This is a genomic window from Bacilli bacterium (assembly GCA_036381315.1).
GTDB lineage: Bacteria > Bacillota > Bacilli > Paenibacillales > KCTC-25726 > DASVDB01.
Genome location: DASVDB010000176.1, coordinates 1 through 50,577, shown reverse-complemented (window position 1 = coordinate 50,577; position 50,577 = coordinate 1). Strand labels below are relative to the sequence as shown.

General features: G+C 51.8%; 50 protein-coding genes. 49 read left to right on the top strand and 1 reads right to left on the bottom strand.

Annotated elements, in window-relative coordinates:
- Positions 1-36: 36 nt before the first annotated feature.
- From VF260_13310 to VF260_13135, 36 genes are all read left to right on the top strand, one after another.
- A complete protein-coding gene (locus tag VF260_13310) occupies positions 37-903 on the top strand; it encodes a sugar ABC transporter permease (protein ID HEX7058160.1) in 867 nt (288 codons plus the stop codon).
- Positions 900-1,730, top strand: coding sequence for a carbohydrate ABC transporter permease (locus VF260_13305; GenBank protein HEX7058159.1), 831 nt, complete (start codon positions 900-902; stop codon positions 1,728-1,730). Before VF260_13310 ends, VF260_13305 begins: the two co-directional genes overlap by 4 nt.
- 45 nt (positions 1,731-1,775) lie before the next feature.
- Positions 1,776-4,661 carry a family 78 glycoside hydrolase catalytic domain gene (locus VF260_13300; GenBank protein HEX7058158.1) on the top strand — a complete coding sequence of 962 codons (2,886 nt, stop codon included), beginning with the start codon at positions 1,776-1,778 and terminating at the stop codon, positions 4,659-4,661.
- 487 nt (positions 4,662-5,148) lie between these two features.
- Positions 5,149-6,663, top strand: a complete 1,515-nt coding sequence (locus tag VF260_13295; protein ID HEX7058157.1) for a copper amine oxidase N-terminal domain-containing protein — start codon at positions 5,149-5,151, stop codon at positions 6,661-6,663.
- Between the two features lie 126 nt (positions 6,664-6,789).
- On the top strand, positions 6,790-7,419 hold the full coding sequence (gene upp / locus VF260_13290) for a uracil phosphoribosyltransferase (protein HEX7058156.1): 630 nt from the start codon (positions 6,790-6,792) through the stop codon (positions 7,417-7,419).
- 15 nt (positions 7,420-7,434) lie between these two features.
- Complete coding sequence (gene wecB / locus VF260_13285; GenBank protein ID HEX7058155.1) at positions 7,435-8,583, top strand: UDP-N-acetylglucosamine 2-epimerase (non-hydrolyzing); 1,149 nt, start codon at positions 7,435-7,437, stop codon at positions 8,581-8,583.
- 213 nt (positions 8,584-8,796) lie between these two features.
- The gene (locus VF260_13280) at positions 8,797-9,024 is read left to right on the top strand and encodes a hypothetical protein (GenBank protein ID HEX7058154.1); all 228 of its coding nucleotides are present in this window, start codon (positions 8,797-8,799) and stop codon (positions 9,022-9,024) included.
- Entirely contained in the window at positions 9,017-9,397 is a 381-nt protein-coding gene (locus VF260_13275) for an ATP synthase subunit I (GenBank protein HEX7058153.1), read from the top strand. Before VF260_13280 ends, VF260_13275 begins: the two co-directional genes overlap by 8 nt.
- 93 nt (positions 9,398-9,490) lie before the next feature.
- A complete protein-coding gene (atpB, locus tag VF260_13270) occupies positions 9,491-10,270 on the top strand; it encodes a F0F1 ATP synthase subunit A (protein HEX7058152.1) in 780 nt (259 codons plus the stop codon).
- A gap of 37 nt (positions 10,271-10,307) precedes the next feature.
- On the top strand, positions 10,308-10,529 hold the full coding sequence (atpE, locus tag VF260_13265; GenBank protein ID HEX7058151.1) for a F0F1 ATP synthase subunit C: 222 nt from the start codon (positions 10,308-10,310) through the stop codon (positions 10,527-10,529).
- A gap of 84 nt (positions 10,530-10,613) precedes the next feature.
- The gene (gene atpF, locus VF260_13260) at positions 10,614-11,099 is read left to right on the top strand and encodes a F0F1 ATP synthase subunit B (GenBank protein ID HEX7058150.1); all 486 of its coding nucleotides are present in this window, start codon (positions 10,614-10,616) and stop codon (positions 11,097-11,099) included.
- On the top strand, positions 11,096-11,647 hold the full coding sequence (locus tag VF260_13255; GenBank protein ID HEX7058149.1) for a F0F1 ATP synthase subunit delta: 552 nt from the start codon (positions 11,096-11,098) through the stop codon (positions 11,645-11,647). The genes atpF and VF260_13255 overlap by 4 nt, the downstream gene beginning before the upstream one ends.
- 16 nt (positions 11,648-11,663) lie before the next feature.
- Positions 11,664-13,178, top strand: coding sequence for a F0F1 ATP synthase subunit alpha (atpA, locus tag VF260_13250; GenBank protein ID HEX7058148.1), 1,515 nt, complete (start codon positions 11,664-11,666; stop codon positions 13,176-13,178).
- Between the two features lie 66 nt (positions 13,179-13,244).
- A complete protein-coding gene (atpG, locus tag VF260_13245) occupies positions 13,245-14,105 on the top strand; it encodes an ATP synthase F1 subunit gamma (protein ID HEX7058147.1) in 861 nt (286 codons plus the stop codon).
- Positions 14,106-14,191: 86 nt separating this feature from the next.
- Positions 14,192-15,601 (top strand): F0F1 ATP synthase subunit beta, encoded by a 1,410-nt coding sequence (gene atpD, locus VF260_13240; protein ID HEX7058146.1) that lies wholly within the window; start codon positions 14,192-14,194, stop codon positions 15,599-15,601.
- Positions 15,602-15,624: 23 nt separating this feature from the next.
- A complete protein-coding gene (locus VF260_13235; protein ID HEX7058145.1) occupies positions 15,625-16,032 on the top strand; it encodes a F0F1 ATP synthase subunit epsilon in 408 nt (135 codons plus the stop codon).
- Between the two features lie 866 nt (positions 16,033-16,898).
- A complete protein-coding gene (locus VF260_13230) occupies positions 16,899-17,270 on the top strand; it encodes an NADH-quinone oxidoreductase subunit A (protein ID HEX7058144.1) in 372 nt (123 codons plus the stop codon).
- Complete coding sequence (locus VF260_13225) at positions 17,255-17,773, top strand: NADH-quinone oxidoreductase subunit B family protein (protein ID HEX7058143.1); 519 nt, start codon at positions 17,255-17,257, stop codon at positions 17,771-17,773. Before VF260_13230 ends, VF260_13225 begins: the two co-directional genes overlap by 16 nt.
- Positions 17,770-18,603 carry an NADH-quinone oxidoreductase subunit C gene (locus VF260_13220; GenBank protein HEX7058142.1) on the top strand — a complete coding sequence of 278 codons (834 nt, stop codon included), beginning with the start codon at positions 17,770-17,772 and terminating at the stop codon, positions 18,601-18,603. The genes VF260_13225 and VF260_13220 overlap by 4 nt, the downstream gene beginning before the upstream one ends.
- Positions 18,604-18,606: 3 nt before the next feature.
- Positions 18,607-19,707, top strand: coding sequence for an NADH-quinone oxidoreductase subunit D (locus VF260_13215; GenBank protein HEX7058141.1), 1,101 nt, complete (start codon positions 18,607-18,609; stop codon positions 19,705-19,707).
- Positions 19,707-20,714 (top strand): NADH-quinone oxidoreductase subunit NuoH, encoded by a 1,008-nt coding sequence (gene nuoH, locus VF260_13210; GenBank protein ID HEX7058140.1) that lies wholly within the window; start codon positions 19,707-19,709, stop codon positions 20,712-20,714. The genes VF260_13215 and nuoH overlap by 1 nt, the downstream gene beginning before the upstream one ends.
- Positions 20,715-20,745: 31 nt before the next feature.
- A complete protein-coding gene (gene nuoI, locus VF260_13205; GenBank protein HEX7058139.1) occupies positions 20,746-21,201 on the top strand; it encodes an NADH-quinone oxidoreductase subunit NuoI in 456 nt (151 codons plus the stop codon).
- On the top strand, positions 21,198-21,722 hold the full coding sequence (locus VF260_13200) for an NADH-quinone oxidoreductase subunit J (protein HEX7058138.1): 525 nt from the start codon (positions 21,198-21,200) through the stop codon (positions 21,720-21,722). The genes nuoI and VF260_13200 overlap by 4 nt, the downstream gene beginning before the upstream one ends.
- Positions 21,723-21,724: 2 nt before the next feature.
- Complete coding sequence (gene nuoK / locus VF260_13195) at positions 21,725-22,036, top strand: NADH-quinone oxidoreductase subunit NuoK (GenBank protein ID HEX7058137.1); 312 nt, start codon at positions 21,725-21,727, stop codon at positions 22,034-22,036.
- Positions 22,037-22,093: 57 nt separating this feature from the next.
- The gene (gene nuoL, locus VF260_13190; GenBank protein ID HEX7058136.1) at positions 22,094-23,980 is read left to right on the top strand and encodes an NADH-quinone oxidoreductase subunit L; all 1,887 of its coding nucleotides are present in this window, start codon (positions 22,094-22,096) and stop codon (positions 23,978-23,980) included.
- Positions 23,970-25,601, top strand: coding sequence for an NADH-quinone oxidoreductase subunit M (locus tag VF260_13185; GenBank protein HEX7058135.1), 1,632 nt, complete (start codon positions 23,970-23,972; stop codon positions 25,599-25,601). Before nuoL ends, VF260_13185 begins: the two co-directional genes overlap by 11 nt.
- Before the next feature lie 3 nt (positions 25,602-25,604).
- Complete coding sequence (locus tag VF260_13180; GenBank protein HEX7058134.1) at positions 25,605-27,110, top strand: NADH-quinone oxidoreductase subunit N; 1,506 nt, start codon at positions 25,605-25,607, stop codon at positions 27,108-27,110.
- 172 nt (positions 27,111-27,282) lie between these two features.
- Positions 27,283-30,102 carry a S8 family serine peptidase gene (locus VF260_13175; protein HEX7058133.1) on the top strand — a complete coding sequence of 940 codons (2,820 nt, stop codon included), beginning with the start codon at positions 27,283-27,285 and terminating at the stop codon, positions 30,100-30,102.
- 120 nt (positions 30,103-30,222) lie between these two features.
- Positions 30,223-30,375: a cytochrome c oxidase subunit 2A gene (locus VF260_13170; GenBank protein ID HEX7058132.1), complete on the top strand. Its 153-nt coding sequence runs from the start codon at positions 30,223-30,225 to the stop codon at positions 30,373-30,375.
- 12 nt (positions 30,376-30,387) lie between these two features.
- Complete coding sequence (locus VF260_13165) at positions 30,388-30,855, top strand: cytochrome c oxidase subunit II (GenBank protein ID HEX7058131.1); 468 nt, start codon at positions 30,388-30,390, stop codon at positions 30,853-30,855.
- 12 nt (positions 30,856-30,867) lie between these two features.
- A complete protein-coding gene (locus VF260_13160) occupies positions 30,868-32,550 on the top strand; it encodes a cbb3-type cytochrome c oxidase subunit I (protein ID HEX7058130.1) in 1,683 nt (560 codons plus the stop codon).
- Between the two features lie 506 nt (positions 32,551-33,056).
- Entirely contained in the window at positions 33,057-33,209 is a 153-nt protein-coding gene (locus tag VF260_13155; GenBank protein ID HEX7058129.1) for a cytochrome c oxidase subunit 2A, read from the top strand.
- Between the two features lie 12 nt (positions 33,210-33,221).
- Complete coding sequence (locus tag VF260_13150; GenBank protein HEX7058128.1) at positions 33,222-33,683, top strand: cytochrome c oxidase subunit II; 462 nt, start codon at positions 33,222-33,224, stop codon at positions 33,681-33,683.
- Between the two features lie 33 nt (positions 33,684-33,716).
- On the top strand, positions 33,717-35,399 hold the full coding sequence (locus VF260_13145; protein HEX7058127.1) for a cbb3-type cytochrome c oxidase subunit I: 1,683 nt from the start codon (positions 33,717-33,719) through the stop codon (positions 35,397-35,399).
- 120 nt (positions 35,400-35,519) lie between these two features.
- On the top strand, positions 35,520-36,152 hold the full coding sequence (locus tag VF260_13140; GenBank protein HEX7058126.1) for an SCO family protein: 633 nt from the start codon (positions 35,520-35,522) through the stop codon (positions 36,150-36,152).
- Positions 36,153-36,156: 4 nt separating this feature from the next.
- A complete protein-coding gene (locus tag VF260_13135) occupies positions 36,157-36,753 on the top strand; it encodes a hypothetical protein (protein ID HEX7058125.1) in 597 nt (198 codons plus the stop codon).
- On the opposite strand, the gene cyoE is transcribed toward VF260_13135, so the two are convergent.
- The gene (gene cyoE / locus VF260_13130) at positions 36,750-37,622 is read right to left on the bottom strand and encodes a heme o synthase (protein ID HEX7058124.1); all 873 of its coding nucleotides are present in this window, start codon (positions 37,620-37,622) and stop codon (positions 36,750-36,752) included. The genes VF260_13135 and cyoE overlap by 4 nt on opposite strands.
- Positions 37,623-37,788: 166 nt before the next feature.
- On the opposite strand from cyoE, the gene VF260_13125 reads away from it, so the two are divergent.
- From VF260_13125 to VF260_13065, 13 genes are all read left to right on the top strand, one after another.
- Entirely contained in the window at positions 37,789-38,043 is a 255-nt protein-coding gene (locus VF260_13125; protein HEX7058123.1) for a DUF1146 family protein, read from the top strand.
- Positions 38,044-38,243: 200 nt separating this feature from the next.
- Positions 38,244-39,566 (top strand): UDP-N-acetylglucosamine 1-carboxyvinyltransferase, encoded by a 1,323-nt coding sequence (murA, locus tag VF260_13120; protein ID HEX7058122.1) that lies wholly within the window; start codon positions 38,244-38,246, stop codon positions 39,564-39,566.
- Between the two features lie 91 nt (positions 39,567-39,657).
- Positions 39,658-40,701 carry a stage II sporulation protein D gene (gene spoIID / locus VF260_13115; GenBank protein ID HEX7058121.1) on the top strand — a complete coding sequence of 348 codons (1,044 nt, stop codon included), beginning with the start codon at positions 39,658-39,660 and terminating at the stop codon, positions 40,699-40,701.
- A gap of 44 nt (positions 40,702-40,745) precedes the next feature.
- Positions 40,746-41,492 (top strand): M23 family metallopeptidase, encoded by a 747-nt coding sequence (locus VF260_13110; GenBank protein ID HEX7058120.1) that lies wholly within the window; start codon positions 40,746-40,748, stop codon positions 41,490-41,492.
- Between the two features lie 150 nt (positions 41,493-41,642).
- Positions 41,643-41,933 carry a sporulation transcriptional regulator SpoIIID gene (spoIIID, locus tag VF260_13105; GenBank protein HEX7058119.1) on the top strand — a complete coding sequence of 97 codons (291 nt, stop codon included), beginning with the start codon at positions 41,643-41,645 and terminating at the stop codon, positions 41,931-41,933.
- A 164-nt stretch (positions 41,934-42,097) separates the two neighbouring features.
- The gene (locus VF260_13100) at positions 42,098-43,093 is read left to right on the top strand and encodes a rod shape-determining protein (GenBank protein ID HEX7058118.1); all 996 of its coding nucleotides are present in this window, start codon (positions 42,098-42,100) and stop codon (positions 43,091-43,093) included.
- A gap of 49 nt (positions 43,094-43,142) precedes the next feature.
- Positions 43,143-44,021 carry a flagellar hook-basal body protein gene (locus VF260_13095; protein ID HEX7058117.1) on the top strand — a complete coding sequence of 293 codons (879 nt, stop codon included), beginning with the start codon at positions 43,143-43,145 and terminating at the stop codon, positions 44,019-44,021.
- Between the two features lie 32 nt (positions 44,022-44,053).
- Positions 44,054-44,905, top strand: coding sequence for a flagellar hook-basal body protein (locus VF260_13090; GenBank protein HEX7058116.1), 852 nt, complete (start codon positions 44,054-44,056; stop codon positions 44,903-44,905).
- Between the two features lie 36 nt (positions 44,906-44,941).
- Positions 44,942-45,157 carry a DNA-directed RNA polymerase subunit beta gene (locus tag VF260_13085; GenBank protein ID HEX7058115.1) on the top strand — a complete coding sequence of 72 codons (216 nt, stop codon included), beginning with the start codon at positions 44,942-44,944 and terminating at the stop codon, positions 45,155-45,157.
- 96 nt (positions 45,158-45,253) lie between these two features.
- Positions 45,254-45,784, top strand: coding sequence for a CDP-alcohol phosphatidyltransferase family protein (locus tag VF260_13080; GenBank protein HEX7058114.1), 531 nt, complete (start codon positions 45,254-45,256; stop codon positions 45,782-45,784).
- 164 nt (positions 45,785-45,948) lie between these two features.
- Positions 45,949-46,377, top strand: coding sequence for a 3-hydroxyacyl-ACP dehydratase FabZ (fabZ, locus tag VF260_13075; GenBank protein ID HEX7058113.1), 429 nt, complete (start codon positions 45,949-45,951; stop codon positions 46,375-46,377).
- Positions 46,378-46,735: 358 nt separating this feature from the next.
- Positions 46,736-48,436 (top strand): phospho-sugar mutase, encoded by a 1,701-nt coding sequence (locus VF260_13070; protein HEX7058112.1) that lies wholly within the window; start codon positions 46,736-46,738, stop codon positions 48,434-48,436.
- Between the two features lie 29 nt (positions 48,437-48,465).
- On the top strand, positions 48,466-50,490 hold the full coding sequence (locus tag VF260_13065; GenBank protein ID HEX7058111.1) for a DUF5693 family protein: 2,025 nt from the start codon (positions 48,466-48,468) through the stop codon (positions 50,488-50,490).
- Positions 50,491-50,577: the final 87 nt, after the last annotated feature.

The following is a 50,577-nucleotide window of genomic DNA, read 5'->3' as shown; positions in this document are numbered from 1 at the left end:
GGGCAAACTGCTGGTTGCCATCGGGAGGGATTGGGTTTGACTAAAGTATTCAAAAGAATATATACCTACAACTTTTTGCTGCCCGCGGCCATTATCTATATAATCATTTTCATTGTGCCGACCATCATGTCCTTCTTTTTTAGCATGACCCGATGGACGCTTTCGGATTGGGAATATATCGGGCTAGAAAACTTCATCACCTTTTTTCAAGAGCCTTCGCTTAGCATTGGATTCAGAAACACTTTCGTCTACGCGGTGGTCACCTGTTCCTTAAAGGTCGTCGGGGGATTGCTACTCGGCGTGTTCCTGACCGGCAATATCCGAACGAAAGATTACCTCCGTTCTGTTGTCTTCTTTCCCACACTTGTTAGTACAATTGCCGTCGGCATCGCCTTTAGCATGATGATGCATCCTACAACGGGTCTATTCAATATGGCCTTGGCTCGGATCGGCATCGAAGGTCCAGACTGGCTGGGAGACACGCGGATCGCGCTCTTGTCGGTCGCATGGGTAGATGTGTGGAAGGGAGTAGGTTTGGCTACAGTCATTTATATCGCCGGAATAATGGCAATTCCACAGGAATACTACGAGGCGCTGCAGATTGACGGCGGGAACGCCTGGAACAAGTTCTGGAACATCATCGTGCCGCTCAGCCGTCCAGCGACGAACGCGGTCATCATTCTCGCCTTCATTGGCGGTTTGCGGTCGTTCGACTTGATTTGGGCAATGACCAGAGGTGGCCCGGGCTTCGCGACTGACGTGATTGCCTCCATTATTTATAAACAGTATCAGGGCGGATTTTACGGATTGGCTACGGCAGGCAATGTCATCCTGTTCTTGTTTGTCACCGCCATCGTATATCCGTTGTCTCGATATCTCACGCGTAAAGAGGTGGACCTATGAGCCGCAAACTGCGCAAATTAATCATCGAAGTGGTGGCCGTGCTCGCAAGCATTGTCATTTTCTGGGTCCCCTTGTATTTTGTTATGCTGACCGCTATGAAGAGCGCACAGGAAGCTTCCGAAATGAATCTGGCATGGCCTTCGAATTTTCAGTTGTGGCAGAACATTAAGGACGTTATCGCTTTTCGTGATTTTATGCTGGTTCGCGCGCTTTGGAACAGTTCGGTGCTCACGGTTTTGTCCATAATGGCGATGGTTGTCGTCAGTTCGATGGCCGCCTTCGTAATGCAGCGCCGGAAAGACAAGGCAACACCGTGGATCAGCTTCTTCGTTCTGTCCGGTCTGATCATTCCTCCCGCGATCGTGCCGACTATATGGGTACTAAATGAACTTCATCTCTTCAAAACGATGACAGGTTTGGTGCTTGTGGAGGTCGCGCTCGGCTTTCCTTTCTGCGTGTTGCTCTATCGGGGATTTATGGCTACAATCCCGCGTGAAATCGATGAAGCCGCGGTTGTGGACGGATTTGGAGGATACCGGCTGTTCTTCACGATCATTTTCCCCTTGTTACAGCCGGTCACCGCCACAATTATCGTGACGCAATCGGTTTTCATTTTTAACGATTTTACTAATCCATTGTATTTCTTGCCGGGATCAAAAAATGTTACAGTACAGCTAACGTTATATAATTTTACCAGTCAGTTCATATCGCAGTGGAATTTGCTATTCACGGACATTTTACTGATCACGATTCCGCCGCTTTTGCTGTTTCTCTTTTTCAACAAGAAAATTGTGGCAGGTATGACCAGCGGTTCAGTCAAAGGCTGAGAAGGTTTCGGATCGGGACCATCCATAAAAGGGGGAACAATATTTATGCGTGTTTTACAAGTAACAGATCTGACCTGCGAATACCGGCATAATCCGTTGGGGATTGGGACTCGAGTACCGCGCTTCGGTTGGCGTTTGCTTTCGGACCGGCGCGGCACGTTGCAGAAGGGATATCGGATAGTCGTCTCCGGTGCGAATGGGGATTTCAGCGCGCCGATTTGGGATTCCGGCTATACGGAAAGCGACGCCTCCATACAAGTCCAATATGCCGGCCCCACCTTGCAGTCCCGGGCACGTTATGCGTTTAGAGTAAAAGTGTGGGATACCGAGAGAAACGAATCGGATTGGAGCGTGACAGCTTGGTTCGAGACGACACTGTTGGACGAGGTGGAATGGCAAGCGAAATGGATAACGCCGGACGCTTCGAGAATCGATCCCCAGACGGAAGCGGCGTTTTTGCTTCGCAAAAGTTTTGAATTAAAAGATGGGATCGCTACTGCCCGCATCTACGCCACAGCTGCAGGGGTGTACGAGTTATACGCGAACGGCAAGCGGGTGTCGGATGACGTGCTGGCTCCCGGCTGGACCAGCTATCAGTATCGACTGCAATATCAAACCTATGACGTATCGGGACTTCTACGGCCCGGTTACAATGTGATCGGCATCCATCTTGGTGATGGCTGGTATCGCAGCGGTATGGGATTCGAAAATCAGAATTTCAAATACGGAGATCGTCGCGCTGCGTTGTTACAATTGCATGTTCAGTATGAAGACGGCACCGAAGAAGTTATTGCCACTGACGCTTCTTGGAAATGTGCCACGAGCCCGGTTTTGTACGCTACTATCTACAACGGAGAAACATATGACGCGCGTCTGGAGCAGGACGGCTGGACAGAGAGCGAGTTCGAGGACGAGACGTGGATTGCCGCTGAGGTGCTGGATTTGCCGATGCACATCTTAGTGCCACAGGAAAACTGGCCAACACGTGTCACTGAGAAGATCCGGCCGGTATCTGCCTTCATCACACCGGCTGGTGATCATGTACTTGATATGGGTCAGAACATGGTGGGACGCGTACGAATGAACGTGCAGGCCCCAGCGGGTACGAAGATCGTTTTACGGCATGCCGAAGTGCTGGATAAGGAGGGCAATATCTATTTCGGCAACCTCCGTTTGGCGAATCAAACTGTAGAGTATACTGCCAGGGGCGCTGGAATTGAGAGTTATGCTCCGCACTTTACCTTCATGGGATTTCGTTATGTGAAAGTGGAAGGTTATCCTAGCGATTCACTGCCGTTAGACGCTTTCGTTGGGGAAGTTCTGCATTCGGATATGGAATCGGTGGGCTCATTTGAGACCTCGGACAGCCGGGTGAACCGGTTGCAGAGCAATATCCGATGGGGCCAACGGGGTAATTTCCTAGACGTGCCGACCGATTGCCCTCAGCGGGATGAACGGCTCGGTTGGACGGGGGATGCGCAGGTGTTCATCAGTACCGCCCTATTCAATTTTCAAGGCGCTCCCTTCTTCACGAAGTGGCTTCACGATCTGAAGGCGGAGCAGTATATGGATGGCGGCGTGCCGTTCGTTATTCCCAATGTGGCGGAGGGGGCAAGCTCCGCCGCATGGGGGGATGCCGCAGTCATATGCCCTTGGACCGTGTATCAATATTACGGCGACAAGCGTCTGCTCTCCGAGCAATACGAAAGCATGAAAGCGTGGGTGGAATATATCCGAGCGCAGGGAGAAAATGAGTATCTCTGGGACACAGGATTTCACTTCGGAGATTGGCTCGGCCTCGACGCGAACGAAGACAGTTATGTGGGTGCTACCCCGCGCGAGCTTATCGCCACCGCGTATTACGCCTATTCGACACGATTGGTTCGTGAGGCGGCGAAAGTTTTGGGATTCAAAGAAGACGAAGCAAAGTACGGGGAACTACATGAACGCGTAGTCCGTGCGTTCCAGGAGGAGTTCCTCACTGCGTCGGGAAGAGTGGCAGCACCCACGCAAACAGCGCATGTGCTGACGCTAATGTTCGATTTGGCGGAGGAGAGCGTTCGCGCGCGCGTGGCTAAAGATCTCAACGCTTTGATTGTGGAGAACGGCTATCATCTAATGACCGGCTTCGTCGGCACGCCGTACCTATGCTTCGCGTTGTCAAACCACGGATATCACGACACCGCAGTTCGGCTGCTCCTTCAGGAAAGCTACCCGGGCTGGCTGTATTCGGTGTCTAAGGGTGCGACGACGATCTGGGAGCATTGGGACAGCATCAAACCAGATAGCTCGTTCTGGAGTGACGATATGAATTCGTTCAATCACTACGCATACGGTGCAATCGGAGACTGGATGTACCGAAAAATGGCCGGCTTGGACATGGATCCTTCTGTTCCTGCATTCAAGCGGATTCATATCGAGCCATTATTTGGAACCAAGGCGATTTCCTATGCCAAGGCGTCTCATATTTCCCCGTACGGAAAAATAGAGTCAGGCTGGAAGGTGGATGGCGCCCAGATCGAAGTGAATGTGATCGTTCCCCCGAATACGACGGCGGAAGTTATATTAAAAGGCGCGTCAGCCTCTGGTTTGATGGAAGGAGGTAAGCCGATAGATACTGTGGATGGCATCATGTCCTTATCGGAGTACGATGGCGGCGTCAAACTCGTCGTCGGATCGGGCACCTATATTTTTCGTTATGAAAACGCGGATCTGTTCCATACCGATTATACGGAAAATACAGTATTGAACGATATTTTGAACGATGAGGCTGCAACGGAAGTGTTGCGTAAGCATTTGCCGCATCTGTTTGAAGGGCCCATGCTCAAATTTATGAGCATGTATACCCTGAAGCAAGTTGCCGAGAACAGCATGGCACGTGTGCCGACTGGAGTAATGAACGTCATTTTGGCAGACCTAGCGAAGCTGTAAGATTTCTAGATTGATTACAAAATATATACTCCTTGCCTAACAGGCGGCCAAATTGCCCGCTAAAGACTTTATTTGTATGCGAAAATCCCAAGTTCCACTAGATGTTCAAAAAAAGCTGACGGCTCTGAGAAGCGCTCTCTTTTTTCTTCAAGTGCTATTGCGTTCTATTTTTGTTCATACTAGAATCCTTTATTTGCTTGTAAAACGTCAATATCCTTGACCAACTGCGTTTTAGAAGCACATTAGCTCACTAACGTTGCATCGAGGTTCTAACAAAATTTTTGTAATAAAGTTTGATGCAACGCTAGTGACATTGGCTACTCATTACATCTTTAAGATAAAAATTAATAAAGTAAATTTATCTTATAGGCAGCCATCAGGGCTGCCTATTTTTTCCTTGTTTGTTGAAATGGAACATGATAAAGTTATGGTGTCTGCTGCGGGTGGCATTTTATGGTAGTGTATCGATAATGGGAGGGGAACCTTTGTGAAAAAAATTTTACTGGCGTCATTAGCGCTTATGCTGCTGCTAGTTGGCTGCTCTTCGACGTCACCTGCTTTAAAGGATGCCTGGCTGAATAATTTGTTGGTAGATTCTGTGGAATCGAAAATGGTTTTGAAGATAGACTTGCAAATTCCGGATCAAATCACAGAAGCGTATGGCAGCGTAGATGAGGAAGTAACCGGCATGGTCTCCGAACTGTTAAAATCGGGAATCATCATTGAACAGAAAACGACGAAAGAGCAAGATATTTACGTAAAATTTAGTTTTGTCGACCCGGCCCCGCTGAAGAACTCGAAATATTGGAAAAGCGACAAAGATCCCTTTTTAGAAATTTTTGCAAAAGATGATGAAATATACGCCCGCACATCATCGGAGGATCGGTATATTAAAATCAGTCCGTCCGATCCGGAATTCGCCGCATATTTGGCGGGTTCTTTCGACTCCAAGGAAATGACTGCGAAATTAAAAGGCTTTTTTGCCGACACATTCAGAGATTATCTTGACCAGTTTAACTTCAACTTGCGAAAAATCGAAGACCGCGGATTTGTGAATGTTACTACGCCGGAAGGAACGCAAAGCGTCAAGCAAATTCATGTTGAACTGACGGTTGACGATATCATTTCGTTTGTTTCGTACTTCTTGGGCAATTTGGCTGAATACGACGGGTTAAAGCCGATGGCGAAAGAGTTTTCCGCAATTGTGGAGGGCGATTCGGCGGACGCCCTGACCGATGAAGAACTGGATGCGGAAATAGAGGATTTTCGTAATTTTCTGCTTGACATGAAAGCGGAGTTGGACCAATATAACGAACAAAAAATCGAAGAGGAGACGGGCGCGAACGTCGATTTTCTGACGCAGGCCGATCTGTATCTTACACCGGACGCGCATACCGTCGGAGCCAACGTCAACATCGATTTGGGCGTATCCCAGCCGATACTGGGAGATGTGGTAAAACTGAAGTTGAACATCGAAACGCAAAACTGGAATATCAATCAGGATGTTTCCCTGCCGGAAGCCGATTTTGCGAACGCATTGTCCATTGAAGATTTAACCGACCGGACCAAAATCAAACAATTGGGCGATCACTCGATTATCCGCTTCTTTGCGGAACAGTATCTGAAGCGCACAGGCAACGTGACGATCGGCGACGGTTTTGCCACTGTGGGAAACGAAATCGTCTATCTGGATGAGCCGCCCTATATAACCACAAATAACAACACGATGATACCGGTCAAATTTATCAGTAAAGTTGCCGATACCGAGCCTGTCTGGAATCAGGAAACGCATGAAATCACGTTTACGGCAAACGGCAACGAGGTGGTCGTACGGCCAAACGATCAAACGGCTATCGTAAACGGCGCAAAAGTTCAAATGCCCGAACAGGCGGTCATCAAAAACGGACGCACTTTTGTGCCCTTGCGGTTTGTTGTTGAAAAGTTGGGCGCAAAAGTGACGTGGGATCAGGAAACACAGGAAATCACGATCGAATTTGACTAACGCTTGCACCGCCATCCCCCGATATTTTCGGGGGTTTTTTCTTATGTGCAAGCGGGCGCGCGGAATGATATAATGGACAAGGCTTGAAATGTGTTTTTGCCATAAAAGACGTTGGGAGGAGCAGCATTGGGCAAAATCTTCGTTTGTGATCATCCGCTGATACAGCATAAGCTGACGTTCATCCGCAACGAGGAAACAAATACGAAAATATTCCGCGAACTTGTTGATGAAGTTGCGACATTAATGGCGTATGAAATTACACGCGACATCCCGTTGGAAAAAACGCAAGTGAAAACACCCGTGGCGGTTGCCGAAGGGAAAATCATCTCCGGGCGCATGCTTGGGCTTATTCCCATTTTGCGGGCCGGGCTCGGCATGGTTGACGGTATTTTGAAACTGCTGCCGGCGGCGAAAGTCGGGCACATCGGCTTGTACCGCGATCCCGACACGCTGCGGCCTGTTGAATACTATATCAAGCTTCCTACCGATGTGCAGGAGCGGGAGTTGATCGTGATCGATCCGATGCTGGCGACCGGGGGTTCCGCCAGCGCCGCTATTGAAATGCTGAAAAAAAGAGGCTGTACGCAAATCAAATTGATGTGCCTGATCGCAGCGCCGGAAGGCATCAAGACGGTGCAGCAAGCCCATCCGGATATCGATATTTATGTTGCGGCAATCGATGACTGTCTGAACGATCACGGATATATCGTTCCGGGATTGGGAGACGCGGGCGACAGGCTGTTCGGCACGAAATAGACTGGAGAGTAGAACATGCGCGGCAAGTTAAAAGTGATGGCCATTTTCGGCACGCGTCCGGAAGCAATCAAGATGGCTCCGCTCGTGCTCGAAATGAACAAGCATAAGGATGAAATGGAGCCGATTGTTTGCGTGACGGCGCAGCATAGGGAAATGCTGGATCAAGTGCTCCATCTGTTCGGGATTAAGCCGCAATACGATCTGAACGTGATGCGGGAAAGGCAAACGCTGAACGAGTTGTCTGTCCGGGTGCTGCAAGGCCTGGAGCCGGTTTTGCGGGAGGCCAAGCCGGACTTGATCCTCGTGCACGGGGATACGATTACGACCTTTTTGGCAAGTTTCGCCGCCTTCATGCAGCAAATTCCGGTTGGGCATGTGGAAGCCGGCTTGCGTACATGGAACAAGATGGCGCCATACCCGGAAGAAATGAACCGGCAATTGACGGGAGTGCTCGCTGACTTGCATTTCGCTCCGACCGCGTGGTCGGCCGGCAATCTGCGCAAGGAAAACAAGCCGGAAGCGGCGATCTTTGTGACCGGCAATACGATTACCGATGTGATGCAATATTTGGTTAAAGACAACTTTACGCACCCGGTGTTGGATTGGGCTAACGGCAACCGGTTAATTCTGATGACGGCGCACCGCCGCGAGGCGCAGGGCGAGCCGCATCGCCGCATTTTTCGGGCAGTCAGGCGAATCGCCGATGAATTTACCGACGTGCGGATCGTTTACCCGGTTCATCCGAATCCGGCCGTGCTGGAACCCGCCCATGAGATTTTGGGAAACCACCCGCGCATTCGCCTGATTGAACCGCTTGATGTGGTTGATTTGTACAACTTTTATCCGCATACGCATTTGATTTTGACGGACTCCGGCGGCATTCAGGAAGAAGCGCCGTCATTCGGCATTCCGGCGCTTGTTTTGCGGGATACGACCGAGCGGCCGGAAGGCGTGGAAGCGGGTGTTCTCGAACTGGTGGGGACCGCTGAAGAGCGGGTGTATGATCGCGCCGCGGCCTTGCTGACCTACCCCGCTTTATATGAAAAGATGAGCAAAGCGGCAAACCCGTATGGAGACGGACAAGCTTCGCGGCGAATTGTCCAGGCGATTTTGTACGGACACGGGCTAAGTCCGGACAAGCCGCGGCCTTTTTGCGCAACTTGACGGCGTGCAGCGGTTTTGCCGACACCGTTTCGTTGCACTGTACAGTTGCCGTCGGCCGGAATCATTGATTTTATGCGGTTTTTCAAATTACGTTCACGAAATGTTTAAATTTATTCAAATTGACAAACCGAAGTTCACTTCGATAAAATAAATGAGGGTTCGTGAAAAAATGTGTTTTTCCCCTGGCAGGCTTCCCGTGGAGTGATTTTTCCCATGAATGAAAAGCCGGATAAGAATCCATGGCTGGCCGCGTCGCTTGTCGGCGCGATTGGAGTTGATCTGGCCGTTTTTATGGCTGCGGGGTTTTTCGGCGGCCGGACGATTGCCGCTTGGACGAGCCATCAATATTGGATAGTGATCGGAATCATGGCCGGCCTTCTCGCGGGAATTGCGAGCGTGGTAATGATCATGAGAAGATTCATGGGGGACCGTCATGGATGAATTTTCCGCCCATCTGAAAGCGGTTAGCAAAGTATCCCTTGTTTTTCTGGGAATTTGCTTGCTCGGATGGTTTGCCGTTCCGCGTTACCATTCGTATTTTGCCGGACTGTTGCTTGGTGCGGCGGCGAGTTGGATCAATTCGATGTATTTGGCTTTGAAGATTCGTCTGGCGGCGGATGCTGTTCTTCGCAAGACCGGCAAGAAAGTCAATATCGGCTTTGTTCCGAGAGCGGCAATTTCGTTATTGGCAGTCCTGGTTTCGCTTGAAGCCGAAGACATTGCATTTTCCACGACGCTGGCGGGATTATTTTTTACGCAATTGGTAACACTCCTACTGGGCATTATTGCTAATATAAGAAATCGACACGGCTGATAGCAACGAGCCGGAGCTTTGTTATGGTTCCGGTTCAAGTTCATGGACTTGCAAGCACTATGGTTTCCTGCGGAAAGGGGTGAAATCTGTTCAATGCATGAATCACCGATAATCACTTTGGCTGGCATCAAGTTTGATTTGGCGAGCATCATTATGATCACCGTTACCGCAATCATCGTGTACATCCTTGCCTGGGCGGGTACGCGCAGACTGTCGGCGGAAAATCCCGGCAAGATGCAAAATTTTTTCGAGTGGGTTGTTGAATTTGTTCAGGGTTTAATCGCCAGCACAATGGATATGAAAAAAGGAAAGTCCTTCATCATGCTGGGGATTACCCTGATTATGTTCATTTTTATCGGAAATCTGTTGGGGTTGCCGTTCTCGATCGTGACCGAACATACAAAGCCGTTTTCCATCTTTGGTCTGGAGGTTGTTTCCCAGGCTGACATTGCCGCTGCGGCTGCGAAAGGCCATGAGGGCGTCTCCCTGGTTTGGTGGAAATCGCCCACGGCCAGCGTAATGACCACGATGGGGCTATCGTTCATGGTCATTTTCATGGTCCACTTTTTGGGAATTACGCGCAACGCCAAAAACTATTTCAAGCATTATGTATCGCCAAACCCGGTATTTTTGCCGATTTCGATTATTGAAGAAGTGTCGAAGTTTTTAACGCTTGGTTTGCGGCTTTTTGGCAATATTTATGCCGGTGAAGTGCTGATCTCGGTTATTATTTCGGCAGGATTCGTGGGCATCATTCCGCTTATTGCCTGGCAGGGATTCAGTATTTTTGTAGGCGCAATTCAGGCGTTTGTGTTTACCATTTTGACGATGGTGTATTTATCTACGGCGTTGGCAACGCATGAAGAGCATTAAACAAAAAACTACTAATTATATTTGAGGAGGATTTACCATGGATTTGAGTTTTCTGGCGGCAGCAATTGCGATTGGTTTGGGTGCATTGGGAGCAGGTATCGGCGACGGTTTGATCGTAGGCCGGGCATTGGAAGGCATTTCCCGTCAGCCTGAGTTGCGCGGGACATTGCAAACCACGATGTTTATCGGTATCGGTCTTGTCGAAGCCCTTCCGGTTATTGCTCTCGTATTCGCACTGCTCTTTGTATTTGTACTGTAAGGTTCCAAACGGCGCGGAAGGAAGAGCCTTCCACGCCTTCGTTTTGCTTTTTCCGCGAGTAGCCAAGAAGGGAGTGACTCCAAGTTGTCTTTTGAATGGACGACATTTGTGTATGCCATTATAGCGTTCGGCATCCTGTATTATTTTTTGCAGAAAAAAGCGTTCGGACCGTTGTTCGGCATTATGGAAAAACGCCGCGAGCGCGTACTGAGTGACATCAAGACCGCTGAACAAAACCGCGTGCAGGCGGAAAAGCTGCTGGAGGAGCAAAAGCAGGTCCTGAATCAGGCGCGCCAGGACGCTTACGAGATCATCGAGCGGGCCAAGACGACCAGCGTGCGCGAGGCGGAGGAAATCATCCGGAAAGCGAAAGATGAGGCCGCCCGCCTGCAAGCGGAAGCGTTGAAAGATATCGAGAGCGAAAAGAACAAGGCGGTTGCCGCATTGCGCAGCCAGGTCAGCGCCATGTCCGTGCTGATTGCTTCGAAAATTATCGAGAAACAAATCGACGAGAAATCGCAGGCGGAGATTGTCAACCACTACTTGAATGAGGTGGGAGACAAGCTATGACAGGTGATGGCGTGGTAGCCAGAAGATATGCCCGGGCGCTGTTTGAAGTTGCCCGCGAGCATGACAGTCAGGCTCTTGTCGAGGAACAGCTGAAGCTTCTTGTTGAAACGGTGTCCGCGCATCCGGAATTCAGGCGCATCATTCGGCACCCGAACATCGATGCGGCAGCCAAAACGGAATTGGTCAAACAAGTCTTCAAAGGAGAAATGGACGAAACTCTCCTGCGCACTGTCAATCTCTTGTTCGAGCGCGGCAGAAGCGCCATGTTGGCCGAACTGTATCACGCTTTTGTGCAAACGGCCAATGACGCGCTCGGTCGCGCGGACGCAATTGTCGCCTCCCCGTTTCCCGTTTCCGCCGAAGAGGTTCAGGAAATTGCCGACAAGTTCAGCAAATTGTGCGGAAAGACAATCCGCGTGCAAACGGTTATGGACCCGACGCTGTTGGGCGGAATAAAGGTGCGTATCGGCGACAGGTTGTACGACGGCAGCTTATCCGGAAAATTGGAACGTTTGAAAAAAGGTTTGACGGAATCGAAAGCAATCTAGTCAGGGGTGAGATGGTTTGAGCATCAGACCGGAAGAAATCAGCACGCTGATCAAACAGCAGATTGAGCAATATAAATCGGAAATTGAAGTATACGATGTCGGTACCGTTATCACGGTCGGTGACGGCATCGCCCGCGCCCATGGCTTGCAGAACGCCATGGCGGGAGAACTGCTCGAGTTCTCCAACGGCGTGATGGGCATGGCGCTGAACCTGGAAGAAGACAACGTGGGTATTGTCATTCTCGGCCCCTACAAAGACATTCACGAAGGCGACCAGGTCCGCAGAACGGGGCGCATTATGGAAGTGCCGGTTGGCGAAGAGCTCCTCGGCCGTGTCGTCAACCCGCTTGGACAACCGCTTGACGGCAAGGGCCCGATCGAGACGAAACAATTCCGCCCGGTTGAATCCCGTGCCCCAGGCGTGATTGAGCGGAAATCGGTGCATGAACCGATGCAAACGGGAATCAAGGCGATTGACTCCATGGTGCCGATTGGCCGCGGCCAACGCGAATTGATCATCGGCGACCGGCAAACCGGCAAGACGGCGATCGCGATTGATACGATCATCAATCAAAAAGGCAACGGCGTAAAATGTATCTACGTCGCCATCGGACAAAAGCAATCAACGGTTGCGCAAGTTGTGGAAACGTTGCGCCGCCATGGCGCGCTCGAATATACGATCGTTGTAACCGCCAGCGCGTCCGAACCGGCGCCGCTATTATTCCTTGCGCCATACGCCGGCTGCGCGATGGGCGAATATTTCATGTATAACGGAGGACACGTGCTCGTGATTTATGACGACTTGTCCAAACAAGCCGCCGCCTATCGCGAACTGTCCTTGCTTTTGCGCCGTCCTCCGGGCCGCGAGGCGTATCCCGGCGACGTATTCTATCTGCACTCCCGCTTGTTGGAACGCGCCGCGAAGCTGAGCGACGAATTGGGAGGCGGATCGCTGACGGCGCTGCCGTTTATTGAAACGCAGGCGTCCGACGTATCCGCCTATATTCCGACCAACGTGATTTCCATTACCGACGGACAAATTTTCCTGGAATCCGACTTGTTCTATTCCGGCCAACGTCCGGCGATCAACGTCGGTATTTCCGTTTCCCGCGTCGGCGGATCCGCGCAGATCAAGGCGATGAAGAAGGTTGCCGGCACGCTGCGGTTGGACTTGGCGGCATATCGTTCGTTGGCGGCATTTGCGCAGTTTGCTTCCGATCTGGATAAAGCGACGCAAGCGCAATTGACAAGAGGCGCGCGCACTCTGGAAATCCTGAAGCAAGGCGTCAATGTGCCGATGCCGGTTGAAAAACAGGTAGTCAGCATCTACTCGGCGGTTAAAGGCTATCTGGATGATATTCCGGTTGAAGATGTGCTGCGCTTTGAAAAAGAATTGCTGTCATTCATCGATTCAAGTTTCCCGCAGGTGTTCGCGTCGATTCGCGATACCAAGGACTTGACGGCAGACAATGAAAAGACGCTTAAGGAAGCGATCGAGACGTTTAAAAAAGGTTTCGCCGTTTCCGCGTAAGAACTGGATTTCTTAAACATGAGTTTGGCTTGAGTGCACCTCAAGTTTCAAGGCGGTGAATAAAGTATGGCTAAAGGAATGCGCGACATCAAGCGGCGAATCAAAAGCACGCAAAACATGAAGCAAATCACCAAAGCGATGGAAATGATCGCGGCATCCCGGTTGAAAAAGGCGCAGGATGCGGCAGTTTCTTCCCGTCCTTATTCCGATAAGATGAAAGAGGTTATCGCCAGCATCGCCGCCGGATCAAAAGGGATCAAACACCCGATGCTGCAAACGCGGGAAGTGAAGAAGACCGGTTATCTGGTTATTACTTCAGACCGCGGCCTGGCAGGCGGTTACAACGCCAATTTGCTGCGCGGCATCTTGCAAACGATCCGCGAAAAACACAAATCGGAACATGAATATATCCTGTTTGTGATCGGTCGCAAGGGCCGCGACTTCTTTAAGAGACGCGGTTTCCGGATCGCCGAAGAGTTGACGGGTCTGCCGGATTTTGTCCGTTTTTCGGACATTCGGGCAATCGCCAACGCCGCGGTGCGCGCTTATGAAACGGAACAATGCGATGAACTGGTGATCGTATACAACCGGTTTATCAATGCCATCTCGCAAAAACCGGAGCAAAAACGCCTTCTTCCCCTTGCTGAGGTGAAGCCTGAGGGGGTGGGCGCAAGCTATGAATACGAACCGTCTCCCGAAGAAGTGCTGGAAGCGCTGTTGCCCCGTTATGCGGAGACGCTAATTTACAGCGCGGTGCTGGAAGCGAAGGCAAGCGAATTCGGGGCGCGGATGACCGCAATGGGCAACGCCGCGAAGAATGCGACCAAGCTGATCAACACGTATACGCTGCAGTACAATCGCGCCCGCCAGGCTTCTATTACCCAGGAAATATCGGAAATCGTCGCCGGGGCTAACGCGCAAGTCTAATCTTACAGCGCCGCTTTCTTTTCGGAAGCGTTTGGCGAATGCTTACTCGCGGCAATGCTTAAGCAAAGCTTTTAGGAGGGAAAAAGATGAACAAAGGCCGCATCATTCAGGTAATGGGCCCGGTTGTCGATATCGAATTCGAACGCGGGAATCTGCCTGAGATCTTAAATGCGATCACAATATCGCAGCCTGCATCGGAAAGCCAGCCGGAAATCAAATTGACGGTTGAAGTTGCCGTACACTTGGGCGACAACGTGGCCCGATGCGTGGCCATGTCGTCTACGGACGGCCTTACGAGAGGAATGGAAGCTGTCGATACCGGCAGACCGATTACCGTGCCGGTAGGCCCGGCAACATTAGGGCGTATTTTCAACGTGCTTGGAGAAACGATCGATAATGCGGGCGATGTTGATCGGACCACGCAATTGCCGATTCACCGTCCGGCTCCGAAATTTGAGCAATTGTCCACGCAATCGGAAATGCTGGAAACCGGCATCAAGGTCGTCGATCTGCTGGCGCCTTACTCCAAAGGCGGCAAAGTCGGATTGTTCGGCGGCGCCGGTGTGGGCAAAACAGTCCTGATTCAGGAATTGATCAACAACATCGCGCAGGAACACGGCGGTTATTCGATTTTCGCCGGCGTCGGCGAACGTACCCGCGAAGGCAACGACCTGTATCATGAAATGAAAGATTCCGGCGTTATTTCGAAAACCGCCATGGTGTTCGGCCAGATGAACGAACCGCCGGGAGCGCGTTTGCGCATCGCCTTGACCGGTTTGACGATGGCCGAATATTTCCGCGATGAAGAAGGCAGAGACGTGCTGCTCTTTATCGACAACATTTTCCGGTTTACGCAGGCCGGTTCGGAAGTGTCCGCGTTGCTTGGACGCATGCCGTCCGCCGTTGGTTATCAACCGACTCTGGCAACGGAAATGGGCCAACTGCAAGAACGGATCACATCGACCAAGAAAGGTTCCGTCACTTCCATCCAGGCCATTTACGTTCCGGCCGACGACTACACGGACCCGGCTCCGGCGACGGCATTTGCCCACCTGGACGCAACGACGAACCTTGAACGGAGAATTTCCGAGATGGGGATTTATCCCGCCGTCGACCCGTTGGCGTCCAGCTCGCGCATTCTGACTCCGGAAATCGTCGGGCAGGAACATTACGAAGTCGCCCAAGGCGTCAAGCGAATTTTGCAGCGCTACAAGGAATTGCAAGATATTATCGCCATTCTGGGCATGGACGAATTGTCCGATGAAGACAAGCTGACTGTGCAACGGGCGAGAAAAGTGCAAAACTTCCTGTCGCAAAATTTCCACGTCGCCGAGCAGTTTACCGGCAATCCCGGGGTCTATGTGCCGGTTAAAGACACGGTGCGCAGCTTTAAAGAAATTCTGGAAGGCCGCCATGACGATTTGCCGGAAGCCGCCTTCCTGTATGTCGGCACGATTGAGCAAGCGGTGGAAAAAGCAAAGCAAATGGCTAAATAAAGATTCGCCGGGGAGGAATGAAAGTGAGCACTCTTATATTGGAAGTTGTCACCCCCGAGCGCAAAGCGTATTCCGCTGAAGCGAATATGGTCGTCGTGAAAGGGGCGGCTGGCGAACTCGGTATTTTGCCAAACCATATTCCGCTTGTCACCCCGCTCAAGATTGCTCCGGTTAAAGTAAAGCGGGGCAACCAGGAAGAGTTGATTGCGGTTAACGGCGGATTTTTGGAGGTGCGCAAAGATCGGGTCGTCATTCTGGCCGAGTCGGCGGAACTCCCGAACGAGATTGACGTGGAGCGCGCCTTGGCCGCAAAAGCACGTGCGGAAAAACGGCTGCAAGGCAAAAAGGACGAATACGACTTCCGCCGGGCCGAATTGGCACTGCAGAAGGCGATCAACCGGCTTACCGTCAGCGGCCGGAAGCTTGATTGAATATTGCGTAATATAGAGATGAAGCAACGAAATTGCAGGGTTGTCCAAGTAGGCCGAAACATGCCGGACGGACAGCCCTTTTTGTTATAGGCACCATCTCGCTCGGTACGAGGCGCTATATCGGCATATTTGCCGTTATGGGCTCCTGTTCACCCCGCGTGGATCCGTATATCCGCATATTTGCGGTTATAGGCATAATCACGCTCAGCATGGGGCGCTATATCGGCAATTGTGCATTATAGGTAAAATTCAAGGAAATTCAGTCCGGACGTGGTAGTGGGCTTCCAGTTCTAACGGACGTGACAGAGGCTATTTTGGGTATTACGCCCGGTTTTCAAGTTTAACGGACGCAGGCGCGCTTATTTTAGCACTTTGTGCGGCATTCAGGTAAAAAAACGGCAAATAGCCGCTGTGGCGTCCGTTAAAATTTTTGCCCAGCCTTTTTTCGGCAAATAGCCTCAGTTACGTCCGTTAGCGGTGTGTGGATGGGTTATCTAGGGGGGCACTCGAGTTACGCAGGGAGGGGAGCCAACATTTTAGCGTTGAACGGGTAGGCGTGGAAGGCGATCCACCCGTTTTATCGTTGCGCAAGGAGCGCTATGCGGTGTGGCTTAACGTCTACAAAGCGCAGGCGCTGGAGGCTGACCGCCTAAAAGCAGCGGGTTTTGTCCTGGCGCATGGAAACTATAGATAACGCGATGTGTAGAAGGCTGTCCCGCATGAACCGGGGCGGCCTTTCGTTGTTTTTTCCGCCTGTCAGCCGTATTTTCTTTTGTTGGATGCAGATCATAGACTAAACAAATACCATTTGCTATAATATTTAGGGGTTTAAGCACTTTTCATACTCCAAACAATGGAGGGATACAATGCCGGTATATACGAATAACTATGTGATTGTGATCATCTTTATCGCGCTTGGCATTTTGCTTCCGGTTGTAGCGCTTACGATCGGCAAATGGCTTCGTCCGAACAAACCGAGCGAGCAAAAAGCGACAACGTATGAAAGCGGCAACGAACCTGTGGGGCTGGGGCAGGTCAAATTCAACATCCGCTATTATTTGTTCGCCTTGATGTTTGTTGTTTTTGACGTTGAGACTGTCTTTTTATACCCCTGGGCGGTTGCCTTCCATAAATTGGGGATGTTTGCCTTAATCGAAATGTTGATCTTTGTAGCCCTGCTTGTTGTGGGGTTAATTTATGCCTGGAAAAAGAAGGTGCTGCAATGGACATCGATTTGACGGAAATTACGTTGGAGGAAAAACAGGAATTATCCCGCAACGTACTTCTGGTAACTTTAGATGAATTAAAAGGATGGGCGCGCAGCAACTCGCTGTGGCCCCTTACTTTTGGATTAGCATGCTGCGCGATCGAAATGATGGGTACCGGAGCCTCACACTATGACCTGGATCGCTTCGGCGTCATTTTCCGCGCCTCGCCGCGGCAGTCCGACGTCATGATCGTGGCTGGCACCGTAACGAAAAAGATGGCGCCGCTGTTGCGCAGATTGTACGATCAAATGCCCGAACCGAAATGGGTGATTGCGATGGGCTCGTGCGCAACCGCGGGCGGACCTTATGTCAGATCTTATTCCGTCGTGAAAGGCGTCGATCAAATCGTGCCCGTCGATGTTTATATACCGGGTTGCCCGCCGAACCCGGCAGCGCTTATATACGGCATCAACAAGCTGCAGGAGAAGATTCGTTATGAGGCGAAAACGGGCAGGCAGGTGACCAATTTATGAGCGATGAGCAGAAACAACCGCAAGCGGAGAAGGCGGAAAATTCCGCGCAACAATTGAAGGAACAGGCTGCGGAAACAAGCAGACCGCCGCGTTCGGAAGCGGTTGTCATGCAAGACGGAACCGCCAATGAAAAAGCGGCGGGAGCCGCCCCCGCCGCGGCAGCCGGAGATGCCGCAGAGACTGCATCGGAGAAGCCGGAGCGACCGGCCAGACCGCCGCGGGCCGCAGCCGCAGGCGATGCCGGAGCAACGCCGGCGGCCGGAGATGCCGCAGCCGCCGCCAGAGAAGCGCGGGCGAAAGAAAGGGCGGCCCGCAAAGCGGCGGAAGAAAACGCGGCGCCGAAGGAACCTTCGCCGGAGCAGCCGCGGCTTGATCGCCTGGTGCAGATCATCAAGGAAGAGGTCGGCGAAGAGGCGGTGGAATCGGCGGTAGTCAACGAACTCAGCAAACATTTGCCGACTGTTTATGTCAAAGCGGAATATTGGGACAAGGTCGCGCGTCTGTTGCGCGATCATGACGAACTGCAGTTGCATTATTTGCGCAACATGACCGGGATCGATGCGGAAACGCATATGGAAGTGGCTTACCATCTGCTTTCGCTCGTATCCAAACGCGAATACTGCGTGAAAGTGAAAACGGATCGCGATCGGCCGAGCATCTCCTCCGTGACGGCAATTTGGAGCGCCGCAAACTGGAATGAGCGCGAAATATATGATTTGTTGGGCATCGACTTTCCGGGACATCCCGATTTGCGCAGAATCATGCTGCCCGATGATTGGGTCGGGCATCCGTTGCGCAAGGATTATGTACCAGTCGATCCGGAGGTGTAAGCATTGATCAGAACAGAAGAACTGCTGTTGAATGTCGGGCCGCAGCACCCCAGCACACACGGCGTGTTTCGCATCATTTTGAAGCTGGATGGCGAAGTGATTACGGAAGCGAATCCGGTAATCGGCTATTTGCATCGCGGTACGGAAAAATTGGCGGAAGGTTTGAACTACACGCAGATTATTCCCTACACGGACCGTATGGATTACGTTTCGGCCATGACCGGAAACTATGTTTTATGCCATGCCGTCGAGACGATGCTGAATCTGGAAATCCCGGAACGCGCCGAATTTTTGCGTCTGATCGTGATGGAAATGCAGCGAATCGCCAGCCATCTGGTATGGTGGGGCACCTATTTGCTGGATATTGGCGCGATGAGCCCGTTTTTGTACGCGTTCAAAGACCGGGAAATGATCGTCAATCTGTTTAACGAACTTTGCGGCGCGCGGTTGACCTACTTCTATATGCGCGTCGGCGGGGTCAAATGGGACGCGCCCGAAGGCTGGATCGAGAAAGTAAAGCAATTTGTGCAATACATGAAAGGCCGGCTGGATGTTTATGCCGACCTGGTAAGCGGCAACGAAATTTTTCTGGCCAGAATCAAAGGCGTAGGCGCGTATGACGCCAAGACAGCCATCGATTACGGTTTATCCGGGGCAAATCTGCGTTCCACGGGCGTCAAGTGGGATCTTCGCAAGGACAAACCGTATTCCATATACAATCGTTTTGAATTCGATGTGCCCGTTGGCAAAAACGGGGACTGCTACGACCGCTATGTTTGCCGCATGGAAGAAATCAGACAAAGCCTGCGCATCCTGGAACAAGCGCTGGAACAGTTTCCCGAAGGGGGCGAAACGATGGGCAAAGTTCCGCGCGTCATCCGCCCGCCGGAAGGCGAAACCTATGTGGCGATCGAGTCGCCGCGCGGCGAACTCGGCGCATACATTATGTCAAAAGGCAAACAGGAACCGTACCGGTTGAAATTCCGCCGCCCCTCCTTTGTGAATCTGCAGATTTTGCCGAAATTGCTGGTCGGCGAGCAAATGGCGAACGTCATCACGTTTTTGGGCGGAATCGACATTGTCCTTGGGGAGGTTGACGGCTGATGGAATCCCTGCTGGAGAAAAATTTAACGTTCGGCAATTTTGCCATCTATTTTATCTTTGCCGTAGTGTTGCTGTTTCTCGTGCTTGGATTTGTGACGATGGCGATTTTGGCGGAACGCAAAGTCATCGGCTGGTCGCAGGCGCGCATCGGCCCAAACCGCGTCGGCCCGTTCGGATTGCTGCAAACCGTGGCTGATGTGCTAAAATTGCTGATCAAGGAAGATACGATTCCGCAAAATGCGGACCGGGCGCTGTTTATTCTGGCTCCCGTAATCACGTTTGTGCCGTCGTTTGTCGTGCTGGCGACGATTCCTTATACTTCCACCATCCATTTTGCCGATCTGGATGTCGGCGTGTTGTATTATGTGGCGTTGTCGGGAATTTCCACAATCGGTATTATTCTGGGGGGCTGGGCTTCCAACAACAAATACGCGCTGATCGGGGGCATGCGCTCCGCGGCGCAGATGATCAGCTATGAAATTCCGCTTGTGCTGTCGGTCGTCGGTGTGATCATGATAAGCGGCAGCATGGATTTAAAGACCGTCGTTGCCGGTCAGGAAGGGTACTTTTGGAACTGGAATTTCATCCCGCAAATTCTTGGATTTTGCGTGTTTATTGTGGCGGCGATCGCCGAGTTGAACCGTACGCCGTTTGACCTGCCGGAAGCGGAATCCGAACTTGTAGCGGGTTATTTTGTCGAGTACAGCGGTTTCCGTTGGGCGTTTTTTATGCTGGCTGAATACGTGTATATGTTTGCGATTGCCGCGCTTACGACGCACTTGTTTTTGGGCGGATGGCACGCGCCGGCGCCGTTCCTTGAATTTATCCCGGGGATCATTTGGTTCTTGCTGAAATTTGCCGCGGTCGTCTTTGTCCTTTTCTGGGTTCGGACCACGATGCCGCGCTTGCGTATTGATCAATTGATGGGTTTGGGCTGGAAATGGTTGCTTCCGCTTTCGCTCATCAATATTTTCGTGACCGCATTTGTGCTTGAGCTTGTCAAATAATATGATTACTCATCATAAGGGGTGAACCAGGATGAAGGGCCTCATGAAAGGGTTGGGAGTTACCTTCAAGACGATGTTTCAGGAGAAAGTAACGACCAAATATCCCGATGTACCAATCAAAATGCCCGATCGCTTCCGCGGCGTCCAGCATTTTGTGCCGGATCTGTGCATTGTTTGTTATCAATGCCAAAAGATTTGCCCGACGCAATGCATCAATTTGACCGGAAAGCCGAACCCCGATCCGGAAAAGAAAGGGAAAGTCATCTCCACATATGATATCAACTACGAGCTGTGCATTCTGTGCGACCTTTGCACGGAAGTTTGCCCGACGGAAGCCATTTTGATGACGAACAATTTCGAATTGGCGACATACAGCAGGGACGATCTGTTCAAAAACATGGAATGGTTGGACAAAAACAACAAGAACGTTCGCAAGGACAACAATTCCTTCGCCGCCAAGGCAAGAGGGGGAACGAAAAGCGAATGAGCAATCTGATCGATTTTTTCAGCCACGGTGAAACGCTTGTCTTTACCTTTTTTTCGATTTGCGTGATCAGCGGGGCCATTTTCATGATCAATTTTCAAAAAGTCGTGCATATGGTCATTTCGCTGGCGTTTACCTTCTTAAGTTTAGCCGGGCTATATGTCTTGCTGGAAGCGGAATTTGTCGCGTTCGTACAAGTGCTGATCTATGCCGGGGCCGTTTCCATTTTGATGATATTCGGCATCATGCTGACAAAGCACAATCAGGATGAGGAACAGCCGAAACGTCCGTGGCACCAGGCGTTGCTGTTGATCGGGTCGGCAGCGTTATTTGGCGTATTGTTTTACGCGATCCGCAATTCCACATTTCCCGGGGCGCAGGATTTTCACCCGGCGCAAAACAACACGCTGCAAATCGGCGAGCTTTTGTTCAACCGGTATGTGATTCCGTTTGAAATTGTTTCCGTACTGTTGACCGTGGCGTTTATCGGGGCTATTGTCATTGCGAAAAGGGAGGATGAATAACGATGAACGGTTTGATTTCATCCTATTTGATCCTTGCGGCCATTTTGTTCTGCGTCGGCTTGTATGGCGCGCTTTCCAAAAAGAACGCCGTCATTGTCCTGTTATCCATCGAATTGATGCTGAATGCGGTCAATCTGAATTTGCTCGCCTTCGCAAAACTGGGGGAACATCCCTCGTTGACGGGACAAATTTTTTCCTTATTCAACATTACGGTTGCCGCGGCTGAAGCCGCCGTCGGCATTGCGATCCTTATTTCGCTTTATCGCAACAAGGGAACAAGCGACGTCACGGAAATGGATGAAATGAAGCACTGAAATGCGCTTTTGCGGATGTCTTGCTGCGCAAAACGTTGAGGAGGAAGGGAAATTTCCATGGAATCGACTTTTTCACAACTGGCCTGGCTGATCCCGTTGCTGCCGCTTTTGGCGTTTCTGATCCTGATGGCCGCGGGCAGGATGCTAAAAGAGAATGGGGCATACATCGGCATCATCGCGACGTTCGTGGCCTTCGTTTTGTCCATTCTGGTGTGGAGCGAGCGTTTGGGCGGATCCGTGCAGGACTATACGCAGGATGGCTGGCAATGGATCCATCTCGGCGACTTTATTGTACGGATCGGATATGAAATCACCAATCTGAATGCGTTGATGCTCGTCATCGTCTCGTTTGTCAGCTTTGTCGTCAATATCTATTCGAAAGGCTATATGCAAGGCGACAACCGCATTCACGTCTTTTTCAGCTATGTGGCGTTGTTCACATTCTCCATGCTCGGGCTTGTCATTTCCGCGAATTTGATTGAGCTGTACATTTTCTGGGAACTCGTCGGCGTTTGCTCGTTTCTTTTAATCGGCTTCTGGTATTTCAAACCCGAAGCGAAAGCGGCGGCGAAAAAGGCGTTTATCGTTACGCGAATCGGCGATGTCGGCTTATTGGTGGCGATTTTGCTTCTGTACTGGAACATCCCGGATCATCTGCTTGAATTCAGCGCGATACATAATGCGATTAGCCAGAACTTGATTTCCGGCAACATTGTCACATGGATCGCCATTCTCATTTTTGTCGGCGCGGTTGGCAAATCGGGCCAATTTCCGCTGCATATCTGGCTTCCCGATGCCATGGAGGGCCCAACGCCGATCAGTGCGTTGATCCATGCGGCAACGATGGTGGCGGCGGGCGTCTATTTGGTGGCAAGGACTTATGATGTATTTCTGGCCTCACCGACGGCGCTGACGGTAGTGGCGATAGTGGGCGGTTTTACGGCGATTTTTGCCGCGACAATCGGCGTGGCGCAAAACGACATCAAACGCGTGCTCGCCTATTCAACCGTGAGCCAGCTGGGATATATGATGATGGCTTTGGGGTTGGGAACCTGGTTGGCATATACGGCCGGCATTTTCCATTTGTTCACGCATGCGTTCTTCAAAGCGCTGTTGTTCCTGGGGGCGGGAAGCGTGATTCATGCTGCGCACACACAGGACATTAATGAAATGGGCGGACTGGGAAAAAAGATGAAAATCACCGCCTGGACGTTCGGCATCGGCGCTTTGGCGCTATCCGGCATCGCGCCGCTGTCGGGATTTTGGTCCAAAGATTTGATTTTGGCGGAGGCATACGACAACAATCGGTGGCTCTTTTGGATCGGCTTGATCGCCGCGTTCTTCACCGCCTTTTATATGTCGCGGTTGTTTTTTCTCGTATTTGCCGGAAAGCCGAAAAAAACGGAACATGCGCACGAGTCTCCGGCTTCGATGACCTTTCCGCTCGTGATTTTGGCGGTATTGGCGGTTGCCGCGGGCTTCGTGCTGATTCCGGGCAACCCGTGGTTGGCTGTTTGGTTGACCGGCCAGGAAGATATGGCGGAGACGGTAAATTGGACGGTCTTCATTTTGTCCAACGCGGTCGGGTTGCTGGGCATTTTGCTTGGGTGGCTCATGTACGCGAAACAAACAATTGCGCGCGACGCGATCAGCGCGCGTGTCCCCTGGCTTTATACGTTGGTGCATCGCAAGTATTTCATCGACGAAATCTATCAGGCGGTCATCGTGCGCCCTTTGCGATTCATCGCGCTTTTGTTGCAATGGTTTGACAATTTGATCGTGGACGGCATCGTCCGCCTCGTCGCCTTGATCGCGGTTGTTCTTGGCAGACTGGACGCCCGCATGCAAAACGGGCAACTGCAGTCCTATGGGCTCATAACCGTTGTCGGCTTTATGATTTTGCTGATCGTACTTGTGGGAAGGAGGTTCATCCATGTTGGATAATATCCCGATTTTGTCCCTGATTACCTTCTCCCCGCTTCTGGGCATATTGGTTTTGCTGTTCATGCCGCGCGGCAATGGACGTTGGCTGAAGATTGTCGGGATTGCAACCACTTTGCTGCCGCTTGTTTTGTCGATACTGTTGTTTACGCAATTCGACCGGCATTCCGGCGAAGTTCAGTTCGTGGAAAATGTAACATGGATGCATATTCCGTTAAATCAAGAAGGCAAGTTTATTTATGGTTTATCCGATTACTTCATTCAAATCCAATACAAGATGGCTGTGGACGGCATGTCCCTCGTCTTGCTTGTGCTGACGGCGCTCGTTTCTGTAATGGCGGCGCTCGCCGCCGCGCACATCAAGAAACGGTGGAAGACGTTCTACATCCTGTACCTGCTTATGGAAATCGGTTTGCTGGGCGTCTTTATGGCCAGAGACCTGATTCTGTTCTTTATCTTTTTCGAGCTGGTGCTGGTGCCGACTTTCTTCCTGATCGGCATTTGGGGATACAAGGAACGGGAACGCGCGGCCAATAAATTTTTGCTCTATAACGGGATCGGTTCCGCGGTCATGCTGATCGCTTTCCTCATTTTAATCAATACGGCCGGTTTTGTGGCAGTTCCGGGCGAGCAGGGAACTACGGCGTATTATACCAGCGACTATGATCAAATTGTGCAGAACTTGAACAATTCGCAAGCGCTCGTTAATTATGGCGCGGAATTGCAGCCGGGCTTCCCGAATCCGATGCATCTTGGCGATACGATGAAGTGGGCGTTGTTCCTTATGATTCTGATCGCCTTCGGCATCAAGCTGCCGATCTTCCCGTTCCATACCTGGATGTTGAAAGTGCATGCGGAAGCGCCGCCTTCCATCGTCATGGTGCACTCCGGGATTATGTTGAAAATGGGCGCGTACGGGTTAATTCGCTTCGGCATGGAACTGTTCCCCGGTCAGACGAAAGAGTGGGCGTTTATGATCGCCGTGTTGGGCGTTATCAACATTTTGTACGGTGCGGTGCTGGCATTCCGCCAGGCGGAATTCAAGCTTGTGCTTGCTTATTCCAGCATCAGCCATATGGGAATTATCCTGTTGGGAATCGCGGCCCTTAATGTGCTCGGCGTAAAGGCGGCTATCTTTCAGATGCTGTCGCACGGCTTGATTTCGGCGCTCTTGTTCCTGCTGGTCGGCAGTATTGTCGAGCGCACCGGCTCGACAGAGTTGAACGAACTGGGCGGGTTGGCGAAATCCATTCCGTTTATAGGCGGAATATTAATGCTGGCCGGTCTTGCTTCGCTTGGCCTGCCAGGGCTCTCGGGCTTTGTTGCCGAACTGATGGCGTTTACCAGTCTGTTTGATTCCCATCCGGCCGTTACGGTAATCGGCATGATCGGCATTATTTTGGCGGCTGTATATATGCTGCGGGCCGTCTTGAAAATCACGTTCGGGCCGATACCCGAACGCTTTGAGCTGCTGAAAGAAGCGCGCTTGATTGAAGCTGTGCCGATGGTTACGCTGGCGGCGGCGATTGTGCTCGTCGGTGTCTATCCTTCACTGTTCGATCAACAGATACAAGAAACCGTCAATGCGATGTTGCAAAATTTCGATATGAGGATAGGGGGTTAGACGATGCCGCTTCATATGGAAGATTTACAATATCTGCGACCGGAAATGGTGCTTGTAATCGTCGCCGTTTTGGCGGCGATCCTGGATTTGGCGATGCCCAAACAAATCAGCAGACATATTCTCGGGTGGTTTACGCTTGCCGGCATCATTCTTGCCACATTGTTTACAGGCATGCAGTTTGATTTGGAAAAGCCTGTCGCGTTGCTTGACCAAAGCTATCGGGTGGATGATTTCAGCATTTTGTTCAAATTGTTTTTCCTCGGCGCGACCGGCTTGATCGTGCTGATGAGCATAGGGACGGTCAAACGCGAGGAGATTCCGCAGCTTGGCGAATTTTATTATTTGTTTTTGCCCGCTACGCTCGGCGCGATCATTATGGCTTCGTCGGGCGACCTGATTACGATGTTTATCGGGCTGGAACTTTTGAGCATCACTTCTTACATTCTGGTCGGCATGCGCAAGAATCATTTGCGCTCCAATGAAGGAGCGTTCAAGTATTTGGTGCTCGGCGGCATTTCTTCCGCGTTTGTTTTGTACGGGATGTCGTTTTTGTACGGAATGACCGGCTCAACAAGCCTGGACATGATCAATGCGGGATTGCAGCAAGTTTTAAATAATTATGGGGCGCTGACGTATGTGAGCTTTTTCCTGATGTTTCTCGGGTTCGGGTTCAAGCTTTCGGCTGCGCCGTTCCACAATTGGGCTCCCGATGTTTATCAGGGCGCGCCGACACCGGTTACGACATTTTTAGCCGTCGTCTCCAAAGCTGCCGGGCTCGCGATTTTGTTCAGGATTGCCTACAGCGTCTTTTTCGGCTTGGGCAGCCTGCAGGTGCAGCATTTGAGCAACGATGTCTTTAAGGCGTTGGCCGTGCTGGCTGCGGTTACGATGATCGTCGGCAATTTCTCGGCGCTTAAACAGCGCAACATGAAACGGCTACTGGCGCTCTCCGGCGTGGCGAACGCAGGCTATTTGCTCGTTCCGATCGCGACGAAGTTTTCCGCGTTCCACTATTCCAATTTTTCCGAATTGTTTTATTACCTGATCGCTTATCTGTTAATGACGATTGGCGCGTTCGCCGTGTTTATGGCTGTCGGCGAATCGACAAACAGCGAGGAAACGCGCGCCTTCGCCGGTTTGTATTACCGTGCTCCTTTTACGGCGGCGGCAATGACCGTGCTATTGGTTTCATTGGCCGGCTTTCCGATTACCGGCGGGTTTTTCGGAAAACTATATATCATTATGGGAACGCTGCAGCTTCAAAATTACTGGCTCGCCGCCATCATGATCGGCACAAGCGTCGCCTCTTTTTATTACTATTTCGGGATCATCCGGCAGATGTATATGCGAACATCCGACGTGCCCGGGCAAGTTGTTGTCAGAGTGCCGCTTGGCATCACCATTTGGCTCACGACAATCGCCACGTTCTGGATGGGCTTGTTCCCGCAGCAAATTCTGCAGGGGATCGAGCAAGTGTTCAGCTTGAGCGCCGATTTGTTTATCCGGTGACGGCAAGGAAAAAAGCTGTGTTGCAATCAGTGCGGACCTGTTGGCAGCGGCGCCTTACGGTCCGTCTTTTTGCATTGCGGCAGAAATTGCCGGAAGGGAATCTACTTGAAGTATAGAAATTAATAGGAACTGTAATTTAATCGGTGGCAAACATACAAAGGGAAGATTGGCAATGGTAAAAACGATGCTGCATATCATCATGGCAATAGCTTTGACTGCAACCGGTATTGCGGGAACTGCCGACTTCGCCGGCAGGACACTGACCGCGGCGAACGCACCGGCTAATTCGGCTGCGGCCAATTCCGGTCAATCGTTGGCGAAGCCGGAGACCGGCTTATGGATCATCAAATGGAAGCAAACGCCGCCGGCGGCATTTCGGCAGAACAGCGACATATTGGATGAACAAGGCAAATTCGGCATTACGGTTGCGCGCCCGAAAAAAGGCGTAAACCTGAAGCGGTGGTTGGCGCAGCTTCAATCGTGGCCGGAGATTCAGTATATACAGGCCGATCAACAGGTAAAGGCTGCCGCAAACAAAAGCGTCGTCCCGAACGACCCGGAATTTCCCAAGCAAACATATTTGCGGCAAATTCATATGGAAAACGCATGGAACCATACCGAGTTTTGGCGAACAATCACGATTGCCATCGTGGATACGGGAGTGGATTTGCAACACCCTGATTTGAAAGACAAACTGGTTCCGGGCGCCAATCTCGTAAATCCGGAAAAGCCGCCGCAGGACGATAACGGGCACGGCACCAACGTTGCCGGCGTGATCGGCGCTATCGCCAACAACAAGCGCGGTGTGGCGGGCATCGTCTGGAAAACCAAAATTATGCCGATCAAGGCGCTGGAAGCAAACGGCAACGGCACGGAAGATAAATTGGGGGAAGGAATCACTTACGCGGTGGACCATGGAGCGAAAATCGTGGTGTTGTCGGTCGGCATGAACCGCGATTCCGCTTATATGCGGGATGTCATAAAATATGCCGAAGACCATGAAGTGCTGCTTGTTGCCGCTTCCGGCAACGAAAGCCGCGACGTTAAATTTCCCGCCGCCTACCCGCCTGTATTGGCGGTAGGGGGCATTGCTCCCGATAATCTTGTCGAACCGGAGTCCAATTACGGCCCCGAACTGGATGTGGTCGCTCCCTGGACTGTCAGGACCACTGCCCTTGGCGGAGGTTACGCCAACAATCAGGGCACATCGATGGCTGCCCCGCAAGTTGCCGGGATAGCGGCTTTATTGTGGTCGAAATATCCCGATATGGAACCTTACGAAATTCGCAACATGATTCGGCAGACTGCGGAAGATGTCGCGGCGAAAGGATGGGATCCTTTCACCGGATACGGGCTTTTGCGGGCCGACAGGGCGTTAAACACGCCCTATCGCAAAGACATGTATGAAAACAACGGTACGATTACGCTGGCAAAACCGCTGCCGGTCGACAGTTTGCTTTATGGCGAATTTACCGGGCCGGACGATGCCGATTGGTTTTACGTTGATGTCCCGTATGACGGGGATCTCGCAATACAATTGCATGCCATGAATGGCGTGTCAGCAAAAGTGGCGCTGTCTTATTACGCCACGGCGACGGATCGCGCGAAAACGTATTCGGACGTTTTGACCAAAACGATTCATATCAAGGCAAAAAAGGGCCGCCGTTATCTCAAATTGAATGTGTCGTCGCCAAGCGCGGCGAAATCGTTTGCTTACAGCCTGAATGCGCAATTTACGATCGGCGCCGATCCGTTTGAAAACAATGACAGGCAGTATATGGCATACACGCTGCCGGATAGCTCTGCCGATATTGTGGGCACATTCGACCACACGGATGACCAGGACTGGTATATGGTTAATGTGCGCGAATCCGGAATTTTAAGCATGAATGTTACGACGGATACGGCGCGGATGGATTTGGCGCTCACATTTTCCCGAAAAAATGAAGCTTCCTTCACGAAAGATTGGAATCAGGACGGTTTGGAGGAAAGCATTGATTCGATTGATGTCACGCCGGGCCAATATTATATCGCCGTCCAAAATGTGATCTCCGGCGATGAAAAATCGTTGCCGGTGCGCGGGCAATACACGCTGCATATTTCGTTCAGCAAAAAACTGCTCGATCCGAACGAACCCAATAATAAATTCTACCAGGCGGTGGCAACCGCGCCGAATACGGTCTATGAAGGAGTGATTCACCAAGCGGACGACGCCGATTGGTTCATGTTCCGGGCGGACGGCAAGAAGTTAATGAAAACGGTTCTCTATGATATTCCGGCTGACCGCATCATGTCCATGACTTTGTATGACGCAAATCAGAAACAAGTGGCAATCAATGTGAACACGCTGGGCAATACGACTCTCAGTTTTGAAAAATTGTTGCCCAAGGGGACTTATTATGTTCGCCTTACGGCGGACGAACCATTCTTTTCCCAGTATTATCATTTCAAGGTCACGGCGCACGAATTGACGGCCGGTTACAAGGATATCGACAACAGCTGGGCAAAAGACGCCATTGTGGCATTGCGCAACAAACAGATTTTAATCGGGTATGCGGATTACACGTTCCGGCCCGACCAGGGAATTACCCGGGCGGAGGCGGTAACGGCGATCGTCCGCGCTTTTAAGCTGAAAAAAGACAGCACGCTCGTATTCAACGATGTGAAAAGCACGCACTGGGCTTCCGCGGATATTTCGGCAGCGGCTAAAGCGGGGATTATAAGCGGCTATCCGGACCGGACGTTTCGGCCGAACCAAAAGATCACGCGCCGCGAAATGGCTGTGATGATCGGCGCGGCTATGAAGTTGAAAGGCATTCATACCGGCAAGGCGCCGTTTCGCGATATTACGGCGAACAGTTGGGGAGCCGATATGTTGGCGGAAATGAAGCAAAAGGGCTGGATTTCCGGTTACGCCGACGGTTCGTTTATGCCGAATCGCCCCGCTTCCCGGGCGGAATTTGCCGAAATGCTGAACAATGTATTGAAATAAGTATCGTTATTCAACATGTTGTAACGCAATTGCGCCGGTGGTTGTGATTATTCTCACTTTCACAAGCCTCGCAAACGGATATTGTTTATTCGTAGCCATACTTATAGGAGGTTGCGAAGAATGAACACGCACGAAATCGATTACGAAAAAAAGCATGACGCAAGTGAGGAGGATCACACCCTTAAAGGTACGATTGTATCGTCTAGTTTGGTTACCGCATTTATCATCATCGCTTGGACGGCGGTCTTTTTGCTCTATTTGTCCAGAGCGTAAGGGGGGATTCGCATGCGCATGCACAGATCGGAAGAGATTTGGCTTACCGTCACTACGGCTTTTCTCGTATTGTTTTTGTTGATCGGCGGATATTTGACCGTTCAGCTTGCGATGAGTCCGCCCAGCCACAGAGAAACGATCGATCCGCAAAAAGTCGGGCAAACGGCGCCATTTGACAATCCCGGTGTGAAGAAAATCGGCGAAAATGAATATGAAGTCGTCATGACTTTGGAAGCGTTTATGTTTACTCCCGGCGATATTGAGATTCCCGCAGGCGCGAAAGTTACGTTCAAACTGACTTCGAAAGACGTCGTGCACGGCTTTGAGGTCGCCAAAACGAACATCAACGCAATGGTGATGCCCGGCCAAATTCAACAAATTACGCAAACGTTTGATAAACCCGGCAAGTATTTGGTTTTATGCAATGAGTATTGCGGCGGCGGCCATCAATTTATGTCGGCAGCGATTACTGTCAAGTAAGGAGGCGAGCGAATGGAACTTGTATTGAATCCAACAACTTCGACACAGCAAGCTGTGAAAAAAGTGCTGGGCGTAAAACTGCAGGATGCGAAACTGTCATTGTCTTATTTATCCGTATCGTTTGCGGCGTTGTTTGTCGGCGGAATAATGGGGCTTTTGCAAGGGCTGGATCGTTCCGGCATCATGCCGCTGCCGGCGTGGCTCAGTTACTATCAGGTGCTGACGGCGCACGGAATCCTGATGTTGCTTGTGTTCACATCAACGTTTGTTGTCGGATATATTTATGCCGGTATGTCCTATACATTGGACGGCCTTTTGCCAAAAGTGCGCCGATTGGGTTGGATCGGCTTTGGACTGATGGTTGCAGGCGTCGTCATGGTTATGACAACCGTGGCGATGGGCGACGCGTCCGTGTTGTACACCTTTTATCCGCCGCTTGCCGCATCGCCGTACTTCTATATCGGGCTTGTATTGGTCGTGCTCGGATTATGGTCGTGCAGCGCAGGCGTCTTTATCAACTACCGGTATTGGCGAAAATTGCATCGCGGGCAGCCGACGCCGTTATTCGCCTATTTTGCCATGGGCATCTTCGTGCTCTGGTTTTTTGCCAGCATTCCCGTGGCGGTCGAAGTTTTGACGCTCATACCATGGTCGATGGGCATTTTGCCGACAATAAACGTGATGTTTAGCCGCATGCTGTTTTGGACGTTTGGCCATACCGTGGTGAACGTCTGGTATTTCGTCGCGGTATCGGCCTGGTATGTCGCCGTGCCGAAAATTATCGGCGGGAAAATCTTCAGCGACAAATTGGCGCGCGTCGTCGTCATCCTGTTGGTTGTGCTGAATTTGCCGGGCGGATTTCACCACATGATCATCGACCCCGCTTTGTCGAACGGCGTAAAATATTTGCACGCGTATATGAGCATGGCCGTCGCCTTTCCGTCGCTGATGACGGTGTTCGCCATGTTTGCCGTATTCGAACGCGTCGGCAGAAAAAATGGCGGCAAAGGGCTTTTCGGCTGGTTCAAGAAGCTGCCGTGGGGCGATGTCCGCTTCCTGGCGCCGATGATCGGGATGATTTCCTTCATTCCCGGCGGAGCGGGCGGAATCATCAATACCAGCTTTCAATTGGACCAGGTTGTCCACAATACGCTCTGGGTGGTCGGGCACTTCCACTTGACCGTGGCCATGACAGCCGCCGTCACCTTCATTGGCATCTGCTATTGGCTGATCCCGCATTTGACGGGGCGGGTGCTGACGCCAAAAATGAACAAGGCCGGCGTGGCGGCGACCCTGATATGGACATTCGGCATGATTTTGCTGTCCGGTTCGCAGCATTTGGCCGGCTTGTCGGGCGATCCGCGCAGAACCGCCTATACGACCTACAACGGCAGCGAAGTGGCGGCAAGCTGGGACCCTTACGAGCTCGTCATGGGGATTGGCGCGGTAATTTTGCTGATCGGCCTTTTGCTGCAGGTGTACAACGTCTTCCATTTGATGTTCCGCGCGCCGAAGGGTAACACCGAATTTCCGGTCGCGCACGCGGACGATGAAAAATCAACGCCGATGTGGATGGAACGTTGGGGGTTGTGGATCGTCATCATGTTGCTCGTGATCGGCATGGCATATGCGGTTCCGGCAGTCGACTTTATCGTCAACGCGCCGCCCGGGTCGCCGCCCATCCGCACATGGTAATGGCGGCCATTGCGATGAATTGGAATCGCCGATAGCCATCCGCGTGCAAGCAGTGGGTGTGCACGGTGCGCGCTTTCTGGACCGTCCGGCATATTTTTGCCGTGCGGTCTTTTCTTTTAGTTGGATTTTGTACAACTAAATTTACCGAAATATGCTGTTTTTAAGAAGTTAAATGGATTTCATCCATCTAATTCAGGCGATTTCCCGCATATTGGCTTTTTTTAAATAAAATAGTTGGATGAAATCCAACTAATCGCATCTTAACGGTAGTTTCAACGAAATTAGTTGGACGAAATCCAATTAAATTTGCCGGGCAGCGCGCCCGCCTAAGCAAATCAGAGTATAACTTCGTTCAATTACGACAATTTTCCCAATTAAATAAAATGGTTCTAATTGTTCACGATGTTGTAACGATAATGGCTTTAAGTTGTGATTAGAATCACATTTGGCCTACCCCTTCCAAGTTATTGTTTAAAAAAACGTATTAAAGTGGGAGGGTTATTAAAATGGAATCGGTAAAAACTGACGCGCCTAAAAAACTTGACGGCAAAGATGAAGAGCACTCGTTAAAAGGCGCGGTTGTTTCGGCAAGTCTCGTGACGGCTTTCATCATCGTATCTTGGACGGCCGTCTTTTTACTATATTTATCCAGAGTTTAAGGAGGGGTTTTTATGCACAAATCGGAACGAATCTGGCTTACGGTCAGCTTTGGTGTTCTCGTGTTGTTTTTGTTAATAGCCGGATACCAAACATTTGTGTTGGCGATGGGGCCTCCAAGCCATGTGGAAACGATTGATCCGCAAAAAGTGGATCAGACGCCGCCGTTCGACAAACCGGGGATCAACAAGATCGGGGATAACGAGTATGAAGTCGTCATGACTTTGCAAGCGTTCCAGTTTAATCCAACCAATTTGGAGATTCCTGCCGGAGCGAAAGTGACCTTTAAGCTGACATCCAAAGACGTCGTTCACGGCTTTGAAATTGCCAAAACCAATATCAATGCGATGGTAATGCCGGGGCAAATTCAACAAATCTCTCATACGTTCGACAAACCTGGCAAGTATTTGGTATTATGCAACGAATATTGCGGCGGCGGGCATCAATTCATGTCAACTGCGATAACGGTGAAGTAGTTTTCCTGCGGGAATCTTTAGGAGGGATGGAAAATGGAACTCGCATTAAATAAAACGCAGGTTCTCAGGCAAAAATCCATGAAAGTGCTGGGCGCGAAGGTGCAGGATGCGCAATTGTCGCTGACCTACATCGCAGTTTCGTTTGCCACTTTGCTGCTCGGCGGAATTTTTGGCCTGTTGCAAGGACTGGACCGTTCCGGTATCATGCCGCTGCCATCATGGCTGAATTACTATCAGGTCTTGACGGCGCACGGTATATTGATGCTGCTTGTCTTCACGACGACGTTTGTAATCGGATATATATATGCCGGCTTGTCCCATGTGTACGGAGGCATTTTGCCGCAAGTCCGCAGAATGGCCTGGATCGGCTTCGGGTTGATGGTGGTAGGCGTCGCAATCGTCGTCACTACCGTCGCCATGGGCGATGCGTCCGTGTTGTACACCTTTTATCCGCCGCTGGCCGCGTCGCCGTACTTTTATATCGGGCTCGTTTTGGTTGTGCTCGGATTGTGGTCGGTCAGCGCAGGCGTTTTCATCAACTACCATTATTGGCGGAAAACGCACCGCGGACAGCCGACGCCGTTGTTTGCCTTTTTTGCGATGGGCATTTTCGTGCTCTGGTTTTTTGCCAGCATTCCGTTGATGATTGAATTGGTAACGCTCATTCCTTGGTCGATGGGCATCGTCCCGACGGTCAACGTAATGCTGAACCGGACGTTCTTCTGGACGTTCGGCCATACCGTGGTGAATGTCTGGTATTTCGTCGCGGTATCGGCGTGGTATGTGGCCGTGCCGAAAATTATCGGCGGAAAAATCTTCAGCGACAAATTGGCGCGCGTCGTCGTCATTTTATTGGTGATCTTGAACCTGCCCGGCGGCTTTCACCACCAAATCGTCGACCCGGCGATTTCCACAGGCGTGAAATATTTGCATGCGTTTATGAGCATGTCCGTGGCGTTTCCTTCCTTGATGACCTGCTTTGCGATGTTCGCCGTATTCGAACGTGTCGGCAGAAAAAATGGCGGCAAAGGGCTGCTTGGCTGGTATAAAAAGCTGCCATGGGGCGACGTCCGGTTCCTGGCGCCGATGATCGCGATGATCGCCTTTATTCCCGGCGGTGCCGGCGGTATCATCAACACCAGCAACCAGATGGATCAGGTCATTCATAATACGCTGTGGGTAGTCGGACACTTCCATTTGACCGTAGCCATGACCGCCGTTCTTACTTTCTTCGGCATCTGCTATTGGCTGATTCCTTATCTTACGGGGCGGGTGCTTACGCCTGCCATGAACAAGGTCGGCGTTATCCAAACGATCGTCTGGACATTCGGTATGACCTTGATGTCGGGCTCGCAACACTGGGTCGGCTTGTTGGGCGACCCGCGCAGAACCGCCTATACGACCTATAACGGCAGCGAAGTGGCGGCAAGCTGGGATCCTTACGAACTTGTCATGGGCATCGGCGCGATCTTTTTGCTCACCGCCGTAATCATTCAGGTATGCGCCGTCTATCATATGATGTTCCGTTCTCCGAAAGGGAACACCGAATTCCCGATTGCCGAGGCGGACGATATCGCCACAACGCCGATGTGGCTGGAACGTTGGGGATTGTGGATTTTGTTGATGCTGCTGGATATCGGCATGGCTTACGCCGTTCCGGTTGTCGACTTTATCGTCAACGCGCCGCCCGGATCGCCTCCTATTCGCACCTGGTAAGCGGCGGCAAAAGCGCGGCAGGGTAGTCATTGCAAAGGACCGGCAATGGCTGCCCTCCGCAAAATAACCTGTATGGCCCGTTCTTGCGCGGGCTATCCTGCTATTGGGAGGTGTCCTGTGATGCGTAACAATTGGCGGCAAACAATCGCTATCACAACCATTCTTTTGTTTGGCTTTGCCTTGTTTTATGCAAGCACGGACGGGTTTCACGCCTATACCACCAAGAGCGCGGTTCAATATGAACTTTTGCACAGCAGGCCGCACTTGCCCGCCGTAACGCTGCAGGACGGCAAGGGGCGCGAATTTCGTCTTGACCGTTTCGCCAAAGGCAAATATGTGCTGCTTTCGTTCATGTATACGACTTGCAAGGACGTTTGCCCGGCAATCGAGCTGAATATGGCTAAAATTTATCGTTCCGTCCCCAAACATTATCTGGGCAAAGAGATTGAATTTTTGAGCGTCAGTTTCGACCCTGCGCGCGACACCCCGAGCGTGCTCGCAAAATACGGGAGCGCATTCGGCAGCGACGGCGAAACATGGCGAATGGCGCGCATCAATGACGCGGCGGAACTGAAGCGGGTGCTGGACCAATATGGCGTCACCGTCATACCGGACGGCAACGGCGAGTTTACGCACAGCACATCCTTTTATCTGATCGGCAAAGACGGGCGTTTGCTGCAAGCAATGAATTATACGAAAGTGGAAGAGACCTTGGATGCGGTTATGAACGCGTTGCGGGGAAGCGGGGGTTGAGGCGATGAAACAGGCATTGTACGGATTTTTGCTGTTTGTTTTTTTGGCGCTGCCGCCGGTGGCAAATCTCCTCGAGTCGCTGATGATTTTTCACATGCACATGCAAATGCCGCTGTTTATCGTTTGCGGATTTCTCATTGGCCGTTTTTTTCAGCTCAAATTTCCGCGTTTTTTTGCCAAATGGAATACGAACGGCGTGCCGGGCATTTTGCTGTTTACGATAATCACCGGTTACTGGATGCTCATTCCGCGGCTGATGGATGAAGCGATCGCGTCGCCCGCGGTCGAGTGGTTCAAATTTTTAAGCCTGACGTTACTCGCTGGAGTACCCTTGCGCGACAGCTGGCGGAAACTCGGCTCAGTCGGGAAAAATGTCGTGTATGGCGTGTTCATCTTTATTTTTCTGGCTGTGGCCGGGATTTATCTCGGCGCAAAGAACCAATTGTGCAACAATTACCAGTTCTATGAACAAAAAGAACTCGGTTTCGGCACGTTGTTCGTTGCCGTGTGCATGATTATCTTTCTGATCTATTTGCTTTTCACTGACCAGTCCGAATTCACAGAGGCAAAGCCGGAACAAGATTGCGCAAATTCCGATTAAGCGAACATCGGCAGCGTGACGACAATCATCAGAATAAACAAAATGGTGATGTAGTTAACCGAATAGAGAAACATTGCCCGCGTCCACTTTTTGTCATCCTTCGCATAGAAGCCTCCAATGCCAAGCGCCAGCCAAACAACGTTCAACACGGTGCATATCACGATAAAAGCGGTGCCAAACGCTTGCAAGAAAAAAGGCAGCGGAATAAGGCATGCGATATATGCGGCGATATGCTTTTTTGTTTTGGCAAACCCGTGCACCACAGGCAGCAACACTACGCCCGCGGCTTTATAATCATCGAAGTTCTTCATCGCGGTGGCGTACGCATGCGGCATTTGCCAAATAAACAGAATCAAAAACAGGACGATCGGAATGTCGTGAAAGCTGGATTCTACCGCGGACCATCCGATTAACGGCGTGACCGCTCCCGAGACGCTTCCGATCAAAGTGTTGGCGGTAAACCGCCGTTTGGACCACATGGTGTATAACAAAACATAGGCGATCCAGCCGATAAGCGCATAAGCGGCGGCTTCGACAGTCGTAAAAAATGCGAGCAGGCAAAGACCGAGCGCGGTGAAGAAAATTCCCAGCAAAAGCACCGTTTTCAGGGGAATGTTTCCCGTAACCGTCGGTCGACGCTTCGTCCTGGCCATAATCGTATCGATGTCAACGTCATACCAATTATTCAAGATCAACGCGCCGGCCATAACGAACGTGCTCCCTGCAATCGTCAGCAAGCACAACCCCCAGCTATCTGCCAGGGATTGATCCGTATACCAAAGCGCCAGCCAGAAGCCGGAAACAACAGGCAGCACATTGGCCAGCAGAACGCCGGCTTTCACGAGCGATTTCAGATCAGCAAGACGCATTTCCCATCCCCCAAAAAATGATCAATGCTTGTTTCGAAGTATACCATAAATCTCGCCATATCGAGCGTGCAGTTCATGAACAATTTATAACGATTTTTTCATAGAAATTCATTTCGCCTGTGATATAATTTGGAAATATTGAAATTGCAGGACGGGAGGAAAAAGTATGGGAACTCCGTTTGACCCGTTTTCCGGCATGGTGCGGATGAACGCGATCATCGGCATTGTCGTCGTGCTGATCTGCATGGTCGCAGTCTGGTGGGCGCTCCAACAAGTCCGCTGGGAAGTGTTTTTGAAAAATGCGAAAAGCCCGCAGGCAAAAGGATTGCAAATGATTTTGACCATCATTTTGGGATACGAATTGGCGCGCTTCATCATGGATTATTTGGGCTGGTCCCTCACGCTGCAGATGCTGTTTTAACATGCCCGGCCGGAACTTTTCGGAATAACAGAATGCCGGATTGTGAACAATAATTTGTACAACCCCACGAATCCGGCCGCATGAAGTGAAAGCCGCATGATGTTTACCAAATTCCGGCCAAAATTTTACTGTTGAACGCACAGTCAGGCTCGTGTAAACTTGGTGTGTTTTAGACGAAAAGGAGCGCGGAGGGAACAGGAATGGCAAAGATTATCGTCCGCGGAGGAAACCGCTTGTCGGGCAAATTGAAAGTAAGCGGAGCCAAAAATGCGGTGCTCCCCATTATTGCTGCCGCTATATTATGCGAAGATGGAGAGACATTAATCCATGAAGCCCCGCCGCTGGACGATGTGCTTACGATGTGCCGGGTGCTTGCGTCATTGGGCGCAAATATCGAATATAAAAATGAAACGATACGCATTTCCGCCCAAAAATTGCAGACATCGGAAGCTTCCTACGACCTGGTACGGAAAATGCGCGCTTCTTTCCTCGTGATGGGCCCGCTGTTGGCACGCACCGGACATGCCCGCATCGCCTTGCCGGGGGGCTGCGCGATTGGAACGCGCCCCATTGACCAGCATTTGAAAGGGTTTGAAGCAATGGGCGCCGGGATTGAATTGGGTCACGGAGCAATTGAAGCATCCGTGCGCGGACGATTAAAGGGCGCCAAGATTTATCTGGACGTGGCCAGCGTGGGCGCGACGGAAAATATTATGATGGCGGCCGCTTTGGCGGACGGACTGACGGTTATCGAGAATGCCGCCAAGGAGCCGGAAATCGTCGATTTAGCCAACTTTTTAAACGAAATGGGCGCAAAAGTCCGGGGCGCAGGCACGCAGCAGATTCGCATTGAAGGCGTCGACGCGCTTTACGGTACGGAACATACCGTGATTCCGGATCGTATTGAAGCGGGTACATATATGATCGCCGGCGCCATCACCGGCGGGGATGTGCTGATCGAGAACGCCATCGCCGACCACTTGTGCCCGGTTATCTCCAAGCTGCAGGAAATGGGCGTGGACATCGTGGAACAGGATAGCGGCATACGGGTTTGCGTAAACCGCCCGCTTACCGTGGTCGATATTAAAACGCTGCCTTATCCGGGCTTTCCTACGGATATGCAGGCGCCCATGATGGCTCTGCTGTTGACGGCGAACGGCTCCGGGGTCGTAACGGAAACCGTATTTGAAAACCGGTTCAAGCATGTCGCGGAACTGAAAAGAATGAACGCGAACATAAAAATCGACGGCAGAACCGCTTTCGTCACCGGAAATGCCCGTTTGGTCGGCGCGAAAGTTGCCGCCACCGATCTTCGCGCCGGGGCGGCCCTTATATTGGCCGGACTTGCCGCCGAAGGAGAGACGGAAATAACGCAGATTCATCATATCGACCGGGGCTATGCCGACATTACGGGCAAACTGCGCGGCATCGGCGCGGATCTCGTTCGCTATGAACAGGAAGAACTGGCGGAAGCCGAGGAAGCCGTCTTCGGCATCTATACCGTTCAACCGTCCCTGGCTTGAACAAGCATGTTGTTCTAGCAAATTGCGCAACCTCATATCCATATACAAATAGCGGTTTGGTATATTCCGATTGTCGGTGGAGGATGCGCGAGTGAAACGAAAAACGGTGGCGGGTTGGGCGGCTCTTCTTGCGGCGCTGTTATTGTTTGTGATGATCGGATTTCCGACCATGATGGTGAAAAAGCAGCCGGTCCGCGATGAAAACGGGGGGACGGCACACGGCGGTGAACTGCCTGCGGACAAAAAATTGGCGCGGGACAGCGCTTTTGTCGTCCCTGTTTATTTGACGAAAGAGCGGCGTGTTGCCGATATACCGCTAGAATTGTATGTTCGCGGCGTTTTGGCGGCAGAGATGCCGATCGATTTCGCGCCGGAAGCGCTGAAAGCGCAGGCGATCGCCGCGAGGACCTATATCGTTCGCCGGGCGATGGACCACGATACGAGCAATGTGCCGGTGGCAGGCGCGCTGGTAACCGACCTGGCAACGCATCAAGCGTATATGACGGTCGACGAAATGCGCACGAAATGGGGCGACGCGGCGTTTGCCGCCAACCTTGAGAAATTGAATCAGGCCGTTCAAGACACGGAAGGAACCATCCTCACGTTTGCCCAAAAACCGATTGTCGCCGCTTATTTTTCCACCAGCAACGGCTTCACCGAAAATTCCGAAGAATATTGGTCGACTTACATCCCTTATTTGCGCAGCGTGGCGAGCCCGTGGGATCCGCTGATTTCGCCGAAATATAAAGCGACCGTAACCATGCCGCTCACCGAGTTTTTAAGCAAGTTGGGCCTCCCGAATAATCCGGATAAACAAACGCCGCCGGAAATGGAAATATTGCAAAAAACGACAGGGCAGCGCATCAAAACGATGCGAATCGCCGGAAACTTGTTTACCGGAAGAGAAGTAAGAGAAAAACTGGCGCTGAACTCTGCGCAATTCGCCTGGAGTTTCGCCGGCGGGAATATCCTGCTAACCACTTACGGCTACGGGCACGGCGTCGGATTAAGCCAGTGGGGAGCGGATGCGCTGGCGCAGCAGGGGAAATCCGCAAAAGACATTTTGCTCTATTACTACCGGGGGGTAAAGCTCGAACAAATCTATGCGGCAATTGGCAAGCGCCGCAACGTATAAAAGACTTGCAACTGGCAACACTGGTTATTGAGGTGATTGCTAGTATGAAGGAAAACAAGGAAATTCACGAGAATCCGGTACGGAGCGGAAATCACAAAACCGTCAACGAAACGGCAGCCGCGCCTGCGCCCGGATGGAGAAAATTGTTTACGAGAAAGTGGATGTTCCCGGCAGCTTACATTGCGGCGGCGGCCATTATACTAACCTTGATGTGGGTCTACCAAGACTCCGCAAGCAAAGCTCCGCCTGCAGCGGGCGAAGAGACTACCGTCAGCGAAGATAGCGGCGCAACTGTCGAGCCGGATGGCGTCCAGCCGGAAGGCGCCTTGCCTGTAAATGCGGCCGCGGAAGAGATGAAATGGCCGGTGGCGAATCGGAACGATCTGGATGTTGTCATGAAGTTTTATGACAATGAAGCGTCCAGCGAAGAACGGCAAGCTGCAATGATCAAACATGACAATACGTTTATTCCGAGCACAGGCATTTCATTTTCCCGCCCGGACAACCAGCCGTTTGACGTATTGGCGGCGATGAGCGGCAAAGTGACGCAGGTGGCCAATGTCCCGTTGATCGGGCATAAAGTGGAAATCACGCATGACAACGGTTTGAAGACGGAATATTTAAGCCTTGCGGAAATTGTCGTCAAGGAAGGCGATACGGTAAAACAAGGCCAGGTAATCGCCAAGGCGGGGCGCAACGAATTGGAGCAAGATCAAGGCGTCCATCTGCATTTCGAAATACTGCAGGACGGCACGCCGGTCAATCCGGAAACATTCATCGCGGAAAACTGAACCGAAAAGGCGGCGCGATCTGCAACCAGGCGGAAGGAAGAACTCCTTCCGCTTTGTTTTTTTACGGCTTGTCACGCTTGGAAACAAAGAATATATAGGCATACCCCTCATATAATGTACCAAACTATCTCGAGCAGGGAGGCGAGGGGCGTGCACGATTACATCAAGGAGCGGACCATCAAGATCGGGCGCTGTCTGGTTGAGACCAGACATACGGTTCGCACGATAGCCAAAGAATTCGGTGTCTCGAAAAGCACGGTGCATAAAGATTTGACGGAAAGGCTGCCTGAAATCAATCCGGATTTGGCCAACCAGGTTAAAAAAATATTGGAATACCACAAATCAATTCGGCATTTGCGGGGTGGAGAAGCAACGAAAATCAAATATAAAAAGAGAAAACAGAAGCAGGAAGACATACCGCTTGTTTCTGTGCAGTCGTGATATGGGAGGGAAATGGCGCTTTTTTCAAAACATTTTTGGAAAAAAACAAGAAGGAAAAGGAAAATTGGCGTTCCATAGCGAATCATAACAATTGACATGCAACCGCGCGAAAAAAATACTCTGGGCTACGGTTGCGAAACAGTTCGGGAGGAACGATGCGCATGTTGTTTGGTAAAGATGTCGGAATTGACCTGGGAACCGCCAATGTATTGATTCATGTCAAGGGACGGGGCGTGGTGCTCGACGAACCTTCCGTAGTAGCCATTGAAAGCGAGACCAAACGCGTCCTTGCGGTAGGCGAAGAGGCCAGACGCATGGTCGGACGTACCCCGGGAAACATTGTCGCAATACGCCCTTTGCGCGATGGCGTGATCGCCGATTTTGAAATTACGGAAATGATGTTGAAACATTTTATCAGCAAGGTAGGCGGGAAAAAGTGGTACAGTCACCCGCGCATTCTGATTTGCGCACCGACCAATATCACTTCCGTCGAGCAAAAGGCGATTCGGGAAGCCGCCGAACGCAGCGGGGCCAAGGAAGTATTTTTGGAGGAAGAACCGAAAGCCGCGGCCATCGGCGCCGGAATGGACATCTTTATGCCGAGCGGCAATATGGTAGTGGATATCGGAGGCGGAACGACAGATGTCGCCGTGTTGTCGATGGGCGATATCGTCACCTCCGCTTCCATTAAAATTGCCGGGGACAAATTTGATTTGGCCATAGCCAAATATATTAAAAACAAGTACAAGCTCTTGATCGGTGAACGGACTTCGGAAGATATCAAGATCCGGATCGGCACCGTGTATGAAGACCGCAATGAAGAGATGGACATTCGCGGGCGGGATATGGTAACCGGATTGCCGCTTACGGTTACGGTGCTGTCGCACGAAATCCGGGAAGCGCTTTGGGACCCGGTATCCAATATTATCGCTTCCGCCAAAGCGGTTTTGGAACGCACACCCCCGGAACTGTCCGCGGATATTATTGACCGCGGCGTGATCCTGACAGGCGGCGGAGCGCTCTTGCACGGACTTGACCAGCTGATGGCGGACGAATTGAAAGTGCCGGTGCTCATTGCCGAAGATCCGATGTATTGCGTGGTCAGAGGGACCGGCATTATGTTGGACAACCTTGACAAGGTGGTTAACATTCGCAAATAACATGCCGATATAAAGGATAAAGCGAATTTGCATAAAGGCGCGTGAAAAGATGCTGAGAGGATTGTATACGGCGGCTGCGGGCATGATCGCCCAGGAGCGCAGGCACGATGCGATTACGAATAATATCGCCAATATCAACACGCCGGGTTACAAAGAGGGAAATGCGGCGCTGCGTTCCTTCCCGGAGATGCTGATTTATCTGGTTAACGGGGAGCAAAACGCGCCCCCGCAACATATCGGCAGGCTTGCGACCGGAGTTTTTGCCGAAGAAGCGGTAACCTTGTTTAGCCAGGGAGACATTCAGACGACGAACAACGCTTCCGATTTTGCGCTTGTTTCCGATATTCCCGTATTTGACGCGCAAGGAAACAGGATCCCGTTTGATCAGACCGGCAAATATGTGGATCCGAACGGACAAGTTTTTTTCCAACCGCAGGCTTTTTTTACGCTGGCTTCGCCAACGGATCCGGATGAGCGCTTGTATACGCGGGATGGATCGTTTCACGTCAATGAGCAAAATGAATTGGTGACGGCGAACGGATATCGCGTATTGGGCGCGGACGGCCAGCCGATCGTGCTGGACCGCCCGCTTGACGCAATCAACGTTGCGGCGGATGGCACGCTCATGGATGCCGACGGCTTTCCGCTTACGCAGCTGTTCATTTCGCGCATCGAAAATCCGAACCGGTTAATTCCGGAAACGGGCGGAGTGTACCGGCTTGACGCCGATGCCGCGCAACCCGCGCAGGTCAATCCGGACGACCAGGTGATCGTCCGCCAGGGAGCGATTGAACGCTCCAATGTGGATCCGATCCAGTCGATGGTCGACTTGATGACGGCGCTCAGGGCATATGAAGCCAATCAGAAAGTGATCCAGTTTTATGACCGCAGCTTGGATAAAGCGGTTAATGAAGTAGGACGGGTATAAGAAGTAGGTCGGGTATAAACGGAGGTTTATCGATGAACACCTCAATGATAACAGCTCTTTCCGCAATGCAGGCATTTCAGCAAAAACTGGATATGATCGCCGGCAACGTTGCCAATGCGGACACGGACGGGTACAAACGCAAAGCTTCCCCGTTTGAAAGTTTATTGGCGTCGGAAATGCGCCAACCGAACCCATACATGCTGGCAGGCCGCAAAACGCCGCTGGGGCTGCCAATCGAATGGGGCGTCAAAAACGGGGAAATCAGGCTGGATCTGACCCAGGGCGCTTTGCGGGAGACGGGCAATCCGCTTGACCTGGCGCTGGAAGGCAACGCTCTGTTTGAGGTCGAAACCAATCAGCTGGATGAAAATGGCTTGCCGCGGAGAGCATGGACGAGAAACGGCGCTTTCCGGATGACGCCAATGGAGTTCGACCCTGACAGCATGCAGTTGACCACCGCCGACGGATATGTTGTAATGGGGATAGACGATGCGCCGATCATCGCGCCGCGGGGTTATTCCATCACGGTGAGCCCGCAAGGGGAAGTAATTGCCACCAGCAAGGACGGTTCCGATGTGGTGGACATCAGGGCGATCAAGATCATGACGATCGTCGGTCCGCACTTGCTTGTGGATGTAGGCGACAACCTGTATGGCGTAAAAGGCGGCGACGTCGCCGCCGCGTTGCAGCCGACCGACTTTGCGCTGTTGGATGCGCAAACGGAGCCTATCGCCGTACGGCAAGGGTTTCTGGAAGCGTCAAACGTCGACATCGCGGCGGAGATGACCGATTTGTTGCAAGTACAGCGGGCTTTTCAGCTTGGCTCCCGCGCGCTTTCATCGGCCGATACGATGATGAATCTGGCCAACAATTTGCGCGCATAACGCGCCAAAGATTTGCCGACAAAAGGAGCATGAACGATGCCGGACGAGCGGAAGAAATCGGGGAGACCGCTGCCGACCTGGGCAATCATTTTGATTAAAGTCTCCAAAGCAATATGGGTTCCGCTGTTATGTATTCTGGCTTTGTATGCCGGTTTGGTAATCGGCTATTCCTATCTGGGCGGGCAGAATCCGGCGGACGTGTTGAAACCGTCAACGTGGAAGCACTTGTATGATTTGGTTTTTGCCGAGTAATATGTTGTCGAAAACTCCTTCGCTCCGAGAAGGAGTTTTCATTTTTTCCGTCTCAATGTATAATGATTGAGAATCTTCCGCGGAGGAGGACAAGCGTTGAATTTGCCCAATTCTTTGACAGTCTGCCGGTTTACGCTAATCCCCGTGTACATTGCGGTTTTCTTGTCAGGACATGTAAAGTGGGCGTTTTTTATTGTTGTGCTGGCAGGGCTGACGGATATCCTCGACGGTTATATTGCCAGAAACAACGGGCAAGCGACACAACTTGGCGCCATGCTCGATCCGTTGGCGGATAAATCGATGATGTTGGTCGTGGTGCTGTCGTTTGTTTTCACGGAAATGATTCCGTGGCAGGCTGCCGCTGCCATGTTCATTCGCGACGCCGGGATGATCGTCGGCTCGGCTTTTTTCCACTTTCGCGGCAAAAAAACCGTCCCCGCAAATTTTATGGGCAAACTGACGACGGTTTTGTATTACATAGCGGTGCTGTTCATCGTATATGACGCTCCTTTCGCAATCCGGTATTTATGGTTTGTTATTTTCTTTTCGTTTGTAACTTCGGTTGTGTACATCTTTGAATTTCGCATTCTCAACCCCAAATTGCCGGGAAAGACCGGGCAAAAATAAGTTTTGCTGACCGCACATGTAAAAGGGCATAATAACAGCGATTCGTCGCCGTACATATGCCCCTTATATCAACCTTCGTCCTGCAGAAACGAAGGGACATTCTTATTGTCGGATATTTTTTGCTTTTTATGCGCACAAATCATTTGTAAAGGAGTAGGATTCGCATGCTGAATGTGTCGGAGATTCAGGCGGTTATTCCGCACCGTTACCCGTTTTTGTTGGTTGATAAAATATTGGAAATCGAAGAAGGCAAAAAAGCCGTCGGATTAAAAAATGTCACGATCAACGAGCCGTTTTTTGCCGGACATTTTCCCCAATACCCGGTCATGCCGGGCGTCCTGATTGTGGAAGCTTTGGCGCAGGTGGGAGCGGTCGCCATTCTGAAGAAAGAGGAAAACAGGGGCAAAATCGGTTTTCTCGCCGGCATCGACGCATTCCGTTTCCGCGGACAAGTAACGCCGGGCGACACGCTGCGGCTTGAAGCGGAAATCATCCGCGCGAAAGGCTCGATCGGCAAAGCGAAGGCGGTTGCCTCGGTGGACGGCCGGGTGGTCGCGGAAGGCGAAATCATGTTTGCGATCGGCGACGCATAAGTATAACGAAGCTTTCGAAACTATCGTTCGGTGCGGCACGGCCAGCATTCGTCCCATGCGTGAACCAACCGGTTCTTGCCGGCCATTTTCCAGCGCGTTGACCATGCGCGCCGCTCCTGCAGACTGCGCTCAACAGTTGGCGCCTATAACGGCAAAAATGCCGATATAGCACTCCATGCAAAGCGAATTGGCGCGTATAACGGCAAAAATGCCGATATGGCACCCTGTGCGGAGCGAATCATCGCGTATAACGGCGAAAATGCCGATATAGCATCCTTTGTGGAGGATATAGCACCCCGTGCGGATGGCATAGGTTGGTCCGCGAGCGGACCGATATCATGAAAAGGAGTGGGCAAGTTTGAATCAGGCACAAACCGAGTATCATCGTTGGCTGCAAGACAGCGCGATTGACGAAGAGACCAAACGGGAACTGCGCGCGATTGCCGACCAGCCGCAAGAAATCGAGGATCGGTTTTATCGCGAATTGCAATTCGGCACCGGCGGGCTGCGCGGCGTTATCGGCGCCGGGAGCAACCGCATCAACCGCTACACGGTAGGCAAAGCGACCCAGGGATTGGCGCAGTATTTGCTTAACAAGTACAAGCATCGGCCGATTTCCGCCGTTATCGCCCACGATTCCCGGCATATGTCGCCTGAATTTGCCTTGGAAACAGCGCTTGTGCTGGCGGCAAACGGCGTCAAGGCGTTTTTGTTCGACTCCTTGCGCCCGACTCCGGAATTGTCGTTTGCCGTGCGGCATCTGGGCTGCACAGCCGGCGTCGTGATCACCGCCAGCCATAATCCTCCGGAATATAACGGCTATAAAGTGTATGACGAAAACGGGTGTCAGCTTGTTCCCCGTTTGGCGGAAGAGGTGATTGCCGAAATTCGCGGCATCGCCGATTTTTCCCGCATCAAAAAAATAGCGAAGGAAGAAGCGGAAAAGACAGGACTGCTGGTTTGGATCGGACAGGAAGTGGACAAAGCCTTTGTGAACGCCGTGTGCGCCGCGAGCCCGCTGGGCGAGCGGATTCATGGCCTGGCAAGCGATGTCGGAATCATCTACACGCCGCTGCACGGCAGCGGTAATCTGGCTGTCCGGGCCGCACTGAAGCAAAACGGCTTCACCCAGGTAACGGTCGTGAAAGAGCAGGAACTGCCGGATCCTGATTTTTCCACCGTCAAATCGCCCAACCCCGAAGAGACGGCGGCGTTTACGCTGGCGATCGAATTGGCGAAAAAGACCGGCGCGGACATCATCATCGGCACCGATCCCGACTGTGACCGCATGGGCGCGGTGGTGAAAACAAAAGCGGGGGAATACGCGATTCTAACCGGCAATCAGGCGGGCGCCATCATGATCCGATATATGCTGGAAGCGCTCAGGGAACATAACCGGCTGCCGCAAAACGGCGTCGTCGTAAAAACAATCGTAACGAGCGAATTGGGGGCGGAAATCGCGCGCCGTGCCGGCCTTCCCATTGTCGACACGCTCACCGGATTCAAATATATCGGCGAAAAAATCACGCAGTTCGAACAGTCCAAAGAAAAACAATTTTTATTCGGTTACGAAGAAAGCTACGGCTATTTGGGCGGCACATATGCGCGGGATAAGGACGCTGTCTTCGCTTCCCTGTTGATTTGCGAGGCGTGCGCTTACTACAAGGCGAAAGGGCAAACTTTGCATGATGTGCTCGAGGAACTATACGCCGAATACGGGGCGTACAAAGAAAAACTTGTGTCCCGCACGCTGAAAGGCAAAGACGGTGTGGCCAAAATCACCGCCATCATGGACGATTTCCGCAAACAACCGCCAACGGAAGCCGGCGGGGTGAAAGTTGTCGAGATGCGCGACTACGCGGGCGGCCTTGACGGCTTGCCTCCGGAAAATGTGCTGAAGTTCATCCTAGCGGACAAATCGTGGTTTTGCCTGCGTCCTTCCGGCACGGAGCCGAAGATTAAATTGTATTTTTCCGTCAACAAAAAAACGGAACAAGAGTCCGACCAAGCTTTGGAACAATTGGTCAATGAAATTTGCGCCCGGATTGACGCCCATTAAGTGGCGCCCAATCAGGAGATGGAGCCGAGATGAAACTTTACGCGAAATTAAATCGCATCGCAGCCGGTTGGCTGTGGGTCATCGTGCTGGCCGGGGTCGTGGCGGCGCTGCCCCTTGCGGCCAACCGAATGGCGATTGAACGGTCTACCGATACCGTTGAATTTGTGTTTGATTACCGTGATTTGCTGCAAATATCCCAATTCGAACCCGACCCGCGAGCGTTTGTCGCGAGTGAGCTGGCCAAAATGCAACAGATCGGCATTCAGGCTTTGGCTCTGTACGAGAGCACGCTGGAAGACTTTCGTTTGAGCGGGGAAATTTCCTTGTATTCTGCACGGGAAGCCGCCTTGCTGGCCGGAACGGCAGTTTCCCCTACGAATAATTCGACATATGTGCTATTTAGCGATGCCCATTCCGCCAAATCGCTTACACCGGTTATCGAGTCGGGTTTTGCCGACTATGGCGTGCAAGTTCAACCCTGGACCGTTGCAAATCGACCGGGTTTGAAGATACCGTTGCCGTTTGATGAAAGTGTCATGAAGCCGCTGGAACCGGACCCGATTGCGCTAAATGCGCTGCATGAAAAAGGTTTTGACATCGTTCCGCGTTTGTCGGACAATCGTCCGTTTAACCGGGATCGTATGGAAAAAATGCTCGCGCAATTTGCGCAAAATGGCGTAAAATGGGTGATTTTTTCCGGCGATCGCGTGACCGGCTATACGGATCACGCTGTGCCGGCGATGGCCAGCTTGATGCAAAAATATGGCATCGGCGAGGTCATCATCGAACCGGTCAGCATTAAAACGCCGCAGTCAGGTAGCGGGGAACTGGCCTATTTGACGGATTACCGCGTGATTAGACTGCATTCGGTGCTGGAAGGAGAGGCCGGTCAGCCTGCCGACAGGTTGGCCGACCGTTATATCCTGGCCGCAAAGGATCGGAATATCCGCATGATCTATTTGAATGCGGAAGCGAGCAGAAATCCGGACAAAGCGGAATTTACCAACCCGCTCGACAATTTGTACGATAGCCTGACCGGACCGGACGGCGCGATCAAGCGGCTGCAAGCGGCAGGATTTCATATCGGCCAGGCGGATCCGCTGCAAGCAACAGACCCGTCGTGGCAAAAGCCGCTGCGGCTCGTAGTTGTCGTTGGCGCCGTCGCGCTTATTGCGCTTGCACTGGCGGAATTTTTCCCTTCGCTCTTCCTTGCGCTGTTCGCTTTGGGCTTGCTCGGCGCAGCCGGACTCGTTGTCGTCGCCCCCGGCCTTTTGCTGCAGGCGCTCGCGCTTGGCGTCGGGGTATGCGCAGCCACGCTTGCGGCGATTAAAGCGATTCAGGCGCTTCGCCGTAGCCGGCCGGCCACGGAGCAAATCCCGCCGCCAATCGTCCGGATTCGCCGCGCAACTGGCTTACTCATCATGGCTTCGGCGATTTCGCTATCCGGCGTTGCCCTCATCGTCGGCTTGCTCAATAATGTTGTGTATATGCTGCAAATTCAGCAATTTCGCGGCGTCAGCCTGTTGCATATGCTCCCCATCGCGGCTGTCCTGCTTTATCTTTTGTTTTTCGCCGACGGTTTTCGGTTCTCGCAGGCTGTCGCCCAAGCGCGCGTGATTTTGACGGCCAACATCAAGGTGTGGTGGGCGCTCGCCGCGATGATTGCGGGAGCCGGCCTGTTATATTATATGTCGAGAACCGGCAACGCCGGACAAACGTCGGAATGGGAGCGGATGCTCCGTTCCTTTTTGGAAAATACGCTGTACGTTCGCCCGCGCACGAAGGAGTTTTTGTTTGCGCATCCGCTTTTTGTGCTGGGCGCATACGCGGCGGTTAAATATCCGAAAGCCCTGTATTTGTTTGTGGCCGGCGTCATCGGCCAGCTGTCGATTGTCGATACGTTCGCCCATATCCATACGCCGCTTGTCATTTCACTTATCCGCGTCGGATATGGCGTTTTGTTCGGCGCTATCATCGGCATTTGTCTGATTGTTGTTTGGGAATGGCTGGAGAGGTTGTGGCGGCGATGGAACAACGCGGAAAATCCGTCGTAATATCCGGGTTTTACGGATTTGGCAACAGCGGCGACGAAGCCGTGCTGCAGGCAATTCTGACCGCGCTGGAACAAGAAAGCGGCAAGA

Bases quoted from the DNA above. Each gene is read 5' to 3' on its own strand.
- VF260_13305 (HEX7058159.1), top strand. From the start codon at position 900: ATGAGCCGCAAACTGCGCAAATTAATCATCGAAGTGGTGGCCGTGCTC.
- VF260_13300 (HEX7058158.1), top strand. From the start codon at position 1,776: ATGCGTGTTTTACAAGTAACAGATCTGACCTGCGAATACCGGCATAAT.
- wecB (HEX7058155.1), top strand. From the start codon at position 7,435: ATGCGCGGCAAGTTAAAAGTGATGGCCATTTTCGGCACGCGTCCGGAA.
- VF260_13280 (HEX7058154.1), top strand. From the start codon at position 8,797: ATGAATGAAAAGCCGGATAAGAATCCATGGCTGGCCGCGTCGCTTGTC.
- VF260_13275 (HEX7058153.1), top strand. From the start codon at position 9,017: ATGGATGAATTTTCCGCCCATCTGAAAGCGGTTAGCAAAGTATCCCTT.
- atpB (HEX7058152.1), top strand. From the start codon at position 9,491: ATGCATGAATCACCGATAATCACTTTGGCTGGCATCAAGTTTGATTTG.
- atpE (HEX7058151.1), top strand. From the start codon at position 10,308: ATGGATTTGAGTTTTCTGGCGGCAGCAATTGCGATTGGTTTGGGTGCA.
- VF260_13255 (HEX7058149.1), top strand. From the start codon at position 11,096: ATGACAGGTGATGGCGTGGTAGCCAGAAGATATGCCCGGGCGCTGTTT.
- atpG (HEX7058147.1), top strand. From the start codon at position 13,245: ATGGCTAAAGGAATGCGCGACATCAAGCGGCGAATCAAAAGCACGCAA.
- atpD (HEX7058146.1), top strand. From the start codon at position 14,192: ATGAACAAAGGCCGCATCATTCAGGTAATGGGCCCGGTTGTCGATATC.
- VF260_13230 (HEX7058144.1), top strand. From the start codon at position 16,899: ATGCCGGTATATACGAATAACTATGTGATTGTGATCATCTTTATCGCG.
- VF260_13225 (HEX7058143.1), top strand. From the start codon at position 17,255: ATGGACATCGATTTGACGGAAATTACGTTGGAGGAAAAACAGGAATTA.
- VF260_13220 (HEX7058142.1), top strand. From the start codon at position 17,770: ATGAGCGATGAGCAGAAACAACCGCAAGCGGAGAAGGCGGAAAATTCC.
- nuoH (HEX7058140.1), top strand. From the start codon at position 19,707: ATGGAATCCCTGCTGGAGAAAAATTTAACGTTCGGCAATTTTGCCATC.
- nuoI (HEX7058139.1), top strand. From the start codon at position 20,746: ATGAAGGGCCTCATGAAAGGGTTGGGAGTTACCTTCAAGACGATGTTT.
- VF260_13200 (HEX7058138.1), top strand. From the start codon at position 21,198: ATGAGCAATCTGATCGATTTTTTCAGCCACGGTGAAACGCTTGTCTTT.
- nuoK (HEX7058137.1), top strand. From the start codon at position 21,725: ATGAACGGTTTGATTTCATCCTATTTGATCCTTGCGGCCATTTTGTTC.
- nuoL (HEX7058136.1), top strand. From the start codon at position 22,094: ATGGAATCGACTTTTTCACAACTGGCCTGGCTGATCCCGTTGCTGCCG.
- VF260_13185 (HEX7058135.1), top strand. From the start codon at position 23,970: ATGTTGGATAATATCCCGATTTTGTCCCTGATTACCTTCTCCCCGCTT.
- VF260_13180 (HEX7058134.1), top strand. From the start codon at position 25,605: ATGCCGCTTCATATGGAAGATTTACAATATCTGCGACCGGAAATGGTG.
- VF260_13175 (HEX7058133.1), top strand. From the start codon at position 27,283: ATGGTAAAAACGATGCTGCATATCATCATGGCAATAGCTTTGACTGCA.
- VF260_13170 (HEX7058132.1), top strand. From the start codon at position 30,223: ATGAACACGCACGAAATCGATTACGAAAAAAAGCATGACGCAAGTGAG.
- VF260_13165 (HEX7058131.1), top strand. From the start codon at position 30,388: ATGCGCATGCACAGATCGGAAGAGATTTGGCTTACCGTCACTACGGCT.
- VF260_13160 (HEX7058130.1), top strand. From the start codon at position 30,868: ATGGAACTTGTATTGAATCCAACAACTTCGACACAGCAAGCTGTGAAA.
- VF260_13155 (HEX7058129.1), top strand. From the start codon at position 33,057: ATGGAATCGGTAAAAACTGACGCGCCTAAAAAACTTGACGGCAAAGAT.
- VF260_13150 (HEX7058128.1), top strand. From the start codon at position 33,222: ATGCACAAATCGGAACGAATCTGGCTTACGGTCAGCTTTGGTGTTCTC.
- VF260_13145 (HEX7058127.1), top strand. From the start codon at position 33,717: ATGGAACTCGCATTAAATAAAACGCAGGTTCTCAGGCAAAAATCCATG.
- VF260_13140 (HEX7058126.1), top strand. From the start codon at position 35,520: ATGCGTAACAATTGGCGGCAAACAATCGCTATCACAACCATTCTTTTG.
- VF260_13135 (HEX7058125.1), top strand. From the start codon at position 36,157: ATGAAACAGGCATTGTACGGATTTTTGCTGTTTGTTTTTTTGGCGCTG.
- cyoE (HEX7058124.1), bottom strand. From the start codon at position 37,622: ATGCGTCTTGCTGATCTGAAATCGCTCGTGAAAGCCGGCGTTCTGCTG.
- VF260_13125 (HEX7058123.1), top strand. From the start codon at position 37,789: ATGGGAACTCCGTTTGACCCGTTTTCCGGCATGGTGCGGATGAACGCG.
- murA (HEX7058122.1), top strand. From the start codon at position 38,244: ATGGCAAAGATTATCGTCCGCGGAGGAAACCGCTTGTCGGGCAAATTG.
- VF260_13110 (HEX7058120.1), top strand. From the start codon at position 40,746: ATGAAGGAAAACAAGGAAATTCACGAGAATCCGGTACGGAGCGGAAAT.
- VF260_13095 (HEX7058117.1), top strand. From the start codon at position 43,143: ATGCTGAGAGGATTGTATACGGCGGCTGCGGGCATGATCGCCCAGGAG.
- VF260_13090 (HEX7058116.1), top strand. From the start codon at position 44,054: ATGAACACCTCAATGATAACAGCTCTTTCCGCAATGCAGGCATTTCAG.
- VF260_13085 (HEX7058115.1), top strand. From the start codon at position 44,942: ATGCCGGACGAGCGGAAGAAATCGGGGAGACCGCTGCCGACCTGGGCA.
- fabZ (HEX7058113.1), top strand. From the start codon at position 45,949: ATGCTGAATGTGTCGGAGATTCAGGCGGTTATTCCGCACCGTTACCCG.
- VF260_13065 (HEX7058111.1), top strand. From the start codon at position 48,466: ATGAAACTTTACGCGAAATTAAATCGCATCGCAGCCGGTTGGCTGTGG.